Source organism: Enterobacter soli ATCC BAA-2102 (assembly GCF_001654845.1).
GTDB classification, from domain to species: Bacteria; Pseudomonadota; Gammaproteobacteria; order Enterobacterales; family Enterobacteriaceae; genus Enterobacter; species Enterobacter soli.
Window position 1 is genome coordinate 57,672 of record NZ_LXES01000002.1, and the last position, 56,310, is coordinate 113,981.

The 56,310-nt window shown below is 56.2% G+C and carries 58 protein-coding genes and 1 pseudogene (2 of these 59 running past the window's edge); 30 read left to right on the plus strand and 29 right to left on the minus strand.

All coding sequences use genetic code 11. From position 1 onward, the window contains the following. The 8 genes from alaS to mltB form a co-directional block, all read right to left on the minus strand. On the minus strand, positions 1-854 hold the start of the coding sequence (gene alaS, locus M987_RS00525) for an alanine--tRNA ligase (RefSeq protein WP_014071488.1). It extends 1,774 nt beyond the left edge of the window; only the first 854 of its 2,628 coding nucleotides appear in the window; its start codon is at positions 852-854; its stop codon lies beyond the left edge, outside the window. 131 nt (positions 855-985) lie between these two features. Beyond that, a complete protein-coding gene (recX, locus tag M987_RS00530; protein ID WP_014071489.1) occupies positions 986-1,486 on the minus strand; it encodes a recombination regulator RecX in 501 nt (166 codons plus the stop codon). Positions 1,487-1,554: 68 nt separating this feature from the next. After that, the gene (gene recA, locus M987_RS00535; protein WP_014071490.1) at positions 1,555-2,613 is read right to left on the minus strand and encodes a recombinase RecA; all 1,059 of its coding nucleotides are present in this window, start codon (positions 2,611-2,613) and stop codon (positions 1,555-1,557) included. Positions 2,614-2,704: 91 nt separating this feature from the next. Then, positions 2,705-3,202 carry a nicotinamide-nucleotide amidase gene (gene pncC / locus M987_RS00540; RefSeq protein ID WP_014071491.1) on the minus strand — a complete coding sequence of 166 codons (498 nt, stop codon included), beginning with the start codon at positions 3,200-3,202 and terminating at the stop codon, positions 2,705-2,707. A gap of 130 nt (positions 3,203-3,332) precedes the next feature. Beyond that, positions 3,333-4,211, minus strand: coding sequence for a metal ABC transporter substrate-binding protein (locus M987_RS00545; RefSeq protein WP_014071492.1), 879 nt, complete (start codon positions 4,209-4,211; stop codon positions 3,333-3,335). Between the two features lie 14 nt (positions 4,212-4,225). Beyond that, entirely contained in the window at positions 4,226-5,086 is an 861-nt protein-coding gene (locus tag M987_RS00550; RefSeq protein WP_014071493.1) for a metal ABC transporter permease, read from the minus strand. Continuing rightward, positions 5,083-5,736, minus strand: coding sequence for a metal ABC transporter ATP-binding protein (locus M987_RS00555; RefSeq protein WP_014071494.1), 654 nt, complete (start codon positions 5,734-5,736; stop codon positions 5,083-5,085). Before M987_RS00555 ends, M987_RS00550 begins: the two co-directional genes overlap by 4 nt. A gap of 268 nt (positions 5,737-6,004) precedes the next feature. Next, positions 6,005-7,105 (minus strand): lytic murein transglycosylase B, encoded by a 1,101-nt coding sequence (gene mltB, locus M987_RS00560; protein ID WP_168162138.1) that lies wholly within the window; start codon positions 7,103-7,105, stop codon positions 6,005-6,007. A 273-nt stretch (positions 7,106-7,378) separates the two neighbouring features. Here mltB and srlA point away from each other — a divergent pair, with 273 nt between their 5' ends. The 7 genes from srlA (at position 7,379) to gutQ (ending at position 12,302) form a co-directional block, all read left to right on the plus strand. Beyond that, positions 7,379-7,942, plus strand: a complete 564-nt coding sequence (srlA, locus tag M987_RS00565) for a PTS glucitol/sorbitol transporter subunit IIC (protein WP_014071496.1) — start codon at positions 7,379-7,381, stop codon at positions 7,940-7,942. Beyond that, positions 7,939-8,910, plus strand: a complete 972-nt coding sequence (gene srlE / locus M987_RS00570; protein WP_014071497.1) for a PTS glucitol/sorbitol transporter subunit IIB — start codon at positions 7,939-7,941, stop codon at positions 8,908-8,910. Before srlA ends, srlE begins: the two co-directional genes overlap by 4 nt. A 12-nt stretch (positions 8,911-8,922) precedes the next feature. Beyond that, positions 8,923-9,285 (plus strand): PTS glucitol/sorbitol transporter subunit IIA, encoded by a 363-nt coding sequence (gene srlB / locus M987_RS00575; RefSeq protein ID WP_014071498.1) that lies wholly within the window; start codon positions 8,923-8,925, stop codon positions 9,283-9,285. Between the two features lie 15 nt (positions 9,286-9,300). Then, positions 9,301-10,080: a sorbitol-6-phosphate dehydrogenase gene (gene srlD / locus M987_RS00580; RefSeq protein WP_014071499.1), complete on the plus strand. Its 780-nt coding sequence runs from the start codon at positions 9,301-9,303 to the stop codon at positions 10,078-10,080. Positions 10,081-10,147: 67 nt separating this feature from the next. Continuing rightward, positions 10,148-10,507 carry a transcriptional regulator GutM gene (gene gutM / locus M987_RS00585; RefSeq protein ID WP_014071500.1) on the plus strand — a complete coding sequence of 120 codons (360 nt, stop codon included), beginning with the start codon at positions 10,148-10,150 and terminating at the stop codon, positions 10,505-10,507. Positions 10,508-10,570: 63 nt separating this feature from the next. After that, on the plus strand, positions 10,571-11,344 hold the full coding sequence (gene srlR, locus M987_RS00590; RefSeq protein WP_014071501.1) for a glucitol operon DNA-binding transcriptional repressor SrlR: 774 nt from the start codon (positions 10,571-10,573) through the stop codon (positions 11,342-11,344). Further along, a complete protein-coding gene (gene gutQ, locus M987_RS00595; RefSeq protein WP_014071502.1) occupies positions 11,337-12,302 on the plus strand; it encodes an arabinose-5-phosphate isomerase GutQ in 966 nt (321 codons plus the stop codon). The genes srlR and gutQ overlap by 8 nt, the downstream gene beginning before the upstream one ends. Here gutQ and norR read toward each other — a convergent pair. After that, positions 12,299-13,813, minus strand: coding sequence for a nitric oxide reductase transcriptional regulator NorR (gene norR / locus M987_RS00600; protein ID WP_014071503.1), 1,515 nt, complete (start codon positions 13,811-13,813; stop codon positions 12,299-12,301). The two genes, gutQ and norR, sit on opposite strands and share 4 nt — an antisense overlap. A 186-nt stretch (positions 13,814-13,999) precedes the next feature. On the opposite strand from norR, the gene norV reads away from it, so the two are divergent. From norV to M987_RS00620, 5 genes are all read left to right on the plus strand, one after another. Further along, complete coding sequence (gene norV / locus M987_RS00605; RefSeq protein WP_014071504.1) at positions 14,000-15,448, plus strand: anaerobic nitric oxide reductase flavorubredoxin; 1,449 nt, start codon at positions 14,000-14,002, stop codon at positions 15,446-15,448. Continuing rightward, positions 15,445-16,578: an NADH:flavorubredoxin reductase NorW gene (norW, locus tag M987_RS00610; protein WP_014071505.1), complete on the plus strand. Its 1,134-nt coding sequence runs from the start codon at positions 15,445-15,447 to the stop codon at positions 16,576-16,578. Before norV ends, norW begins: the two co-directional genes overlap by 4 nt. Positions 16,579-16,822: 244 nt before the next feature. Next, entirely contained in the window at positions 16,823-16,981 is a 159-nt protein-coding gene (locus M987_RS24875; protein WP_014071507.1) for a hypothetical protein, read from the plus strand. 279 nt (positions 16,982-17,260) lie between these two features. Next, entirely contained in the window at positions 17,261-18,751 is a 1,491-nt protein-coding gene (gene nagE, locus M987_RS00615; protein ID WP_014071508.1) for an N-acetylglucosamine-specific PTS transporter subunit IIBC, read from the plus strand. A gap of 146 nt (positions 18,752-18,897) precedes the next feature. After that, positions 18,898-20,571: an SgrR family transcriptional regulator gene (locus M987_RS00620; RefSeq protein ID WP_041162114.1), complete on the plus strand. Its 1,674-nt coding sequence runs from the start codon at positions 18,898-18,900 to the stop codon at positions 20,569-20,571. Here M987_RS00620 and M987_RS00625 read toward each other — a convergent pair. The 4 genes from M987_RS00625 to M987_RS00640 all read right to left on the minus strand — a co-directional run bounded on the left by M987_RS00625 (position 20,544) and on the right by M987_RS00640 (position 25,525). Continuing rightward, positions 20,544-21,566 carry a HoxN/HupN/NixA family nickel/cobalt transporter gene (locus M987_RS00625; RefSeq protein WP_014071510.1) on the minus strand — a complete coding sequence of 341 codons (1,023 nt, stop codon included), beginning with the start codon at positions 21,564-21,566 and terminating at the stop codon, positions 20,544-20,546. The genes M987_RS00620 and M987_RS00625 overlap by 28 nt on opposite strands. A 1-nt stretch (position 21,567) precedes the next feature. Further along, on the minus strand, positions 21,568-23,802 hold the full coding sequence (hypF, locus tag M987_RS00630; RefSeq protein WP_014071511.1) for a carbamoyltransferase HypF: 2,235 nt from the start codon (positions 23,800-23,802) through the stop codon (positions 21,568-21,570). Between the two features lie 6 nt (positions 23,803-23,808). After that, a complete protein-coding gene (gene hydN / locus M987_RS00635) occupies positions 23,809-24,354 on the minus strand; it encodes an electron transport protein HydN (RefSeq protein ID WP_014071512.1) in 546 nt (181 codons plus the stop codon). A gap of 133 nt (positions 24,355-24,487) precedes the next feature. Then, on the minus strand, positions 24,488-25,525 hold the full coding sequence (locus tag M987_RS00640) for a LacI family DNA-binding transcriptional regulator (RefSeq protein ID WP_342626523.1): 1,038 nt from the start codon (positions 25,523-25,525) through the stop codon (positions 24,488-24,490). A 190-nt stretch (positions 25,526-25,715) separates the two neighbouring features. Here M987_RS00640 and ascF point away from each other — a divergent pair, with 190 nt between their 5' ends. Both ascF and M987_RS00650 read left to right on the plus strand, forming a co-directional pair. Beyond that, positions 25,716-27,167: a PTS cellobiose/arbutin/salicin transporter subunit IIBC gene (gene ascF / locus M987_RS00645; protein ID WP_041162276.1), complete on the plus strand. Its 1,452-nt coding sequence runs from the start codon at positions 25,716-25,718 to the stop codon at positions 27,165-27,167. Between the two features lie 18 nt (positions 27,168-27,185). Further along, positions 27,186-28,610, plus strand: coding sequence for a 6-phospho-beta-glucosidase (locus M987_RS00650; RefSeq protein ID WP_014071515.1), 1,425 nt, complete (start codon positions 27,186-27,188; stop codon positions 28,608-28,610). 66 nt (positions 28,611-28,676) lie between these two features. On the opposite strand, the gene hycI is transcribed toward M987_RS00650, so the two are convergent. From hycI to hycA, 9 genes are all read right to left on the minus strand, one after another. Next, on the minus strand, positions 28,677-29,150 hold the full coding sequence (gene hycI / locus M987_RS00655) for a hydrogenase maturation peptidase HycI (protein ID WP_014071516.1): 474 nt from the start codon (positions 29,148-29,150) through the stop codon (positions 28,677-28,679). Beyond that, the gene (locus tag M987_RS00660; protein ID WP_014071517.1) at positions 29,143-29,553 is read right to left on the minus strand and encodes a formate hydrogenlyase maturation HycH family protein; all 411 of its coding nucleotides are present in this window, start codon (positions 29,551-29,553) and stop codon (positions 29,143-29,145) included. The genes hycI and M987_RS00660 overlap by 8 nt, the downstream gene beginning before the upstream one ends. Next, positions 29,550-30,317: an NADH-quinone oxidoreductase subunit B family protein gene (locus M987_RS00665; RefSeq protein ID WP_014071518.1), complete on the minus strand. Its 768-nt coding sequence runs from the start codon at positions 30,315-30,317 to the stop codon at positions 29,550-29,552. The genes M987_RS00660 and M987_RS00665 overlap by 4 nt, the downstream gene beginning before the upstream one ends. Beyond that, positions 30,317-30,859: a formate hydrogenlyase complex iron-sulfur subunit gene (locus M987_RS00670; RefSeq protein WP_014071519.1), complete on the minus strand. Its 543-nt coding sequence runs from the start codon at positions 30,857-30,859 to the stop codon at positions 30,317-30,319. Before M987_RS00670 ends, M987_RS00665 begins: the two co-directional genes overlap by 1 nt. A 9-nt stretch (positions 30,860-30,868) precedes the next feature. Continuing rightward, positions 30,869-32,578 (minus strand): hydrogenase large subunit, encoded by a 1,710-nt coding sequence (locus M987_RS00675; RefSeq protein ID WP_014071520.1) that lies wholly within the window; start codon positions 32,576-32,578, stop codon positions 30,869-30,871. Between the two features lie 15 nt (positions 32,579-32,593). Beyond that, positions 32,594-33,517: a respiratory chain complex I subunit 1 family protein gene (locus tag M987_RS00680; RefSeq protein ID WP_014071521.1), complete on the minus strand. Its 924-nt coding sequence runs from the start codon at positions 33,515-33,517 to the stop codon at positions 32,594-32,596. Position 33,518: 1 nt separating this feature from the next. After that, positions 33,519-35,345: a formate hydrogenlyase subunit 3 gene (hycC, locus tag M987_RS00685; RefSeq protein ID WP_014071522.1), complete on the minus strand. Its 1,827-nt coding sequence runs from the start codon at positions 35,343-35,345 to the stop codon at positions 33,519-33,521. Then, a complete protein-coding gene (locus M987_RS00690; RefSeq protein WP_014071523.1) occupies positions 35,342-35,950 on the minus strand; it encodes a 4Fe-4S dicluster domain-containing protein in 609 nt (202 codons plus the stop codon). The genes hycC and M987_RS00690 overlap by 4 nt, the downstream gene beginning before the upstream one ends. A 70-nt stretch (positions 35,951-36,020) precedes the next feature. Continuing rightward, complete coding sequence (gene hycA, locus M987_RS00695; RefSeq protein ID WP_014071524.1) at positions 36,021-36,485, minus strand: formate hydrogenlyase regulator HycA; 465 nt, start codon at positions 36,483-36,485, stop codon at positions 36,021-36,023. A gap of 210 nt (positions 36,486-36,695) precedes the next feature. On the opposite strand from hycA, the gene hypA reads away from it, so the two are divergent. From hypA to M987_RS00750, 11 genes are all read left to right on the plus strand, one after another. Further along, entirely contained in the window at positions 36,696-37,046 is a 351-nt protein-coding gene (gene hypA / locus M987_RS00700; protein ID WP_014071525.1) for a hydrogenase maturation nickel metallochaperone HypA, read from the plus strand. Between the two features lie 2 nt (positions 37,047-37,048). Beyond that, positions 37,049-37,912, plus strand: coding sequence for a hydrogenase nickel incorporation protein HypB (hypB, locus tag M987_RS00705; RefSeq protein WP_014071526.1), 864 nt, complete (start codon positions 37,049-37,051; stop codon positions 37,910-37,912). Continuing rightward, on the plus strand, positions 37,903-38,175 hold the full coding sequence (locus M987_RS00710) for a HypC/HybG/HupF family hydrogenase formation chaperone (RefSeq protein WP_014071527.1): 273 nt from the start codon (positions 37,903-37,905) through the stop codon (positions 38,173-38,175). Before hypB ends, M987_RS00710 begins: the two co-directional genes overlap by 10 nt. Positions 38,176-38,177: 2 nt before the next feature. Beyond that, positions 38,178-39,299, plus strand: coding sequence for a hydrogenase formation protein HypD (gene hypD, locus M987_RS00715; protein ID WP_014071528.1), 1,122 nt, complete (start codon positions 38,178-38,180; stop codon positions 39,297-39,299). Beyond that, positions 39,296-40,306, plus strand: a complete 1,011-nt coding sequence (gene hypE, locus M987_RS00720; RefSeq protein WP_014071529.1) for a hydrogenase expression/formation protein HypE — start codon at positions 39,296-39,298, stop codon at positions 40,304-40,306. Before hypD ends, hypE begins: the two co-directional genes overlap by 4 nt. 65 nt (positions 40,307-40,371) lie before the next feature. Then, positions 40,372-42,444 carry a formate hydrogenlyase transcriptional activator FlhA gene (gene flhA / locus M987_RS00725; RefSeq protein ID WP_041162277.1) on the plus strand — a complete coding sequence of 691 codons (2,073 nt, stop codon included), beginning with the start codon at positions 40,372-40,374 and terminating at the stop codon, positions 42,442-42,444. Between the two features lie 74 nt (positions 42,445-42,518). Further along, positions 42,519-42,947: a TOBE domain-containing protein gene (locus M987_RS00730; protein ID WP_014071531.1), complete on the plus strand. Its 429-nt coding sequence runs from the start codon at positions 42,519-42,521 to the stop codon at positions 42,945-42,947. Positions 42,948-43,139: 192 nt separating this feature from the next. Continuing rightward, entirely contained in the window at positions 43,140-44,138 is a 999-nt protein-coding gene (eitA, locus tag M987_RS00735; RefSeq protein ID WP_014071532.1) for a siderophore ABC transporter substrate-binding protein EitA, read from the plus strand. Beyond that, positions 44,138-45,175, plus strand: a complete 1,038-nt coding sequence (locus M987_RS00740) for a FecCD family ABC transporter permease (protein WP_014071533.1) — start codon at positions 44,138-44,140, stop codon at positions 45,173-45,175. The genes eitA and M987_RS00740 overlap by 1 nt, the downstream gene beginning before the upstream one ends. Then, positions 45,175-45,936, plus strand: coding sequence for a siderophore ABC transporter ATP-binding protein EitC (eitC, locus tag M987_RS00745; RefSeq protein WP_014071534.1), 762 nt, complete (start codon positions 45,175-45,177; stop codon positions 45,934-45,936). Before M987_RS00740 ends, eitC begins: the two co-directional genes overlap by 1 nt. A gap of 15 nt (positions 45,937-45,951) precedes the next feature. After that, positions 45,952-47,199: an MDR family MFS transporter gene (locus M987_RS00750; protein WP_014071535.1), complete on the plus strand. Its 1,248-nt coding sequence runs from the start codon at positions 45,952-45,954 to the stop codon at positions 47,197-47,199. A 2-nt stretch (positions 47,200-47,201) separates the two neighbouring features. Here M987_RS00750 and M987_RS00755 read toward each other — a convergent pair whose 3' ends face one another. Beyond that, on the minus strand, positions 47,202-47,549 hold the full coding sequence (locus M987_RS00755) for a nitrous oxide-stimulated promoter family protein (RefSeq protein ID WP_041162115.1): 348 nt from the start codon (positions 47,547-47,549) through the stop codon (positions 47,202-47,204). Positions 47,550-47,725: 176 nt separating this feature from the next. Between M987_RS00755 and M987_RS00760 the strand changes: the two genes are divergently transcribed. Then, positions 47,726-47,956, plus strand: a complete 231-nt coding sequence (locus M987_RS00760) for a SymE family type I addiction module toxin (RefSeq protein ID WP_014071537.1) — start codon at positions 47,726-47,728, stop codon at positions 47,954-47,956. A gap of 113 nt (positions 47,957-48,069) precedes the next feature. Further along, positions 48,070-50,631 carry a DNA mismatch repair protein MutS gene (mutS, locus tag M987_RS00765; protein ID WP_014071538.1) on the plus strand — a complete coding sequence of 854 codons (2,562 nt, stop codon included), beginning with the start codon at positions 48,070-48,072 and terminating at the stop codon, positions 50,629-50,631. Positions 50,632-50,723: 92 nt separating this feature from the next. On the opposite strand, the gene M987_RS00770 is transcribed toward mutS, so the two are convergent. From M987_RS00770 to M987_RS00780, 3 genes are read right to left on the minus strand one after another with little or no spacing between them, the layout of a single operon-like run. Continuing rightward, complete coding sequence (locus M987_RS00770) at positions 50,724-50,945, minus strand: non-oxidative hydroxyarylic acid decarboxylases subunit D (RefSeq protein ID WP_014071539.1); 222 nt, start codon at positions 50,943-50,945, stop codon at positions 50,724-50,726. Between the two features lie 10 nt (positions 50,946-50,955). Continuing rightward, complete coding sequence (locus M987_RS00775) at positions 50,956-52,383, minus strand: non-oxidative hydroxyarylic acid decarboxylases subunit C (protein WP_014071540.1); 1,428 nt, start codon at positions 52,381-52,383, stop codon at positions 50,956-50,958. After that, positions 52,373-52,975 (minus strand): non-oxidative hydroxyarylic acid decarboxylases subunit B, encoded by a 603-nt coding sequence (locus tag M987_RS00780; RefSeq protein WP_014071541.1) that lies wholly within the window; start codon positions 52,973-52,975, stop codon positions 52,373-52,375. Before M987_RS00780 ends, M987_RS00775 begins: the two co-directional genes overlap by 11 nt. Positions 52,976-53,146: 171 nt before the next feature. On the opposite strand from M987_RS00780, the gene M987_RS00785 reads away from it, so the two are divergent. Together M987_RS00785 and M987_RS00790 are read left to right on the plus strand one after the other, a co-directional pair. Next, entirely contained in the window at positions 53,147-53,554 is a 408-nt protein-coding gene (locus M987_RS00785) for a MarR family winged helix-turn-helix transcriptional regulator (RefSeq protein ID WP_014071542.1), read from the plus strand. A 2-nt stretch (positions 53,555-53,556) separates the two neighbouring features. After that, positions 53,557-53,934, plus strand: a complete 378-nt coding sequence (locus tag M987_RS00790) for a DUF4440 domain-containing protein (RefSeq protein WP_014071543.1) — start codon at positions 53,557-53,559, stop codon at positions 53,932-53,934. Positions 53,935-53,986: 52 nt separating this feature from the next. On the opposite strand, the pseudogene rpoS reads toward M987_RS00790, so the two are convergent. Further along, positions 53,987-54,980: pseudogene (gene rpoS, locus M987_RS00795) on the minus strand (RNA polymerase sigma factor RpoS). A 59-nt stretch (positions 54,981-55,039) separates the two neighbouring features. Then, the gene (gene nlpD / locus M987_RS00800) at positions 55,040-56,113 is read right to left on the minus strand and encodes a murein hydrolase activator NlpD (protein ID WP_342626524.1); all 1,074 of its coding nucleotides are present in this window, start codon (positions 56,111-56,113) and stop codon (positions 55,040-55,042) included. Here nlpD and M987_RS25195 point away from each other — a divergent pair. Then, positions 56,055-56,186 carry a peptidase gene (locus M987_RS25195; protein ID WP_306674094.1) on the plus strand — a complete coding sequence of 44 codons (132 nt, stop codon included), beginning with the start codon at positions 56,055-56,057 and terminating at the stop codon, positions 56,184-56,186. The two genes, nlpD and M987_RS25195, sit on opposite strands and share 59 nt — an antisense overlap. Before the next feature lie 94 nt (positions 56,187-56,280). Here the strand turns inward: M987_RS25195 and M987_RS00805 are convergent, their stop codons facing one another. Then, positions 56,281-56,310, minus strand: partial view of a protein-L-isoaspartate(D-aspartate) O-methyltransferase gene (locus M987_RS00805; RefSeq protein WP_014071545.1) — the end only. The gene runs 597 nt beyond the window's last position; 30 of the gene's 627 nt are visible here — the last part of the coding sequence; the start codon falls outside the window, past its right edge — the gene reads right to left on this strand; it ends in the stop codon at positions 56,281-56,283.

A 56,310-nucleotide genomic window follows, 5' to 3' on the forward strand; every position in this document is an offset into this window, starting at 1 on the left:
GCAATTACGCGCAGCGATTTATTGCTCAGATCGGTCGCACCGGTCACTTCCGCCACGGACTTAATCAGCGTGTGGAACAGGTCGATGTCATAGTTGGAGTTAACGTGTTGCAGAACCGCTGCAATACGCTCCAGGCCCATACCGGTATCAACTGACGGTTTCGGCAGTGGTTCCATCGTGCCATCGGCCTGACGGTTGAACTGCATGAAGACGATGTTCCAGATCTCAATGTAGCGATCGCCATCTTCTTCCGGGCTTCCTGGAGGGCCGCCCCAGATGTGGTCGCCGTGATCGTAGAAGATTTCGGTGCATGGGCCGCAAGGACCGGTATCACCCATCTGCCAGAAGTTGTCAGACGCGTATGGCGCGCCCTTGTTATCACCGATGCGAATAATACGTTCGCGCGGGATACCCACTTCTTTTTCCCAGATTTCGTAGGCTTCGTCATCGGTTTCATAGACGGTAACCCACAGACGCTCTTTCGGCAGCTTGAACCAGTTTTCACCGGTCAGCAGTTCCCACGCGTACTGGATAGCATCGTGTTTGAAGTAGTCGCCGAAGCTGAAGTTACCCAGCATTTCGAAGAAGGTGTGGTGACGTGCAGTGTAACCGACGTTTTCCAGGTCATTATGTTTACCGCCCGCACGCACACAACGCTGTGAGGTTGTCGCACGGGAATAATTACGCTTGTCGAGACCAAGGAACACATCCTTGAACTGGTTCATCCCGGCGTTGGTAAACAGTAAAGTCGGGTCGTTATTCGGTACCAGGGAGCTGCTGGCAACAACCTGGTGTCCTTTACTATGGAAAAAATCGAGAAACGCCTGACGGATCTCAGCGGTGCTCTTGCTCATAATTATCCTGAAATCAAGCTAACGAAATGTCGCAGCCAGTCTGTACCTGTAATCAGTTGGACAGACCAGCTACTGGAAAAAGTGGGAATAAGATAAGTTTTCTTGGGAGGGAAGTAAAATCCCTCATGCGTTCAATCGGCAAAATTACGCCATATATCCTGAATATCTTCCATCAGGAAGCCGCGATAGAGCAAAAAGCGCTGGATTTTAACTTTTTCTGCAAACTCACGCGGCAGTGGCTCGCCGTATTTGCGAATTGCCTGATCTCTCGCGAGTTCTCCCCACGCGATATCACATTCGCGCATGGCCTTTTCGCTTGATTCACGCGCGATCCCTTTTTGGTTAAGCTCCTGGCGAATACGCGCAGGGCCGTAGCCTTTACGGCTGCGGCTGGCGATAAACCGTGCGACAAAGCGGTCATCATCCAGATACTGATGCTCATAGCACCAGGCTATAACCCGGTCGTAATCTTCCGCCGTGGCATCTATCTCTTCAGGACCATTTTTACCCATCACCGGGGCTGCGAGTTTACGCCGTAACTCTTGCTCGCTGTGGTCGCGCACGGCCAGAATACGCACCGCCCGATCCAGTAAGCGAGCATAGGCAGGGCGGCGAGTTGTGGGTTCGGTCATACAAAACCTGCTGGTTCAGAAATGCAAAAAGGGCCGCATTCGCAGCCCTTCATTTTTAAACGAGAGAATTAAAAGTCTTCGTTAGTTTCTTCAACGTCCGCGCCATCAACCGCGAAATCAGGCGTTGAATCCTGGTTATTCAGCAGCAGCTCACGAACTTTCTTCTCAATTTCTTTCGCCGCAGCCGGGTTATCTTTCAGCCAGGAGATTGCATTCGCTTTACCCTGACCAATCTTGTCGCCGTTGTAGCTGTACCAGGCGCCCGCTTTTTCAATCAGCTTCTCTTTCACGCCCAGGTCAACCAGTTCGCCGAAGAAGTTGATACCTTCACCATAGAGGATCTGGAATTCAGCTTGTTTGAACGGTGCAGCGATTTTGTTCTTCACAACCTTCACGCGGGTTTCGCTACCGACCACGTTCTCGCCCTCTTTCACCGCGCCGATACGACGGATATCAAGACGGACAGAGGCGTAGAATTTCAGCGCGTTACCACCGGTGGTGGTTTCCGGGTTACCGAACATCACACCAATTTTCATACGGATCTGGTTGATGAAGATAAGCAGCGTGTTGGATTGCTTCAGGTTACCTGCCAGCTTACGCATTGCCTGGCTCATCATACGTGCCGCGAGGCCCATGTGAGAGTCACCGATTTCGCCTTCGATTTCCGCTTTTGGCGTCAATGCAGCAACGGAATCGACCACGATAACGTCAACAGCACCGGAACGAGCCAGCGCGTCGCAAATTTCCAGCGCCTGCTCACCTGTGTCTGGCTGAGAACACAGCAGGTTGTCGATATCAACACCCAGCTTACGGGCATAGACCGGGTCCAGCGCGTGCTCGGCATCGATAAACGCACAGGTTTTACCTTCGCGCTGTGCAGCTGCAATAACCTGTAAGGTCAGGGTCGTTTTACCGGAGGATTCTGGCCCGTAGATTTCTACGATACGGCCCATTGGCAAACCGCCAGCGCCCAGTGCGATATCCAGAGAAAGCGAACCGGTGGAGATAGTTTCCACGTCCATGGAACGGTCTTCACCCAGGCGCATGATGGAGCCTTTACCGAATTGCTTTTCGATCTGGCCCAGTGCTGCCGCCAACGCTTTCTGTTTGTTCTCGTCGATAGCCATTATTACTCCTGTCATACAGTAAATACGTTTACGTATTTACCGGGGTGAATTCTGTTCTGTTGGTGCAATTATACTGTATGGTCATACAGTATCAAGTATTTTGTAGAAATTGTTGCCAGAGCGTTTTTAACGCATATTCCGTTGCCTGACGACGCACGCTTTCGCGATCGCCGCTAAAGCATTCACGGCGGGTGATCCCCTCGCCTTTCGAGGTTGCAAAACCAAACCACACGGTGCCAACGGGTTTTACATCGCTGCCGCCGTCCGGCCCGGCAATGCCGCTGATCGAAATGGCATAATCTGCCCGTGCTGCTTTAAGGGCACCAATGGCCATTTCGATCACCACCGGCTCACTGACTGCGCCATGCTGTTCGAGCGTGGATTCACGCACACCAATCATCTGTGCCTTCGCTTCATTACTGTAGGTCACAAAGCTACGCTCAAACCAGGCGGAACTGCCCGCAATATCCGTAATCACTTTCGCTACCCAGCCGCCAGTACAGGACTCAGCCGTTGTTACTGTCGCACCGCGCTGCTTTAACGCCAGCCCTACCACTTCGCTAAGCTGCATCAATTCATGGTCAGTCATTATCGCTCCAGGCCTTTGAAAAACGTGCAGCACAAGATAACACTTTCTCGTCGGATATGGGGATGAGGTTCAGGTTTTACGAGGGGGCTTCAGAAAAAAGCCGATGCGGACGCACCGGCTTCGGGGGTTCTTATTTCATGCTGTCGGCGATGGTATCAACATTGTGGCGAAACGCCTTAACGTAGGTATCCGCTACACCACCTTTTGCCGACAGCGCTTCAGGGTAGAGTTCGCCTCCTGGTTGCGCGCCTGTCGCACTGGCAATCTGTTTCACCAGCCGTGGATCGAGCTGGTTTTCCATAAACCAGGTTTTCACGCCATCGGCTTTTATCTGGTTGATAATCTCAGCCACCTGCGCCGCACTGGCTTCGCTCTCGGACGACAGTCCTTGCGGAGCCATAAACGTCACACCGTAGGCGCGGCTGAAATAGCCAAAGGCATCATGGCTGGTCAGCACTTTGCGCTTTTCCTGCGGGATCTGGCTAAAGCGTGATTTGGCCCAGCTATCCAGTTGGGTCAGTTGTGCGATATACGGCTTGCCGGTGCCTTCCAGTGCAGCTTTATCTTCCGGGTCGGCCTTCACCAGCCCATTCAGAATATTTTGCGCATACAAAGCACCGTTCGCCGCGCTGTTCCACGCATGTGGATCCGTCACGGTTTTCCCGTCTTCTTCCAGCGTGTGTGTTTTCACACCGGCCGATGCCACTACCAGTTGGCCTTTAAAACCAGAGGCCTTCACCAGACGGTCAAGCCATCCCTCCAGCCCCAGGCCGTTCACCACTACCACATCAGCCTTGCTCAGCGCGGCGCTGTCTTTGGGTGACGGCTCAAAGGTGTGCGGGTCACCATCCGGCCCCACCAGCGTTGTCACGTTTACGTTTTTGCCGCCGACTTCCTGGGTGATATCTCCCAGGATCGAAAAGCTGGTCACCACATTGAGCGTTTTCGCCATCACAGTGTGCGACATCATTCCGAGCGCGAGCGCCACGACTAACCCTGTACGTTTCATTTTTTCCCCTTGCGTTAAAAAAGCGCGCGCAGACTGCCAGCCAGCCTGCTGCGCGTGCCAAATAAAACCGAAATAAAAAACAGCGCACTGGCGGTCAGTACGATGGAGGGCCCGGCGGGTAAACTCACCGCCCAGGAGAGACTTAACCCCAACCATGCGCAAAAAATACCGCTAATACCGGCCATCAGGAGCAACCCTGGCAACGTACGTACCCAGCAGCGCGCCGCTACCGCAGGCAGCATCATCAGCCCGACCGCCATCAGCGTGCCGAGCACCTGAAAACCAGCCACCAGATTGAGTACCAGAAGAGCGAGAAACAGGCCGTGCAACAGGCCTGGCAGCCAGCGGACGTTAACCTGCAACCAGGCGGTGTCGAAGGCTTCCGTCACCAGGCCACGATAAAAAACAGCCAGCGTAATCAGGGTGAAGATGCACACGCCCGCCACGAACATCGCTGCGTCGTTATCCACCGCCAGAATGGAGCCAAACAGCAAATGCAGCAGGTCAACGTTTGAACCGCGCAGCGACACCAGCGTGACGCCCAATGCCAGCGAGCCAAGATAAAAACCGGCAAAACTGGCATCTTCTTTCAGCGGTGTGCGGCGGCTGACCAGGCCAGCCACCAGCGCCACCACGATCCCGGCGATAAAACCGCCGAGACTCATCGCCAACAGTGACATCCCGCTCAGTAAGTACCCCACCGCCACACCGGGCAAAATCGCGTGTGACAAGGCATCGCCCATCAGGCTCATGCGACGTAACAGAAGAAAGACCCCGAGCGCCGTGGTGCTGACAGACAGCGCAAGGCACACCACCAGCGCGCGGCGCATAAAGCCGTACTCAATGAACGGCTGGAAAAAGAGATGCCAGATCATGCCACCCTCACCCGTTCGGTTTGAAATAAAGGGATCTCAGAATCCAGCCGTAACGTTTGCGGGAAGTGGCGCGCCACGCGCTCGCTGTCGTGCAGCACCGCCAGTAGCGTTTGCCCCTGCTGGTACATCTCCAGCATTAGCGACATCAGCACGTTGCAGGTTGCTTCATCAACGCCGGTAAAGGGTTCATCAAGCATCACCAGCGGGGCCTGCTGTACTAAAACGCGGGCAAATAACATTCGCTGAAACTGGCCGCCAGAAAGTTCATCAATAGTGGAATGCGCCATCGACTCCAGCCCCACCCGCTCAAGCGCGCTGGCGACACGTAGCCGCGCTCCCCGCCGTAATCCGGCCAGCAGCGAGATCCCCGGCCAGCAGCCCATGCTGACAACGTCCTGCACGGTGAGCGGAAATTGGGCTTCAAGGGCATGACGCTGCGCAAGCCAGCCGATCACCGGGCGTTTACCCGGCCAGTGAAAGCGGCCACTCACCGGCGGGATAAACCCGGCAAGCGTTTTCAATAACGTCGATTTCCCACAGCCGTTGGCACCGACAATGGCGGTCATGCTCCCGCGTTCAATGACGCCGGTAATGGCCCGGGTGACCGGCTGGCGTTCATAGCCCGCAGTCAGTTGATTCATAACGATCATGGCAAGGCCACCGCCCAGCGCACGGCCAGCCCGATAAAGACAATAAGCACCAACGCCAGCAGAAATCGCGTCAGTGCGGAAAGGGAGAGAAAGGACGTTGACATCTCAGCACCACATCAAATGTTATAACATAACAATAATGAAAGATAATTAAGATGTAAATGGGAGAAATAAAAGGGAGTGTGGCGAAATGTTTCTGCGGGAAATAGATGCGCGCGGATGCCCTCACCCCAGCCCTCTCCCACAGGGAGAGGGTGAATAAGATGACTTACTGACTAAACGGAGACGCCGCTGGCGTACGCGCTTGGGATACCGCCAGCCCCAACTGCCACACCGCCATTGCATAATGGGTGCTGTGGTTATAACGGGTAATGGTGTAGAAGTTCGGCAGCCCGTACCAGTACTGATACCCCGTACCAATATCCAGACGCAGCAGGCTCGCCTGTTGTGCATTACCCAGCGATTGCGTTGGCGTTAAGCCCGCCGCTGCCAGCTGCGAAATGCTGTAGTTGGTTTTGAAGCCATTTTCCAGGCCCGGAGCCTGACCATTCGCCTGCACGGCAACCTGGCCGCCCTGTACCCAACCGTGCGCTTTGAAGTAGTTTGCCACGCTGCCGATGGCATCCACCGGATCCCACAGGTTGATGTGACCATCACCGTTAAAGTCGACGGCGTACTGTTTATAGGAAGACGGCATAAACTGGCCATAACCCATTGCCCCGGCAAACGACCCTTTTAGATCCAGCGGATCGTCCTGCTCGTTACGCGCCATCAACAGGAAGGTTTCCAGCTCAGATGAGAAGTATTCGGCACGACGCGGATAGTTAAAGGAGAGCGTTGCCAGCGCATCCAGAATGCGGGTTTTACCCATCACGCGACCCCAGCGGGTTTCAACGCCAATGATCCCGACGATGATTTCAGGCGGCACGCCATACACCTGCCACGCGCGGTTCAGGGCATCTTCATACTGGTTCCAGAACACCACGCCATTTTGCACGTTGTCCGGGGTAATAAACTGTTTGCGATAGCGCAGCCATGCGCCATTCGGCCCGGTCGGCACCTGTGCGGTAGGGGCTTGTCTGTCCATCAGACGCAGCACGTAATCCAGACGTTTTGCCTGGGAGAGGATCTCATGCAGCTGCTGTCTGTCAAAACCGTGTTTGCTCACCATTTTATCGATGAACTGCTCGGCCGCCGGGTTATTCGCGAAGTCGCCGCCCATCTGCATCGTGTTGTGCTGAGGCTCCAGCAAGAATCCCCCTGAAGGCGCACCAGCTGTGGGCTGAGCGGTTTCAGTTTTAGGTTTGCTACTACAGGCAGAAAGCAGAATAAGCGCAGGTAACAGCGCTGCATAACGACGCTTGAACATGGGACATCCATTTAACGAGTTCGACAAGATGCCAGTATGGTAAAGCATCCCCGACTCCTCAAGGAAGCGGTACTCGCTCCCACCGCCAAATCTTTACGCTCCCCAACGCAAATCTGCGCTTTTTTCAACCAAAACAGCTTTCACTTGCCCATTAACTTTCAAAATAATACATTTTTCTTTCATTGTGAGATCTGATTAACACTTTAAAACCTTTCAAAGTGATTATTATTAGCCGCAGTTATACAAAAACAAGAAGCCCCACAGGAGAGAAGAATGATAGATACCATCACCCACGGCGCCGAGTGGTTCATCGGGCTATTTCAGAAAGGCGGAGAAGTGTTTACCGGCATGGTGACCGGGATCCTGCCGCTGCTGATAAGCCTGCTGGTTATCATGAACGCGCTGATTAACTTTATCGGCCAGAAACGCATTGAACGCTTTGCCCAGCGCTGCGCCGGGAATCCGTTATCCCGTTACCTTGTCCTGCCCTTCATCGGCACCTTCGTGTTCTGCAACCCAATGACCTTAAGCCTCGGCCGCTTTATGCCAGAGAAATACAAGCCGAGTTATTACGCCGCCGCATCCTATAGCTGCCACTCGATGAACGGCCTGTTCCCGCACATCAACCCCGGCGAACTGTTTGTTTACCTCGGTATTGCCAGCGGCCTGACGACGCTTGGCCTGCCGCTCGGCCCGCTGGCGGTGAGCTATTTGCTGGTTGGCCTGGTCACTAACTTCTTCCGTGGCTGGGTGACCGACCTCACCACAGCAATTTTCGAGAAAAAAATGGGCATTCAGCTTGAACAAAACGTCCAGCTTTCAGGAGCCACAGCATGAGCCGTATTCGTATTGAAAAAGGAACGGGCGGCTGGGGCGGCCCACTGGAACTCGACGCCACGCCGGGTAAAAAGATTGTTTACATCACCGCGGGAACACGCCCGGCCATTGTCGACAGACTACGTGAATTGACCGGCTGGGAAGCGGTAGACGGTTTCAAAGAAGGCGAGCCGCCAGAGTCCGAAATCGGCGTTGCCGTTATCGACTGCGGCGGCACCTTGCGCTGCGGCATTTACCCAAAGCGCCGTATCCCGACCGTAAATATCCACTCAACCGGGAAATCCGGCCCGCTGGCGCAATACATCGTTGAAGACATTTATGTTTCCGGCGTGAAAGAAGACAACATTCGTCTGGCTGATGGTGCAGCAGCCCCGCAGAAAACAGAGGCGAAAGCGGCGCCGCGCGATTACGACACCAGCAAGAAAATCACCGAGCAGAGCGACGGCCTGCTGGCAAAAGTCGGGATGGGGATGGGCTCGGCAGTAGCGGTGCTGTTCCAGTCCGGGCGCGACACCATCGACACCGTGCTGAAAACCATCCTGCCGTTTATGGCATTCGTTTCGGCGCTGATCGGCATCATCATGGCATCAGGTCTGGGCGACTGGATTGCCCACGGTCTTGCCCCGCTTGCCAGCCATCCGCTTGGGCTGGTGACGCTTGCGCTGATCTGCTCCTTCCCGCTGCTGTCGCCGTTCCTCGGCCCAGGCGCGGTGATTGCGCAGGTGATCGGCGTGCTGATTGGCGTGCAAATTGGTCTGGGCAATATTCCCCCACACCTTGCCCTGCCCGCCCTGTTTGCCATTAACGCCCAGGCGGCGTGTGACTTTATCCCGGTTGGACTTTCGCTTGCCGAAGCGCGCCAGGACACCGTGCGCGTTGGCGTGCCATCGGTTCTGGTGAGCCGCTTCCTGACGGGTGCACCGACGGTGCTGATTGCCTGGTTTGTCTCTGGATTTATTTATCAATAAGAGGTTCCTGTGATGACCGTGATTTACCAAACCACCATTACCCGCATCGGCCAGAGCGCGGCCGATGCGCTCAGCGACCAGATGCTGATTACCTTTCGCGAAGGCGCACCGGCGGATATCGAAGAGTTCTGTTTTATTCACTGTCACGGCGAGCTGAACGGTGAACTTAAGCCCGGCAGCCAGCTGGAGCTAGGTGAAACACGTTATGCCGTGACAGCCGTTGGCGATGTGGCGGAACAAAATCTGCGTGAACTGGGGCATATCACCCTGCGGTTCGACGGCCAGCCGCAGGCGGAATATCCCGGCACTGTTCATGTGGATGGCCCTGTTCCGCAGGCTGTTACCCCGGGCTGCACATTAAAATTTGTTGCGTAATTTAAGGAGAGAAATATGAGTCAGGTTGCCGTTGTCATTGGTGGGGGACAAACCTTAGGAGAGTTCCTCTGCCGTGGGCTTGCCGCAGAAGGTTACCGCGTGGCGGTTGTCGATATTCAGAGTGAAAAAGCCGCCCGCGTGGCGGACACCATTAATACCGAATTTGGTGAAGGGATGGCGTACGGGTTTGGCGCCGATGCCACCAGCGAGCAGAGCGTAATGGCGCTTGCCCGCGGCGTGGACGAAATTTTTGGCCGGACTGACCTACTGGTTTACAGCGCCGGGATAGCCAAAGCGGCGTTTATCAGCGACTTTGCGCTGGGCGATTTCGACCGCTCCTTGCAGGTGAATCTGGTGGGCTATTTCCTTTGTGCTCGCGAGTTTTCTCGCCTGATGATCCGCGACGGTATTCAGGGGCGCATCATCCAAATCAACTCAAAATCCGGCAAAGTGGGCAGTAAACACAACTCGGGTTACAGTGCAGCCAAATTTGGTGGTGTAGGGCTGACGCAATCTCTGGCGCTGGATCTCGCCGAGTACGGGATCACCGTGCACTCACTGATGCTGGGCAACCTGCTGAAATCACCGATGTTCCAGTCCCTGTTGCCACAGTATGCCACCAAGCTTGGGATTAACGCAGATGAGGTAGAGCAGTATTACATCGATAAAGTGCCGCTGAAGCGCGGCTGCGATTATCAGGACGTGCTGAATATGCTGCTGTTCTACGCCAGCCCGAAAGCCTCTTATTGCACCGGACAGTCGATTAATGTGACCGGTGGGCAGGTGATGTTCTGATCGAGCGGCCTGATGCCCTCACCCTAACCCTCTCCCACAGGGAGAGGGAACACAACAAGGAGCCAACATGGTAACCGCACTCATCACCGTCGCCGCTATCTCCTGGGTCTGCCAGATGGCGTTTGGCGGCTGGCAAATTCATCGGTTCAACCGCGCGTTTGATGCATTGTGTCAGAAAGGCCGCGTGGGTGTCGGGCGCTCTGGCGGGCGCTTCAAACCGCGCGTGGTCGTGGCGATAGCGCTGGATGAACACGACAATGTCTGCGATTCGCTCATTATGCGCGGGATAACGGTTTTTGCCCGACCGGCGAAAATCCAGGCAATTAACGGCAAATCGTTGCAGGAATTGCAGCCTGATGTGATCTTTCCCCATGATTCACTCTGTCAGAATGCACTATCATTAGCGCTTAATCTGAAACATGGATAATTTCGTTGTGAACGCTATAAGCTTGCGAAATTATCATTTTGCAACTTAAGGAACAGAGCGCCTATGAAACCACGTCAGCGGCAGGCGGCCATTCTGGAGCATCTGCAAAAGCAGGGAAAATGCTCGGTAGAGGAACTGGCGCACTACTTTGACACCACCGGCACAACGATACGCAAAGACCTGGTGTTGCTCGAAAACTCCGGTGCCGTCATCCGCACCTACGGCGGAGTGATGCTCAATAAAGACGAAGCCGATCCCCCTATCGACCACAAAACGCTGATCAATACCCACCAGAAAGCGCTGATTGCCGAAGCTGCCGTGAAATTTATCCACGATGGCGACTCTATCATCCTGGATGCTGGCAGCACGGTATTGCAGATGATCCCGATGCTCAGCCGCTTTAACAACATCACCGTGATGACCAACAGCTTGCATATCGTCAACGCCCTGTCGGAGAATGACTGCGAGCAAACCATCCTGATGCCAGGCGGGACGTTCCGTAAAAAATCGGCCTCATTTCACGGCCAGCTGGCCGAGAATGCCTTCGACCACTTCAGCTTTGATAAACTGTTTATGGGGACGGATGGCATCGACCTGAACGCCGGGGTGACCACGTTTAATGAAGTGTTCAGCGTCAGCAAAGCCATGTGTAACGCTGCACGGGAAGTGATTTTGATGGCGGACTCGTCAAAGTTTGGCCGTAAAAGCCCCAATATTGTGTGCAGCCTTGAAAGTGTCGATAAGCTGATTACCGATGCGGGCATCGATCCGGCGTTTAAGAAAGCGCTGGAAGAGAAAGGAATCGACGTTATCGTAACCGGAGACAAAGATGAGTGATTTTCTGTTAAACGCTGGCCGCCAGACCTTGCTACTCGAATTACAGGAAGCGAGCCGCCTGCCAGATCGCCTGGGCGATGATTTTGTCCGTGCGGCGAACACCATCATTCAGTGTGAAGGCAAAGTGATCGTCTCCGGTATGGGCAAATCCGGCCATATCGGTAAGAAGATTGCCGCCACGCTTGCGAGTACCGGAACACCTGCGTTCTTTGTTCATCCGGCAGAAGCGCTGCACGGCGATCTGGGGATGATTGAAAGCCGCGACGTGATGCTGTTTATCTCCTACTCCGGCTCGGCAAAAGAGCTGGATCTCATCATTCCGCGCTTGCAGGAAAAAGCCGTTGCCCTGCTGGCAATGACCGGAAAATCCCGCTCGCCACTGGCGCTGGCGGCAAAAGCGGTACTGGATGTTTCCGTAGAGCGTGAAGCCTGCCCGATGCACCTTGCCCCTACTTCCAGCACCGTAAATACCCTGATGATGGGCGATGCGCTGGCGATGGCGGTTATGCAGGCGCGCGGCTTTAATGAAGAAGATTTTGCTCGCTCTCACCCGGCAGGCGCACTGGGCGCACGGCTGCTCAATAAAGTGCACCATCTGATGCGCACCGACGATGCCATTCCACAGGTCACACTGGATACCAGCGTAATGGACGCGATGCTGGAGCTGAGCCGTACCGGGCTTGGGCTGGTTGCCGTCTGCGATAACGGCGGTTTTGTGAAAGGCGTCTTTACCGACGGCGACCTGCGTCGCTGGCTGGTCGGCGGCGGCAAGCTGGAATCGCAGGTTTCTGAAGCGATGACCCAGGGCGGGCTAACGCTGAACGCAGAAAGCCGCGCCATCGAAGCCAAAGAGGTGCTGATGAAGCGCAAAATCACTGCCGCCCCGGTGGTGGATGAGAGCGGCAAGCTGTGCGGTGCAATCAACCTGCAAGATTTCTATCAGGCCGGGATCATCTAGCCTTTCAGACCCAGACGTTTCGCCAGCCGGTGCAGGTTGGCGACGTCCGTTTCCAGCGCCCGCGCGCACGCCGCCCAGCTGCGGTTATTCTGCTCCAGCGCGCGGGTAATCATCTGCCGCTGAAACTCTTCCGTTGCTTCACGCAGGTTCTCGTGACTGATTTCCGGGATGTCCTGCGTCACAACAGGCGTGGTTTCATCATGCAGCGCAAAGTGACGCGCGTGGATCACCACTTCATCTCCTGAACGCGTAGCCCGCGCCAGCACGACCGCACGGTGGATGGCATGTTCCAGCTCGCGCACATTGCCCGGCCAGCCGTAACTCAACAGATGTGTTCTCGCCCCGGGGCTTAACACCACGCGGGAAAGCCCCATTCGCAGGCGGCACTGTTCACAGAAGTAACCTGCCAGCAGAACCACATCCTCACCACGCTCGCGCAGCGCCGGTACGGAAAGTGGAAAAACGCTCAGGCGATGGAACAGATCGGCGCGGAAATTCCCGGCCAGCACCTCTTCACGCAGGTCGCGGTTGGTCGCCGCCAGCACGCGCACGTCCACCCTTAAGCTGCGATCGTCCCCCACGCGCTGAATATCGCCATACTGCAACACGCGCAGCAGTTTGGCCTGTAACGACAAAGACAGTTCGCCAATCTCGTCGAGGAACAACGTGCCGTTATCCGCCATTTCGAACTTACCGCTGCGGTTACTGATGGCTCCGGTAAACGCCCCTTTGACGTGACCAAACAGCTCACTTTCCGCCACGCTTTCCGGTAGTGCAGCGCAGTTGAGGTACACCAGTGGGTTCACCGCGCGCGGAGAGGCTTCGTGAATCGACTTTGCCACCAGCTCTTTACCGGTGCCGGTTTCACCGAAAATCAGCACGTTCAAATCAGATGCCGCCACAATGTCGATCTCTTTTTTGAGCTGCATCATACCCGGTGAAAGGCCGATCATCTCGGTGTGGGTCACCTGTTCAAACGCCGCCGGGCTTCCCGGCAGAATGTTCTGGCTCTCCAGCTGTTCAATCAACAGTGCATTGTTCAGAGCGCCGGACGCCAGGGCCGCAATCAGCCGCAGCTCTTCGTCGCTAAAGGTATCGAACTGATCCGGTGACATACCATCGAGCGTCAGGGCGCCAATCAGGTTCTGCCCGGCAAACAGCGGCAGGCCGATACAGGCGTGTACTTTGAGACTCTCCTGCCCCGGGATCAGCCCATCATAGGGATCAGGCAAGTCACTGTCGGCAGGGAAACGTACCACATCACCCGCACGGGCGATGGTTTCCAGGCGCGGATGGCCTTCCAGCGTAAAGCGGCGCCCCAGCACATCCTGGGCCAGGCCGTCGATAGCCAGCGGAATAAACTGCCGCCCTTCGTAACGCAGCAGCGCCGAGGCATCACATTCCAGCACATCGCGCAGCGTGGAAATCAGCCGCTGAAATCGGTCCTGATGACCAATACCGGTTTGCAGTTCAATGGCGATCTTCGCCAGTACGTTCACAGAAAAGCTCATTCCGACCTCGCTGTCATTTTGACAATACATAGTGTCATATTGACAGCTTTTAAGATAGTCATAATGACTACTCATTATGGATAATAAATAATTAAATTTTTATAAATCAATCAGATAAAAAGTTGGCACACAACTTGATATAGCTAAAACATCTTATTTGAAAACGCCGTATTAATTGAGGTTGCTATGTCTATTCTGGTTAAAAATAACATTCATTGGGTTGGCCAACGTGACTGGGAAGTGCGTGATTTCCACGGGACTGAATACAAAACGCTGCGCGGCAGCAGCTACAACAGCTATCTCATCCGTGAAGGTAAAAACATTCTGATCGATACCGTCGATCACAAATTCAGCCGCGAGTTCGTGCAGAACCTGCGTAGCGAAATCGATCTGGATGCTATCGACTACATCATTATCAACCATGCAGAAGAAGACCACGCCGGTGCGCTGACCGAGTTGATGTCTTACATCCCGAATACCCCGATTTACTGCACCACCAATGCTATCGACTCAATCAACGGCCATCACCACCACCCGGAGTGGAACTTCCACACCGTGAAAACGGGTGACTCACTGGATATCGGTAACGGCAAGCAGCTGATCTTCGTTGAAACGCCCATGCTGCACTGGCCGGACAGCATGATGACCTACATGACCGGCGACGCGGTATTGTTCAGCAACGATGCCTTCGGCCAGCACTACTGTGACGAACGCCTGTTCAATGATGAAGTCGATCAGACCGAACTGTTCGAGCAGTGCCAGCGCTACTACGCCAACATCCTGACGCCATTCAGCCGTCTGGTAACGCCAAAAATCACCGAGATCCTCGGCTTCAATCTGCCAGTGGACATGATTGCCACCTCTCATGGCGTGGTGTGGCGTGAAAACCCAACCCAGATCGTTGAGCTGTATCTGAAATGGGCGGCGGATTATCAGGAAGATCGCATCACGATTTTCTACGACACCATGTCCAACAACACCCGCATGATGGCGGATGCGATTGCCCAGGGTATCAACGAAGTTGACCCGAACGTGGCGGTGAAAATCTTCAACGTTGCCCGCAGCGATAAAAACGACATCCTCACCAACGTGTTCCGTTCCAAAGGCGTGCTGGTGGGGACTTCCACCATGAACAACGTGATGATGCCGAAAATCGCCGGTCTGGTGGAAGAGATGACAGGTCTGCGTTTCCGTAACAAACGCGCCAGCGCTTTTGGTTCACACGGCTGGAGCGGCGGCGCGGTTGACCGCCTGTCTACCCGCTTGCAGGACGCCGGTTTTGAGATGTCCATGAGCCTGAAAGCCAAATGGCGTCCGGATATCGATGCACTGGAAATCTGCCGCCAGCATGGTCGCGAGATTGCACGTCAGTGGGCGCTTGCTCCACTGCCAGACGCCACGGTCAAAACCCCCGAACAGCAGGAAGCCTGCGCCTGTGCGGCTGCCGCGGCGGCAAATCTCGGCCCGCGGATGCAGTGCAGCGTTTGCCAGTGGATTTACGACCCGGAACTGGGCGAACCGTTGCAGGACGTCGCACCTGGCACACCGTGGAGCGATGTCCCGGACAACTTCCTGTGCCCTGAATGTTCACTGGGTAAAGACGTCTTTGACGAACTGGGTACGGAGGCAAAATGAACAACGGGATCGTGATCATCGGCTCGGGCTTTGCCGCCCGCCAACTGGTGAAAAATATCCGCAAACAGGACGCGAACGTGCCGCTGACGCTTATCGCCGCCGACAGCATGGACGAGTATAACAAGCCGGATTTAAGCCATGTCATTAGCCAGAATCAGCGTGCAGAAGATCTCACCCGCCAGACGGCGGGAGAGTTCGCGGAGCAATTTAACCTGCGCCTGTTTCCCTACACCTGGGTGACGGATATCGATGCCGCCGCGCATGTCGTGAAGAGCCAGGATAAAACCTGGCAGTACGACAAGCTGGTGCTGGCAACAGGTGCGGCTGCTTTTGTCCCACCGATTGAAGGTCGCGAACTGATGGTGACGCTGAACAGCCAGCAGGAATATCAGGCGAACGAAACACGGCTGCGGGACGCACAGCGGGTGATGATTGTCGGCGGTGGCCTGATTGGTACCGAGCTGGCGATGGATTTTTGCCGCGCCGGGAAAGCGGTCACCCTGGTTGACCATGCCGCGAGCATCCTTTCCGCACTGATGCCAGCAGAAGTGAGCAGCCGCTTACAACACCGGTTGACCGATATGGGCGTGCATCTGCTACTGAAATCTCAGCTGCAAGGTCTGAGCAAAACCGAAAGCGGCATCCGCGCCACGCTTGATCGTCAGCGCAGCGTAGAGGTCGACGTGGTGATTGCCGCAACCGGCCTGCGCCCGGAAACCGCGCTTGCCCACCGTGCGGGCGCAGAAACAAATCGCGGCGTGAAGGTCGACAGCTACCTGCAAACCACACAGCCGGATATTTATGCCCTGGGTGACTGCGCAGAGATCAACGGACAGGTATTGCCTTTCCTGCAACCTATTCAGCTCAGCGCCATGTATCTGGCAAAAAATCTGCTCGGGACCAGTGCACCGCTGAAATTACCCGCCATGCTGGTGAAGGTAAAAACGCCTGAATTGCCGCTGCATCTGGCTGGCGAAACCCAGCGACAGGATTTGAACTGGCAGCTGACCATTGAGCCGCAGGGCATGGTGGCCCGCGGCGCTGACAATGACGGGCAGCTACGTGCCTTTGTGGTTAGTGAAGATCGGATGAAGGAGGCTTTCGCACTGTTGAAATCGCTGCCCGCTTAGCTTTCAGCCTGCTACCACGCTTACTTAACCTTAGGATTTTATTATCCGCAGCCCCGATGTCCCGGGGCTTTTTTTTGCGCATCCTATTCGCCATATAAATACAAAAAAGATAAATCATGGTTTACAGTCCTTTGTTTATTACACTCATCAATATATAAATGCGGAACACCTGAAAAACAGCACCCTGTTTTATTCCCTGTTCCCGGCATAGTCTACTCCTGTATTCACTTACCGGAGACATCACATGGCTGCTTTTACAAAAGAACTCAACTATCTTGCCACCTATTTTAAACAGGCAAAGCAAAAAGAACGCATATTATTTCGCTGGCTTTATCTTAGCCCGGAAGCGCGGATTGAACGCCTGCGGGAACTGATGATGCCGGTGAGCAATAATAAACGGTGACGCCCTGCGATGTAACCTATACACGACCTGCTAACCCCGCAAGCGTGTTCTGGCATTGCGCAACCGGGGAAGCGGGCAGGCTCGCCGCCCATATTTTATAGCAGTAAAACCGGAACTAATTATTTATCACTTCATTGTTTATATAGAAAAACACCCACAACAAAAATCAACCTAAAATTAATTTACCTCACATCACATTTTTATTTCTTACGCTTTCACATTAAAATAAAAGCTGTTATTTTTCGAAGTGAATTAAGTCATCTTTTCGGAACACACTCTATGAACGCATTTAGCTATTTACAGCGTCTGGGCAAAGCCCTGATGCTGCCTATCGCAACCTTGCCCGTTGCAGCAATATTATTACGACTGGGTCAGCCCGATGTCTTTAATATTCCGTTTATCGCCAGCGCGGGCGGCGGCATTTTTGACAGCCTGCCGCTGCTGTTTGCTCTGGGGATTGCCATCGGTCTGGCAAAAGACAACGCGGGCGCGGCGGCACTGGCGGGGGCCGTGGGTTTCCTGGTTCTGACCAAAGCCACAGCAGTGATTAACTCGTCAATTAACATGTCATTTTTTGCCGGGATTATCGCAGGCGTAGTGGCAGGCCACTGTTATAACCGCTTCAGCGACACAAAACTGCCTGACTTCCTCGCCTTCTTTGCCGGTAAACGCCTGGTGCCGATCATGACCGGGCTTATCTGCCTGCTTATCGCCTGGGTTTGCGGTTACGTTTGGCCTTCCGTACAACACGGAATTGATACCTTTAGTCTGCTGGTTTCCCGCAGCGGTGAGCCTGGCTGGTTTATCTACGGCGTGCTTAACCGCGCGTTAATTCCCTTCGGCCTGCACTACATTCTGCACTCGGTCTTCTGGTTCAGCCTGGGCGACTGCCTGAAGGTAACCTATGACGCGGCAAGCGCAGTACATAACATCTGCCTGGCGCCGGACGTGGTGAAAGGCCTGGTGGTTGGCGGTGCAGTACCGGGGATCGATGGCTCCAGCATTACGCAGATTGCCACTGACCTGACCCGTGGCGACCTTAACCGCTTCTTCGCCGGCGACCCACACGCAGGCGTATACATGGCATGGGCATACCCCATCTTTATGGGCGGCCTGCCTGGCGCTGCGCTGGCAATGTACTTTGCTGCACCAAAAGCGCGTCGCTCCGCAGTAGGCGGGATGTTGCTTTCGGTGGCGCTGACGGCATTCCTGACCGGGATAACCGAGCCTATCGAGTTCTCCTTCCTGTTCCTCGCCCCAGCGCTGTATGCCCTTCACGCGGTGCTGGCGGGCGTGAGCATGGTCATTGCCAACAGTCTGGGCGTACTGCATGGCTTTGGTTTCTCGGCAGGTCTCATCGACTTTGTGCTGAACTGGGGGCTGGCCACTAAACCGTGGATCCTGATCCCACTGATTGCCCTGTTCTTTGTTATCTACTTTGTGGTGTTCAGCTTTGCCATTCGTTTCTTTAAGCTGAAAACACCAGGCCGTGAAGAAGATGAAACCGTGGCAGGTGAATCAGACGATCAGCATGAGGCAATCGCGCAGTACATCGCCGCACTTGGCGGTAAAGATAACCTGAAAATGGTTGATGCCTGCATCACCCGTCTGCGTTTAACCCTGGGTGATAACAGCGTGCTTGATGAGCCAGCGCTAAAAGCGCTGGGGGCAAAAGGCATTCTGAAAATGGGGACTCAGAACGCACAGGTGATTCTGGGGCCACAGGCTGAAAGTATTGCGCTAAAAATCAGGGCGCAGCTCGATAGCTAACGCGATATCCGTTTTCCCTCTCCTCGTTGAGGAGAGGGTGAATGTGCCAGAAAGACAAAACCGGAACACTTTACTTAACCAGACCTTATTTATTCCGCAAAACACCCTACACTCTCAGCATCCCTTTTTGTCAGCGGAATGCCCTCATGCGCCAGCTTCAGAAAATCCGTCAGTATCAACGGCTTTATCAGCACTACGGAGCAGATCCGAAGCCAACAACCATCGCCGAGGTTGCCGAAACGGCCCTGTGCAGCGAGCGCCATGTGCGCACCCTGTTGCGCCAGCTCACGCAGAGCGGATGGTTAAGCTGGAGCGCACAGCCAGGGCGCGGGCATCGCGCCATCCTGCACTGCCTGGCAACCACCAGCGACCTCAGCGCACCGCTGATGCACGCCTGCCTGGAAAAGGGAGACTATCAAAGCGCGTTGCAGCTGGCAGACGGTGATCCGGCCAGCCTGCATCACATCATCACCCCTTTTCTGGGGGGAAAATGGCTTAAGCACCAGCCGACCCTGCGTATTCCCTGGTATCGCCCACTCACCTCGCTTTATCCGGCGTTGCAGCGCCGCCGCGCGGAGCAACACATTATCTGTGCGGTACATGCGGGACTGACACGCTACACACCCGGCCAGCCACACCCCGTGCCAGACCTGGCGCACCACTGGGAAACCCGTGATAACAACCTCTGCTGGCGGTTTTACCTGCGCAGTGGCGCGCACTGGCATAACGGTCAGGCCATCAGTGACGAAGATATCCTCGCAGGAGTGCAACAGCTGCTGGCCGATCCGGCGCGCAACGCGGGGCTTAAGCATGTTCATCAGGTTTCGCTTGCTGCCCCCTGGTGTCTTGATATTACCCTGCACGCGCCGGATGCCATGCTCGCGCATCGTCTGGCACACCACGTCTGTCGTCTGCCTCATCCGCAACAGCCGGAAATCGGTGCCGGGCCGTTTGCCATCGCCCGCCATCACTCCCACTATTTACGCCTGGAACGTCAGCCCTGGTACTTTGCCGCCCACCCGCTTTTGCACGCAATAGAGTTCTGGCGAACCAGCGCCGGGGCGCAGAAACCGGCCTGGATAACGGTCGGGAAAGGGAAAAGCGCTCAGAAAGCCGCCTCTTCCACCAGCGGTGGCTTCGCATGGTTAATGGTAAATACCGCACTGGCGCAGCCGCTTGCCGACTGGCTGCGTCAGGAAATTGTCTTTATGAGCCAGCGCAACTTCGCACAGCGTGACGATCTGCAAACCCGTACCGAAGTCCTTCCCGGCCTGCAAACACCGTTGCTCCCGACAGCCCCAGACGTCCCGTTACCCCCCGCGTTAAGCCTGGTTTGCTATCACACACCGGAGCTTCGCGAGCTGGCCGATACGCTTCATGCGGCGCTGAAAAAACGCCATTGCACGCTGACTGTCGCCTGGAAAGACCGCGATGAGTGGCACACTCCCGGCGCGCTGGAGCAGGCCGACCTGGTGCTGGGGGATTATCTGGCGGGCGAGTTACCGGGCTTTGCCCTGGCGGAATGGTTTACCGATGAACCCGCGTGGGCCACCGCACTTGGCGACGCCCGCTGGCAGGAAGAGAAACAGCAGCTGATGGGATTTTGCGAAAGCGAAGAGCGCCTGAATACGCAGCTCGTCCCCTTTTTCCGGCGTCTGCTGGAGAGCGGCGCCTGTACGCCGCTGTTCCACTATCGCTATCGCATAAACACCATGGAAAACGTTCAGGATATTGTCCTGACCGCAGGCGGCTGGCTGGATTTCACCCGCGCCTGGCTGCCCCCGGCAATGGCTCAGGAGCGCACAACCAGTGCATCGTAACCGCGCCAGCGGTAGTTGAGCATCGAGACAAGCCAGCAGACGACAAACAGCCCAACCACCACAAACCCGGCGTTACCGAGATTGTCATTAACCGCGCCAATGACATCCCAGATACCGCCGCTCAGGGCAAATTTATCCATCAGTAAACCGAGCGCTTCCAGCCCGCCAATAAACAGGGCAACCACCACGGAAGTGCCGGTGATGGTCATGTTGTAATAGAGCTTACGCTGCGGTTTGTTGAACGCCCAGCCGTAGGCTCCCACCATCAGCAGATTATCAAGAGTATCGATCAGTGCCATCCCGCTGGCGAACAGCGCCGGGAAGATCATAATAGACCAGACCGACATACCGTTAGAGGCGCTGGCGGCAGAGATCCCCAGCACGCCGATTTCGGTCGCGGTATCAAACCCAAGCCCAAACAGGAAACCGACCAGATACATCTGCCAGCTTTTGTTCACCAGGCGGAACGTGGTGCCAAACAGCCAGCTCATCACCCCGCCCGTAGCCGGAAGCGTGACGTCGCCATCCATCGCCTGACCGTTTTTCAGCGCCTGAAAATTGCGCCAGACACCGCGCAAAATCACCATATTGACCAGCGCCATTACCAGCAGAAATGTCGCAGATACCGCTGTCCCGATCAGACTGCCCGTCTCATGAAACCAGGCCATGTTTTTCTGAAACGCCGTGGCGGTAGCCGCAATCGCCACCGAAGCCAGCACCACGATGGTGGAGTGGCCCAGCGAGAACCATGCACCCACGCCAGAAGGCCGCTGACCCTGCTGCATCATCTTACGCGTCACGGTATCAATGGCCGCGATGTGGTCGGCATCCACTGCGTGACGCAATCCGTAACACCAGGCCAGCAGGCTTGCCGCCATCAGCGCCGTACTGCCACTGAAGGTGCGCCACGCCCAGCCCCAGGCGAGCAGATTGGCCATCACCAGAGCCAGCAGCAAAAACGCTGCGCGCGGTTCGTTGCGTAAGAGTCGTAACATTTTAAGTCCTTTGTGAACATGACCGGGCCGCAGCAACCACTGCCTGCCCGAAGGAGATAGCCCCGTCACCTGCGGGCAGGTGACACGGCAAAAGAAGAGTAAAGTCAGAAAGATAATGACGCAGGCGCGCACGCAGCAGGCGGTTATGTAACACCCCGCCGCTACAGCACACCGTGGAGAGAGACGCGCGCCGGGCGTGGAAGGCAGCGAGTTCTGCCAGCCCTTTTGCCAGCGCATCGTGAAACGCCCACGCGCGTTCGCACGGTTCGGCCTGCCAGTCCATCCACTGTTGCCAGAAGACGCTCAGCGCCAGGTTGCCGTTTATCACCGGCAGCGTGACCGGATGTGCAACACCACTACATCGGGCAGCCAGCGCTTCCAGCCGACAGGCTGCTTCACCTTCATAGCCCTGCACATCTGGCGTGAGATCCAGCGCGCAGGCGACGGCGTCAAACAGCCGTCCACATGACGATGCCTGTGGTGTATTGATGCCGCGTGAAATCGCCGTTGCCAGCAACGGCCAGTTTTGTGCTTGTACCGCGTGAGTCTCCCTGCGCTGCTGCCAGTCCGGCACAAACGCCAGGCAGTGTGCGAGTAAATTGCGCCACGGCTGAACGGCCGCCAGATCGCCGCCAGGCAGCGCCACCGCAGGCAGCCCACCGAGATGCTCGCAGTCACGATAGTTCACCCGCAAACATTCCCCACCCCACAGCGCGCCCTTATCACCCATGCCGATACCGTCCAGCGCCAGGGCAATAACATCACCGCCGTCAAGCGGCCAGCCGTTTTCCGCCAGGCAAGCAGCCGCGTGGGCGTGATGATGCAGTACCGTTTCGGTGGCCAGTGCCTGTTCATCTGCCCAGCGCCGGGCTCGGTATCCCGGGTGCGCGTCACACACCACACGCACAGGTTGAAACGCATATATTTGCTGCATCACTGACAGCGCGGTGCGCCACTGGTGCTCCACGCCGTCATCACTGAGATCGCCAAAATGCTGGCTCATCACCGCCTGGTTGCCGCGCACCAGACAGAAGGTGTTTTTCATCTCTGCCCCCAGACACAACATGGCGGGAATATCACTGAATCCGGCAGGCAACGTGATGGCATCCGGCACAAAACCGCGGGCACGGCGCAGCATAGCGCCATCCGCATCTACCACGGAATCATCCATCCGTTGCAGGATGTCACGGTTATGCAGCAGAAAACCGTCGGCAATATCCCTGAGCTCGTCCAGCGCTTGCGCATTGGTGATGGCCGGGGGTTTGCCGCTGAGATTCCCGGAGGTCATCACCAGCAGGCTCTGCACATCCGCCATCAGCAGATGCTGGAGCGGATTCGCCGGCAGCATGATGCCGACACAGTCCAGCCCCGGTGCTATCGCCTCAGGCAGTTCAGGCAGCCAGGCTTTCGGCGTGAGCACAATGGGTGCCGCGGGTGAACTCAGCAGGTGACTGACGGATTCCGGCAGGCCATCAGTATGGGGGATCATCACCGCCAGGGGTTTTGTCGGGCGCTGTTTTCGCGCCCGCAGCCGCGCCACGGCACGCGGATTTTGTGCGTCACAGGCCAGGTGGAAACCGCCCAGACCTTTGACGGCCACAATCCCGCCGTCTCGCAGCATCGCAACGGCCGCCGCCAGAGCCTGCTCGCGCGTGGCGTGCGTGTTTTCGCCGCACCATTCAAGCTGTGGCCCGCAGTCCGGGCAGGCGACAGGCTGCGCATGGAAGCGCCGGTCGGCGGGGTTACGATACTCTGCTTCACACGGCGCACAGAGCGGAAACCCGGCCATCGCCGTGGCCGGACGGTCGTACGGCATGGCGCGGATAATGCTAAAACGCGGGCCACAGTGGGTGCAGTTAATAAACGGATAGCGGTAACGGCGCTCGCGCGGATCGCGCATTTCTGCCAGACACGCCGGGCAGGTGGCGGCATCCGGCACAATCTGCGTATCCATCGCCCCGCCCGCGCTGTGGCGGATGGTGAAACCGTCAGGGGCGTTTGACCACTCAAACGGCTGGGTCTGGATCGCATCGATACGAGCCAACGGTGGGCACAGCTGGCGCAGCCTTGCGGTAAAGTCCCCCCCATTACCCGCAAGACGTACCAGCACGCCCTGTCCGTCATTGCTGACATCGCCCGCCAGCCCGAGCTGGTGCGCCAGCTGCCAGACGAAGGGACGAAACCCAACGCCCTGCACTTTTCCGCGCACCCGCACCTGTATGCCGTTACAGCTCATCGCGGATCAAAACAGCATGGACGAAGAGGTGTCGAACGCCGCACGACGACGTTTTTCGGCGCTCATCTGTTCGAGCTTGTTACGATCGACACACACCAGCGCGTGCGTCGGGCAAGCTTCCATGCAGGCCGGGCCCGTTTCACGGTGATGGCACAAATCGCATTTGTTGGCTTCGGCTTTATCTGCCCGCACGCTCAGCCCCATGCCGCTATTGCGCACAACCGGGCGAACCACCACTTCCATCGCGCCGTAAGGGCACGCCACCACGCAGGTTTTGCAGCCAATGCAGCGCTCCTGCATCACATGGACAAAGCCTTTTTCACGTTTGATAGCCCCGTTAGGGCAGACATTGGCGCACGGCGCGTCTTCGCACTGGCGGCAAATAGCGGCCGTAGAAATATTTACGCCCTTGATAACGTGAATACGCGGCAGGAAGGATTCAGGGGTGAGTGATGCGCAATCCTGATCCGCCTGATGCGATACCACGCACGCCACTTCACAGGTACGGCAACCAATGCACTTACTGGCATCGGCCATAATAAAACGGTTCATCTGCTTCTCCAGCATAACAGTCATGCGCGGAAACATTCATAAACCGTGCCAGTTTTTAACTTACTGATTTATATTGATTTAATGATTGTTCGGAGACTGTCATCGTCACTTCTGACGATGACAGATGTCGATGTCAACGATGCGGGCCGTCGATGACAGAGTCGCGTAGCACCAGCTCCCCGGAGAAAGTTTGCTGACAGGTGAACTCACCGCCATCCAGCATAAAGATCAGGCGGCTAATGGTTTCTTTGATCATCTCCGTGACCGGCACGCGTACGCTGGAGAGCGACGGCACCATGTAAGGCGCAATGGCCACATCATCAAACCCAATCACCGACACTTTCTCAGGCGTAGCGATGCCGCTATCGTGCAGCTGCTTCATGGCGCCGATGGCCATATCGTCATTGCTTGCCACCAGCGCCGAAAATGTTTCACCCCGGGACAGAAGCTCCGCCACTGCTGCCGCACCGCTCTCTGGGTTCCACCGTCCTTGCGCAATCAGCATCGGGCGCAGCGGAATGTCGTGCCGGGCCAGCGCCTCTTTGTAGCCCGAAAGACGCTCAATCCCGGTAGGCGAATCCAGCGAGCCGGTGATAAACGCAATCTCCCGGTGCCCTTTCTCAATCAGCTGCCCGACCGCCGCCTGGCATGAGGCTTTATGATCGGACCAGACGCAATGACTGCTATTTTTTCGCAGACGACGGTTGAGCACCACGATGGGCTGCTCGCATTTTTCGATGATCTCGTCCATCTCATCCACGCTCAGGAAACGCGGATAAATAATGACCGCATCGCAGCGCATATCCAGCAGATACTGAATCGCCTCACGCTCTTCATCCGCGCTGTGCTTACCGTCCGCCAGGATCAGCTGTCGCCCTTTCTCTTCAGTCATCCGGGCGGCATGGAACAGTAACTCGCTGAAGTAAACGCCATGATACAGGGTGTTGGTCACCACCAGCCCCAGGGTTTGCGTGCGTTTGGTTGCCAGGTTGCGTGCCAGCAAATTGGGGCGATATCCACTCTCTTCAATCGCCTGGAACACCCGGTCTTTGGTCTCCTGGCTCACGTAGCCATTTCCCGACAACACACGGGAAACCGTCGCTTTCGAGACACCAGCGCGCTTCGCCACTTCCAGCATCGTGGTCATGTTTTTATTCCGTCTGAAACTGATGGGGCGCAGTGTACTGCACCGCAGGAAAATTGTCGCAGCGGCAATGTCACGCTTTCAACACCTCAAAGTGATCATCATCACGAATATAAAAAATGCACAAAATGTGATCTTGTTTCATTCAAAGAAACTCATGATGATTATGTGGAACCGGTTTCCTACATTTCTCACAACGATAACAGGTAACAATCCGATGGCCAAAAATTATGCCGCGCTGGCAAACGATGTTGTCAGCGCGCTTGGCGGCAAAGACAACATCGTCGCCGTCACCCACTGCATGACGCGTCTGCGTTTTGTCCTGAAAGAGGAAGCCCTCACCGACGCCGCTCGCCTGAAAAGCATCAGCGGCGTACTTGGCGTGGTGCGTAACGATAACCAGTGCCAGGTAATCATTGGCAACACCGTTTCCCAGGCATACCGTGAAGTCGTCAGCCTGCTGCCGACGGAGCTGCAACCTGCCGTGCCCGAAGGGCCGCAAAAGCTCACCTTCCGCCGTATTGGCGCGGGGATCCTCGATGCGCTGATCGGCACCATGTCCCCGCTGATCCCGGCGATCATCGGCGGCTCGATGGTTAAACTGCTGGCGATGATCCTGGAGATGACCGGGGTTCTGCCAAAAGGTGCGCCAACGCTCACCATTCTGACCGTGATCGGCGACGGGGCGTTCTTCTTCCTGCCGCTGATGGTGGCGGCCTCTGCGGCGGTGAAATTCAAAACCAACATGTCGCTGGCGATTGCCATTGCGGGCGTGCTGGTCCACCCGAGCTTTATCGAACTAATGGCGAAAGCAGCCCAGGGTGAACACGTCGAGTTCGCATTTATCCCGGTCACGGCGGTGAAATACACCTACACCGTGATCCCGGCGCTGGTAATGACCTGGTGCCTGTCGTATATCGAACGCTGGGTTGACCGTATTACCCCTGCCGTCACCAAAAACTTCCTCAAACCGATGCTGATTGTGTTGATTGCCGCCCCGCTTGCCATCGTGCTGATTGGGCCGCTTGGGATCTGGATCGGCAGTGCCATCTCTGCGCTGGTTTACACCATTCACGGCTACCTCGGCTGGCTGTCCGTGGCGATTATGGGCGCGCTCTGGCCGCTGCTGGTGATGACCGGGATGCACCGTGTGTTTACGCCGACTATCATTCAGACCATTGCCGAAACGGGCAAAGAAGGGATGGTGATGCCGTCGGAAATTGGTGCCAACCTGTCACTCGGCGGCTCGTCGCTGGCGGTGGCGTGGAAAACCAAAAACCCGGAACTGCGTCAGACGGCGCTGGCGGCGGCGGCCTCTGCCATTATGGCGGGGATCTCTGAACCGGCCCTCTACGGCGTGGCGGTCCGCCTGAAACGTCCGTTGATTGCCAGTCTTATCAGCGGCTTTATCTGCGGCGCGGTGGCCGGGATTGCCGGTCTTGCCAGCCATTCGATGGCCGCACCAGGGCTGTTTACCAGCGTACAGTTTTTCGACCCGGCGAATCCGATGACTATCGTTTGGGTATTTGGCGTAATGGCGCTGGCCGTGGTGCTGTCGTTTGTCCTGACGTTAATACTCGGCTTTGAAGACATCCCGGTTGAGGACGAAGCAGAAAAAGCGCGCGCCCTGCAAACCGCACCGGTTCAGGCCAAAGCAGCACAAGCATAATTTTATAGCGAGGTAAAAATGTCTGTTTTTCCACAAGGATTTTTATGGGGCGGCGCACTGGCTGCCAACCAGAGTGAAGGTGCTTACCGTGAAGGTGGTAAAGGGCTGACTACCGTCGATATGATCCCCCACGGCGCAAACCGTCTGGCGGTGAAGGTCGGTAAGGAAAAACGTTTTTCGTTACGTGACGACGAGTTTTACCCAAGCCACGAGGCGATTGATTTTTACCATCGCTATAAAGAAGACATAGCCCTTATGGCGGAAATGGGATTCACGGTGTTCCGCACCTCTATTGCCTGGAGCCGCCTCTATCCGAATGGCGATGAGCCGCTGCCAAACAAAGAGGGCATTGCCTTTTACCGCGCAGTGTTTGAAGAGTGCAAAAAGTACAATATCGAGCCGCTGGTGACGCTGTGCCACTTCGACGTACCCATGCATCTGGTAACGGAGTACGGCTCCTGGCGTAACCGCAAAATGGTCGATCTGTTCGCTCGTTACGCCCGCACCTGCTTTGAAGAATTCAACGGTCTGGTGAAGTACTGGCTGACCTTCAACGAAATCAACATCATGCTGCACAGCCCGTTCTCGGGTGCGGGGCTGGTGTTCGAAGAAGGTGAAAACGAAGATCAGGTGAAATATCAGGCTGCGCATCACGAACTGGTGGCAAGCGCACTGGCGACCAAAATCGCCCACGAGGTGAACCCGGAAAACCAGGTCGGCTGTATGCTGGCAGGCGGCAATTTCTACCCGTATTCCTGCAAGCCGGAAGACGTGTGGATGGCACTGGAAAAAGACCGCGAGAACCTGTTCTTTATCGACGTGCAGGCGCGCGGTAGTTACCCGGCCTACTCTGCCCGCGTGTTCCGCGAAAAAGGGGTGGTGATTGTTAAAGAGCCTGGCGACGACCAGTTGCTGAAAAACACCGTCGATTTTGTGTCGTTCAGCTATTACGCCTCCCGCTGTGCCTCTGCGGATATGAACGCACAAAACACCAATGCGGCGAACATCGTGAAATCTCTGCGAAACCCGCACATCGAGGTGAGCGAATGGGGCTGGGGTATCGACCCGCTGGGTCTGCGCATCACCATGAACATGATGTACGACCGTTATCAGAAACCGCTGTTCCTGGTGGAAAACGGCCTCGGCGCGAAGGATGTGATTGAGGCAAACGGTGAGATTAACGACGACTACCGCATCAGCTACCTGCGCGAGCATATCCGCGCAATGGGCGATGCCATTGAAGACGGCGTACCGCTGATGGGTTACACCACCTGGGGCTGCATTGATCTGGTGGCGGCCTCTACGGGCGAAATGAGCAAGCGCTACGGGTTTGTGTACGTTGACCGTGACGATGCCGGGAACGGCACGCTGGACAGAAAGCGCAAAAAATCGTTCTGGTGGTATAAGAAGGTGATTGCGAGTAACGGTACGGATCTGACGTAGCCAGTCCTTACCCCTCACCCCGGCCCTCTCCCCATAGGGGAGAGGGTGTGTTTTGTCCCCTCTCCCCTATGGGGAGAGGGTTAGGGTGAGGGGTTCAAACCCACCATTTCCAACCCATCCCGCAAGCCGGGAATAGACCACCTCCACCGCCTCTTTCACCGGTGGCGTCATGGGGTAATAAAAGCCCACGATATCCGGCTGAATCCCCAAAAACAGCACCTCGCCCACGTCGTCCTTAATCTGATCGACCAGGTAATTGAGCGGCATGTTGTGGGTCGTCATCATAAACATCTCTGCGATATCGTCGGGGTCGATAAGGCGAGTTTCACCGGGGTTGAGCCCCATATCGGTGGCATCGACAATCAACAACCTTTCCGGATGCAGTTCACGGATCGCCACCACGTCATTTTCCGGGGCGCTGCCGCCGTCGATAACCACCCAGTTGCCCTGCGGGTTCGCGGCGCACATCTCCGCCAGCAGCGGGCCTGCGCCGTCATCGCCCATCATGCTGTTGCCAACACACAGTAAAACGTCAGTCACGTAATCTCCTCACCATCAGGTAGATGGCGCTTTCCTGATGAATATCATGCAGCATCCCAAGCAGGGTTTTGCTCCACGCCTGCTGTTCAGGGGTTTGTCGTCTGATGGCCGCGTCGAACGCATTGGCAAGCATCGCAATATGGTTAGCATCGATAACAATCTCGCCGTATTTCGGCACACCTTCCATCTTGCGGCGCGCCGTGCTGCCCTCTTCCAGCGTGGCTATCCATGCCAGATACTCGGGCCACGGGCAGCTTAACGCCGCCTCCAGGCAGTCGATCACGCCCAGGTGGTGACCAATCGCCAGGCTGTAATAGACCACCTGCTGCGCCGCATCTGGCGTGGCATCGTTCTCATCAATAAACTTACGGCTCAGCTGACTGAACACCACCGTTTCACTCATCGGATACGCGCCTCATCTACCACCTGATCCAGGTTTGCGACAATTTCATTCAGACGCGGATCGTTTTCCGCCTCCAGCCAGCGCGCCACCTGATGTTCGCCCTGACTGAGCAGACGCAGATAATCGTCGGCAATCTGGCGGCCATAGCGATAGCCCGCCAGTTTTCGCGCCATGCGGTCGACCTTCACGCGCAGCGGTTGCACCATATCCGGATGCAGAATGGTGGCAGGCTGGCTGTCGAGTTCACCTGGTGCGCGAGTGTGGATCTTCTGCTCCAGCAAGCCGAGCGCCATCGCAAATCCATACAACGTTGCGGCAGGCGTTGGCGGGCAACCCGGAATATAGACATCCACCGGGACAATTTTGTCAGTGCCGCCCCACACGCAGTAAAGGTCATGGAAGATACCGCCACTGTTGCCGCACGCGCCGTAAGAGATGCAGATTTTCGGGTCCGGCGCGGACTGCCAGGCACGCAGCGCCGGCGAGCGCATGGCGCGGGTGACCGCCCCGGTAAACAACAGAATGTCGGCATGTCGCGGGGACGGTACCACTTTGATGCCGAAGCGTTCTGCATCAAACAGCGGCGACAGCGTGGCGAAAATTTCAATTTCACAGCCGTTACAGCCGCCGCAGTCCACGCGGTACACGTAGGCTGAGCGTTTGATTTTTTTCAGCAGCGACGCCTTCATGCTGGCGATGGATTCGTCCACCGTCATCGGCACCGGAATGCCGTTATCGTCACGTGGGCCGAGTAAGTTTTCCATCAGCTGGCCTCTCTCATATGGCGGGTTAAATCGATACGGTCAGACGGCAGCAGGCATTTCTGACGTTTGCATTCCGGGCAGGTTTCAAAGCTTTCCCGGTGGTGCTCTGCGCGGACGTCACCGTTGTGTTTTAACAGCGCAATGGCGTAGTCGATCTCTTTTTGCACGGCAAACGGGCGGTTGCAGACACGGCAGTTACACAGCGCAAAACGCGACTGTTGCAGGAAATCCTCTTTCTTCCATACCGCCAACTCGTATTCCTGAGAAAGACGGATAGCTACCGTCGGGCACACCTCTTCGCAGCGGCCACAAAAAATGCAGCGCCCGAGGTTGAACTGCCAGGCAAGCTCGCCGGTTTTCAGGTCCGTCTCCACCGTCAGGGCGTTGGACGGACAGGCATTCACGCAGGCGGCGCAGCCGATGCACTGCTGCGGATTGTGCTCTGGCTTACCGCGAAAGTTTTTATCCACCGGCATCGGCTCCAGCGGATAACGGCTGGTCTGGGTGCCGGTTTTGATGACTTTTTTGATAAAGGTAAACATGACGAGTCCTTATTTCAGCGGCGAGTTTTTACGCTCGATGCTGTAGCGCTCAAGCTCTTTGTACGGCACCACCTGGCTTTTCTTCTTACGCACATCCACCACCGTCATGCGATCGGTGCAGGAGTAGCACGGGTCGAGGCTGCCGATGATCAGCGGTGCATCAGACACGGTGTTGCCGCGCAGCATATAGCGCAGGGTTGGCCAGTTGGCGTAGGTTGCCGCACGGCAGCGCCAGCGATAGAGCTTCTGGTTGTCGCCGGTCATGCTCCAGTGGATGTCGTCACCGCGTGGCGCTTCGGCAAAGCCAAGGGCAAAGCGGTTTGGAATATAGGTGAAGCCTTCCACCATCAGCGGGCCGCCAGGCAGGTTATCCAGGCCGAAGTCGATCATATTCAGCGCGGTGAAAACTTCGTTGATACGCACCTTAAGGCGAGAAATCACGTCGCAGCCCTGTTCGCTGTGTACCGTCATCGGCAGCAAACCGTAGCCCACAAACGGGTGATCCGCGCGAGTGTCACGGGCGTGGCCGCTAGCGCGTACCATCGGGCCAACATTACTGAAGTCGCGGGCAATGTCAGGATCCAGACGGCCAATACCGACGGTACGCTGCTCGATGTTTGGCGTGCTGAGCAGCATATCCACCAGATCCTGCACATCGCGGCGCATCTGCTGTGCAAGCAGACGGGTCTGGATCATGTCGTCTTTCAGCAGGTCGCGGCGGATCCCGCCGATCAGGTTCAGGCCGTAGGTTTTACGCGCCCCGGTGAGGATCTCAGCCATCTTCATTGAGGCTTCACGCACGCGGAAGAACTGCATAAACCCGGAGTCGAAGCCGACAAAGTGGCAGGCCAGGCCGAGGTTCAGCAGGTGCGAGTGCAGGCGCTCCACTTCCAGCAGAATGGCGCGGATCATCTGCGCGCGCTCTGGCACCACAATCCCCATGCCGTTTTCCACCGAGGTGGTGTAGGCGGTGCTGTGGGCAAAACCGCAAATACCGCACACGCGATCGGAGAGGAAGGTCACTTCGTTGTAACCCATGCGGGTTTCCGCCAGCTTTTCCATGCCGCGGTGGACATAGAACAGGCGGTAGTCGGCGTCGATAATGTTTTCGCCGTCAACAAAAAGACGGAAGTGCCCCGGCTCATCAGAGGTGACGTGCAGCGGACCAATCGGCACCACGTTGTTCTTTTTACTGCCCAGCTCGTTAATGAATTCGTAAGTTTCGCTGTCGGTGGTCGGTGCCGGGCGCTGACGATAATCCATGCTGTCTTTACGCAGCGGATAGAGTTCGTCCGGCCAGTCGTCTGGCAGCACCAGACGGCGTTCATCCGGAAGACCGACAGGCACCAGGCCGTACATGTCGCGCACTTCACGCTCGCCCCAGACGGCGGCAGGCACGCGCGGCGTAACCGACGGATACTCCGGTTTGTTCGGGTCCACTTCGACGCGCACGGTAATCCAGCACTTCTCGAACTGTTCCATCGACATCACGTAGTAAACCGCATAGTTCCCGCACAGCTGACGTTCGTCATTGCCGAACAGCACGGAGAGCCAGCCGCCCTGCTGGTAATACAGAAACTCCACCACCTCTGGCAGGTAGTTCACCTTCACGGTGAGGGTTATCTGGTCTTTGGTCTGCCAGGACTCTTCCAGCACCACGCCGGGAAAAGCCTGATGCAATGCGGCGAGATACTGCTGACCTTTTTTCTCTTCAGACATAAAAATTCTCTTTAATCACGCCACCAGCAAGGAGACGAATGCTAAAAATGCAAAGCCAAAACCGGCCCAGGTGATACGGGACGTCGCCACAAAACGCAGACGCGCCATGCTGTTTTCAAACAGCGCAATCACCAGCACGCCAATAAGCAGCTTGAGGACGGCCACAACCACTGCCAGCACTAGGCCGCCAGCGGTAAAGTGCGTCATCTGCCCCCACGGGAAGAAAACGCCTACAAACATTTGCAGCACCACCAGCTGTTTGAGGCTGATGCCCCACTTCAGCACCGCAAAGCCGTAGCCGCTGTACTCGGTCAGTGGCCCTTCCTGCAATTCCTGCTCTGCTTCTGCGAGGTCAAACGGCAGTTTGCCCATCTCAATAAAGGTGGCGAACGCGCAGGCGCACAGCGCCAGAACCAGCGGAATGGAACGTGCTACAGGCCAGTGGTAGACGGTATCGGTGATAAAACTGATATGAGTCGAACCCGCTACCTGCGCGGCAACCCACAGCCCCAGCAGCAGGATCGGCTCAACCAGCACGCCCAGCATCGCCTCGCGGCTGGCGCCAATACCGGTAAACGGGCTACCGGTGTCCAGGCCCGCAATGGCAAAGAAGAACCGCGCGATGGCAAACAGATAGATAAGGGTGATCAAATCGCCCAGCACCGGCAGCGGAGAGCCAACGGTCACCACCGGCAGCGCGGTGGCGATGGTCAGCATGACACCCACCATCACAAACGGCGTCAGGCGAAACACCCAGCCTGCGGCATCGGGTGCAACGCTCTGGCGGGTGAGCAATTTGAACAGGTCGCGATACTCCTGAAGGACACCCGGCCCGCGACGGTTATGCATCCGGGCGCGCAGCACGCGGCTCACCCCGGAAAGCAGTGGCGCAATGGCAAATAACACCAGCGCCTGAAGTAATGCCAGTAACAGACTCATGTCAGGCTCCTCGTGAAATCACAATCACCACCAGCACTGCCAGCTCGATAACCGCCAGACGGCGGAACAGCGCAGGCACGGCAGCACTCTGCCAGCCAGGGATCCACGCCACCGGGTTCAGCCAGTGACGCAACTTCAGCACGGCGGCAAAGTTCTCTTTCACCGGCATGGCAAAGCCGTGGGCGGTGATCACCATGGATTGCTCGTGTTCATAACCGCAGGCCCACGCCGCACCGCGTGAGCGGGAAGAGAGACGGTCGCGTTTGAAGAACAGCATCAGAATGAATGGCAGTAGTGGCGCGGCAATGAGCAGCAGCGCAATCATCGGCTGAGAAACGGTGGTGTGCGCCGTCGTAAGCGGCAGCGGTATCGCACTCCCCAGCAGCGGCAGCAGCCACGGCGCAGCTATACCGCCGATAACGCAGCACAACGCCAGAGCGACCACGCTTGCCGCCATCAGCACCGGCGCGCAGCAGGCCTGTTCTGCCTCTTTCGTGCGCGGTGCGCCAAGGAAGGTCACGCCATAAACTTTCGCCATACACATCACCGCCAGCGCGCCGGTGATAGCCAGCCCCACCGCCAGCAGCGGGCCGAGCAGACGCGCAATAAATGCATCACTCTGGCCGAGTGCGAAGAAGGACTGGTAAATCACCCACTCACCGGCAAAGCCGTTCAGCGGCGGCAGCGCGGCCATCGCCATCAACCCCACCAGCATGGCAAGGGAGATAACCGGCATCTTTTTGCCGATGCCGCCCAGTTTTTCGATATCGCGATGGCCGGTACGAAACCAGACGCTACCCGCGCCGAGGAACAGCGTGCTTTTAAACAGGCTATGGTTGACGAGGTGATACAGACCACCGATAAACCCGGCGGCAATCAGTGCAGGCTGGTTCAGCGCCAGGCCCGTTACGCCCGCGCCAAGACCGAGCAGGATGATGCCGATATTCTCCAGGGTGTGATACGCCAGCAGACGCTGAATGTTGTGTTCCATCAGCGCGTACAGCCCGCCGACAAATGCGGTCACCATACCCGCCAGCAGCAACACCACGCCCCACCACAGCGGCGGCTGCCCGCCCGCAAGCGACAGCGTAAGAATGCCGAACAACCCAACCTTCATCACCACGGTGGAGAACAGCGCCGCCGCCGGAGCTGAGGCATTGGCATGGGCCTGAGGCACCCAGCCGTGCAGTGGGATAATCCCGGCCAGCAGACCAAAGCCCACCACCCCCGTCAACCAGATGTCAGCGCCAAACGGTAACTGCTGCGCGCGTTCGTCCAGCAGGGCAAAATCCAGGGTGCCGTAGCGTTGCCACACCAGCCAGCAGGTTAGCGCCAACAGCAGCGTGCCGAGTCTACCCAGCGCAAACCACAGCTTGCCGGAAGCACTGCACCCGGTCAGGAACACGCCGCACAGGGCCATGATTTCAGCCATCACCACCAGCGCCCCCAGGTTGCTGGCAGTCACGGTGCAGACCGCCGCAGCCATCAGCACATTCACCAGCAACCCGTTTGCTTTGGTGCTGTGATGGCGATGCCAGTCAATATTAAACAGGCTGATAAACAGCCCGCACAGGCCAAAGGTCACCAGCCAGATGGCATTCAGCGGGGTTACCTGAACCGCGTGATGCACCAGCGGAATGATGGCTTCAACGGATTGCCCGCCGAGCAGAACCACCCCACCCGCGGCCAGAGTCATCAGGCTGCCTGTCGCTCCGCCGATCCCGGCTATCCAGCCGCTCAGGGTTTTATGGAACGAAAAAATCAGCGCCAGAACGGCTGCGACGGCAAACCAGGCCACAGCGCTGTTAATCATCGTCACTGCGTTCATTTCGCCCCCTCGTTGTATTCCTGAAGCAGCGAAAGATCGCCAAAATCGGTGTTGATCGTCAGCTCACGCTTGCGCTTGCTGGTACGGGCGATATCGCGAATATTGACCAGAATGAGCGCTTTGGTCGGGCAGGTGCGCACGCAGGCCGGGCCTTGTTCATCAAAGCTGCACAGATCGCACTTCACCGCAACGGCGCGCACGCCGGGAACCCAGTCCAGCAGCGTACTGACGCGTGCCGGAGCCGGTGGCGCTGGCGGCGCTTTCGGGGTATTGGCATTCGCCGGAATATGCAGCGGGCGGCTGCCGGAAAACTCAATCGCGCCAAACGGGCAGGCAATACCGCACAGCTTGCAGCTTACGCACAGGCTTTCATTGAGCTGTACCGCACCATCAACACGGGTGATGGCATTAACAGGGCAGACACCCGCGCACGGGGCATCCTCACAGTGGTGGCAGAGCTGCGGCGCAGACTCTTTTTCATTTCGCATGACGCGCAGGCGCGGCATTGACTGCAACCCGTGCAGACGGTGCGTTTCCGAACACGCCGCTTCACAGGTACGACAGCCGATACAGACCGTCGAGTCGGCAATTACAAAACGGTTCACCGGGCAATCCTCTGGTGATGGTCATTTTTGACGAAAATCTGTCTTATCGACACTTCTCGACACGCAATACTCAGGCAACGTTTGCCGATGGATTTCCGTTCATCAGCTGTTGCAGGTTGACCGGTAAATCGTGCTCAACCGCGCTGTACAGGCCGTTGTAGACCGGCGCGATTTTTTCCAGGTAATGTTCCAGCACCTGCTGACGATCGCGGTTGCTGACGTGGCCATCAACCATGCCATCGGTCATCAGCTGCGCCTGCGCAATGCGTTGTTTATCCCCGTCTTTTGTCTCGACGTAATACTCGATGGTGTGGCTGTTGAAGCTGTCCGCCAGGGTGACGTAAATCGTGAAGTGCCCGAACAACACAAAGCGCATATCGCCCTGCGCCGCACAGCTCATGGCATGGTGTAGCCGGGCTTTCGACAGGGTTATCCCCTGAACCAGAGAATTGCAGTAAAGATGCCACTGCTCCTGTAACTGCTGATGCCGCTGCGCGATGTAATCCGCTTTTTCGCTGATTTCCCAAATAGTCATGTCAGATATCCGGTTAATGGAGATTGCGGCTATTAAGCAGATTCCATGCCAGTTTTTAATGTATTGATTTTTAATGCTTTAAATACAAAACACACGACTGTAATGGCAGTGTCGACGTGTCATTTCGACAGGGTTGACATCGTCACGCCTTAACAAAAATCAAGATGGCATCGTTATTGCATTAAAGGCGCAATTCACTGAGGAGGCGTCATGCACGAAATCACCCTCTGCCAACGGGCTCTGGAGTTAATCGAACAACAGGCAGCACAACACCACGCAAAACGCGTGACCGGTGTCTGGCTGAAACTCGGCGCGTTTTCCTGCGTCGAAACCAGCGCCCTCACCTTTTGCTTTGAGCTGGTGTGCCGCGACACGCTGGCGGAAGGCTGCCAGCTTCATATTGAAGAACAGCAGGCGGAGTGCTGGTGCGAACAGTGCCGGCAGTACGTCATGCTGCTGTCGTCGAAAGTACGAAGCTGCCCGCAGTGTCAGAGCACCGGGCTGCGCATCGTGGCCGATGACGGAATGCAGATCCAACGCCTCGAAATCGAGAGGGAATAATTATGTGTAGTACCTGCGGTTGCGCCGAAGGCAACCTCTATATAGAAGGGGATGAGCATCGTCCTCACTCTGCGTTTCGCTCCGCGCCCTTCTCTCCTGCTCCCCGGCCATCAGGAGCCTTTACCGGCCTGGCCTTTACGCCAACACATTCCGCTGACGGCGACCTGCATTACGGCCACGGCGAAGCCGGCACGCACGCGCCAGGCATCAGCCAGCGGCAGATGCTGGACGTCGAAATCAACGTGCTGGATAAAAATAACCAACTGGCTGCGCGCAACCGCGCCCGTTTTGCCGCCCGCAAGCTGCTGGTGCTAAATCTGGTCTCCAGCCCGGGTTCTGGCAAAACAACGCTGCTCACCGAAACGCTTAAACGCCTGAACGGACACGTTTCTTGCGCGGTTATCGAAGGCGATCAGCAGACGGTTAACGATGCCGCGCGTATTCGTGAAACCGGCACGCCGGCCATTCAGGTGAACACCGGCAAGGGCTGCCATCTTGATGCGCAAATGATTGCCGATGCCGCGCCGCGTTTGCCGCTGGCGGATAACGGCATTCTGTTTATTGAGAACGTGGGTAACCTGGTCTGCCCGGCGAGCTTTGATCTGGGTGAGCGGCATAAAGTGGCGGTGCTGTCAGTGACCGAAGGGGAAGACAAGCCGCTGAAATACCCGCATATGTTTGCCGCCGCATCGGTGATGCTTCTTAACAAAGTCGACCTGCTGCCGTACCTGAATTTCGACGTCGATAAATGTCTGGCGTATGCCCGTGAAGTGAACCCGGATATTGAAATCCTGCTGGTTTCAGCCACTGGCGGGCAAGGTATGGATAACTGGCTGAACTGGCTGGAGAGCGAACGATGTGCATAGGCGTCCCGGGGAAAATCCACGCGATTAACGGCAATCAGGCCAAAGTAGACGTGTGCGGCGTGCTGCGCGATGTCGATCTGACGCTGGTTGGCAGTGTGGATGAAAACGGTGCGCCCCGCACCGGCCAGTGGGTGCTGGTACACGTTGGCTTTGCCATGAGCGTGATTAACGAAGCAGAAGCGCGTGACACGCTGGACGCCCTGCAAAACATGTTTGATGTGGAGCCTGATGTCGGGGCGCTGCTGTACGGCGAGGAGCGATAACCATGCGCTACGTTGATGAATATCGCGCCCCCGAACAGGTGATGCAGCTCATTGAACACCTGAAGATGCGGGCAAAACATCTGCGCTACACCGCCGAAAAACCGCTGCGCATCATGGAGGTGTGCGGCGGGCATACCCACGCCATCTTTAAATTTGGCCTCGACCAGCTGTTGCCGAACAACATCGAGTTTATTCACGGCCCGGGCTGCCCGGTGTGCGTACTGCCAATGGGACGCATCGACAGCTGTATCGAGATTGCCAGCCAGCCTGACGTGATTTTCTGTACCTTTGGCGACGCCATGCGCGTGCCGGGGAAAAATGGCTCGTTACTCCAGGCCCGAGCGCGGGGAGCGGACGTGCGTATCGTCTACTCGCCGGTAGATGCCTTAACGCTGGCCGCTGATAATCCCACGCGGAAAGTCGTCTTTTTCGGCCTGGGTTTTGAAACCACCATGCCTGCAACGGCCATCACCTTACAACAGGCCAAAGCGCGAAATATCAGCAACTTTTTCTTTTTTTGCCAGCACATTACGCTTATCCCGACCCTGCGCAGCCTGCTGGAAGAGCCGGGCAACGGCATTGACGCGTTTCTGGCGCCAGGGCACGTCAGCATGGTCATTGGCACAGAGGCTTACAGGTTCATCGCCAGCGACTTTGATCGCCCTTTAGTGGTCGCTGGTTTCGAACCTCTTGATCTACTGCAAGGCGTGACCATGCTTGTTGAGCAGAAAATAGCAGCCCTGAGTACGGTGCAAAACCAGTATCGCCGCGTGGTCCCGGATGCCGGGAATGTGCTTGCCCAAAAAGCCATTGCTGAGGTCTTCAGCGTGGAAGGCGACAGCGAGTGGCGCGGCCTGGGATTGATTGCCGAATCGGGTGTGCGCCTGACGTCTGCATACCGTGTGTTCGACGCCGAAGCCCATTTCCACCCGCAACCGCAACAGGTTTGCGACGATCCCCGCGCCCGCTGTGGCGACGTACTCACCGGTAAATGCAAACCACATCAATGCCCGTTATTTGGCAACACCTGTAACCCGCAAACTGCATTTGGCGCACTGATGGTTTCATCAGAAGGCGCGTGCGCTGCGTGGTATCAGTATCGCAATCAGGAGTGTGAAGTATGAACAGGGTAGAAATGGCGCACGGTAGTGGCGGACAAGCCATGCAGCAGCTCATTAATCAGCTGTTTATGGACGCCTTTAACAATCCCTGGCTGGCCGAGCAGGAAGACCAGGCGCGCATTGCTCTCTCTACCCTCACCGCTCAGGGCGACAGGCTGGCGTTTTCTACCGACAGCTACGTTATCGATCCACTGTTCTTCCCTGGCGGTGATATCGGCAAGCTGGCCATCTGCGGTACAGCAAACGATGTGGCGGTCAGCGGCGCAATTCCGCGCTTTCTCTCCTGCGGCTTTATCCTTGAAGAAGGGCTGCCAATGGACACCCTGAAGGCCGTTGTCGCCAGCATGGCATCCACTGCACAGGAAGCAGGGATCGCCATCGTGACCGGGGACACTAAAGTGGTCCAACGCGGTGCGGCTGACAAACTGTTCATCAACACCGCCGGAATGGGGGCCATTCCTGCTGATATTCACTGGGGTGCGGGGCAACTGACCCCCGGCGATGTGTTGCTGGTCAGCGGAACGCTGGGCTGCCACGGCGCGACTATACTCAACCTGCGTGAAGGTCTGGGGCTGGATGGCGAATTACGCAGCGACTGTGCCGTACTGACCCCGCTTATTCAGACCCTGCGTTCATGCCAGGGCGTAAAAGCCCTGCGCGATGCCACGCGCGGCGGCGTTAATGCCGTGGTGCATGAATTCGCGGCAAGCAGCGGATGCGGTATTGAACTGACCGAGCGCGGACTACCGGTCAAACCCGCAGTACGGGGGCTTTGTGAACTGCTTGGGCTGGACCCGCTAAACTTTGCCAATGAAGGCAAGCTGGTTATCGGCGTGGAACGCCAGGCCGCCGAAGCGGTGCTGGCACAATTGCGTGCTCATCCCTCAGGGAAAGAAGCCGCGATTATCGGTGAAGTGGTTGAGCGCAAAGGGGTGCGCCTGACCGGGCTTTACGGCGTTAAACGTACGCTGGATCTGCCACACGCCGAACCTTTACCCCGAATTTGCTAGAACCGCGCCAAAAGCGGACAGCACAGGATTTTCTCTTTTTTGCCAGTTTCAATTGGAAAGCAATGATGCCGTATACACCGATGAGCGATCTTGGACAGCAGGGCCTGTTCGACATTACGCGCACTCTTTTACAGCAGCCGGACCTCGGCTCGCTGAGCGACGCCCTGACGCGGTTGGTCAGGCAGTCTGCACTGGCGGACAGCGCTGCCATTGTGCTCTGGCATAGCGGGAGTCATCGCGCGAGCTATTTTTCCGCACACGACAACGGCAAACCCTTTCAGTACGAAGATGAAACGATCCTGGCTCATGGCCCGGTGCGGCGGATCCTCTCGCGCCCTGAAGCCCTGCATTGCAGCTTCGACGAGTTTCGCCAGGCCTGGCCGATGCTTGCAGAGAGCAACCTGTATCGTCCTTTCGGGCACTACTGCCTGCTGCCGCTGGCGGCTGAAGGGCATATTTTTGGTGGCTGCGAATTTATCCGCAAAACTAACCAGCCCTGGAGCGAGGCGGAGTATGAGCGTCTGCATACCTTTACCCAGATTGTGGGCGTGGTGGCAGAGCAGATCCAGAACCGGGTGACCAACAATGTCGACTTCGACCTGCTCAGCCGTGAACGCGACAACTTCCGCATTCTGGTGGCGATCACTAACGCCGTGCTCTCGCGCCTGGATATGGACGAGCTGGTCAGCGAAGTCTCTAAAGAGATCCATCACTATTTCAAAATTGATGCGATCAGCATCGCGCTGCGGGGCCACCGCAAGGGCAAACTGAACATCTACTCGACGCACTATCTCGACGAAGCCAATCCAGCTCACGAGCAGAGTGAAGTGGATGAAGCAGGAACCCTTTCTGAACGCGTGTTTAAGAGCAAAGAGATCCTGCTGCTCAATCTGAACGAACGCGATGCACTGGCCCCCTACGAACGGTTGCTGTTTAACACCTGGGGCAACAAGATCCAGACGCTGTGCCTGCTCCCGCTGATGTCCGGCAATACCATGCTGGGCGTGCTGAAGCTGGCACAGTGTGAAGAAGGCGTGTTTAACACCGCCAACCTGAAGCTGCTGCGCCAGATCGCCGAACGTATTTCTATTGCGCTGGATAATGCGCTGGCTTATCAGGAAATTCATCGCCTGAAAGAGCGGCTGGTCGATGAAAACCTGGCCCTGACGGAACAGCTCAACAACGTCGACAGCGAGTTCGGTGAAATCATCGGCCGCAGCGAAGCAATGTACAGCGTGCTCAAACAGGTCGAGATGGTGGCGCAAAGCGACAGCACGGTGCTTATCCTGGGGGAAACCGGGACGGGCAAAGAGCTCATTGCCCGCGCGATCCACAATCTCAGCAACCGCAACAGCCGCCGGATGGTGAAGATGAACTGCGCTGCCATGCCTGCGGGCCTGCTGGAAAGCGATCTCTTCGGTCATGAACGCGGTGCCTTCACCGGGGCCAGCAGCCAGCGGCTGGGTCGTTTTGAGCTGGCGGATAAAAGCTCGCTGTTCCTGGACGAAGTGGGCGATATGCCGCTGGAGCTCCAGCCCAAGCTGCTGCGCGTGTTGCAGGAGCAGGAGTTTGAACGCCTGGGCAGCAATAAGCTTATCCAGACGGACGTGCGGTTGATTGCCGCCACTAACCGCGATCTGAAAAAAATGGTCGCAGACCGCGAATTTCGCAGCGACCTCTATTATCGCCTGAATGTCTTCCCGATTTATCTGCCGCCGCTGCGGGAACGCCCCGAAGATATTCCACTGCTGGTTAAAGCCTTTACCGCGAAGATTGCCCGCCGGATGGGGCGCAGTATTGACAGCATTCCTGCCGAAACGCTGCGAACGCTTTCGTCTATGGAGTGGCCGGGCAACGTGCGCGAGCTGGAAAACGTCATTGAACGTGCCGTGTTACTGACGCGCGGCAGCGTGTTGCAACTCTCCCTGCCCGAAGTGACGATGCCAGAAGAACCGCTGGTCGTGGCAGAAGTCGCACAGGCGGGCGAAGACGAATTCCAGCTGATTATGCGCGTGCTGAAAGAAACCAACGGCGTTGTTGCGGGACCAAAAGGCGCTGCGCAGCGCCTCGGGCTGAAACGGACCACGCTGCTGTCACGAATGAAGCGACTGGGTATTGATAAAGAGAGCCTGGTGTAACCGATGATACCGGACGTACCTGTGGTATAAACTCTTCAGTACGTCCAACTTTCATCTGTTCTACAGGAGGTAACATGTCTGTTTCAGCACGTAACCAGCTAACCGGAACCGTTAGCGCAACGTCACATGGTGCGGTTAATGATGAAGTCGAATTAACGCTGGCCGGTGGCGCTAAACTGGTGGCTATTGTCACCACCAGCAGCAAAGAGGTACTGGGTCTGGTGCCAGGAAAAGAAGCTATCGCCCTTATCAAAGCACCGTGGGTGACCCTGGCAACCGAAGATTGCGGCCTGAAGTTCTCTGCCCGTAACCAGTTTGCCGGTGCCATCAGCAAGGTGACCGAAGGTGCCGTTAACGCTACCGTTCATGTGCAGACGGATGCCGGTTTTGAAATTGTGGCCGTCGTGACCAATGAAAGCTGCGAAGAGATGCACCTCGCGACCGGTAAACGCATCATCGCCCTGATTAAAGCCTCCGCGATTCTTATCGCAACCCGCGCGTAATTTCCCTCTGCCGTGCACCGCACGGCATTTTCGCTACCTCATTAAAAATTCAATAATAACAATGCGTTAATGTGAATTATTGACACTAAATATATTACACTGTATAAAACTCAGCCTTAATAATGAGTTTCATTTGCATTAAAAATTCATACCAGGGTCATCAATAATAATTTTAATGAAGGGTAGCGTTTCATGAAAAAGGTCATCTGCGCACTGGGAATGGCGTTCGCATCGGTCGGTTCTGCTCTGGCAACAACATATCCTCTCACTATTGAAAACTGCGGATATAAAGAAACATTCACCAAAGCGCCCGAGCGCGTTGTTGCCCTGGGGCAAAACACCGTCGAGATCCTCTTACTGTTAGGCCTGCAAAATAATGTCACCGCCAGCGCATTCTGGCCGACAAAAGTGTTACCGGCGCTGGCTGAACAAAATGCAAAAATTAAAACGCTGACGGTAGAAATCCCTACCCTTGAATCCATCCTCGCCCAGAACCCTGATTTCGTTCCTGCACAGCTGCCGCTGCTGCTGGGGCCAGAAAGTAAAGTCGCAAAACGCGAAGACCTGGCCACCGTGGGGGTGAATAGCTATTTATCCCCAGGCATGTGTGCCACCAAAAAAGCCGCAGGTGATATGTACGGCAGCCGTCAGAAGCTGTGGGATATGACCTATCTCTATAAAGAGATTGAAGATTTCGCCACCATTTTTAATGTGCAGCCTCGCGGTGAAGCATTAATTGCCGACTTTAAAAAACGTGAAAACGATTTGCGCGCTGAGTTTGGCAAGAATAAAAAAGATCTTTCGTTTGTTTTCTGGTTCTCCAGCGCCTCACCTTCTGCTGATGCCTACGTAGGCGGTAAAAACAGTGCATCCGGTTTTATTGCCAACGTTCTGGGTGGGCATAATGCCATTACCTCCGAAACAGAGTGGCCAACGGTGAGCTGGGAAAGCGTTATCGCCGCTAACCCGGATGTCATTGTCGTTTCCAGTCTGGACCGCAACCGCTGGGCGCTCGATAACGCAGAGGAAAAAATCAAATTCCTGAAAAGCGATCCTGCCGTCAGCCAGATGGATGCCGTTAAAAAAGGTCATATCGTCGTGATGGACGGCCAGGCGATGAACCCGACCATTCGTACCCTCTATGGTGCTGAACAGGTGGGCGAGCAGCTCAGAAAACTGGGGCTTAACTGATGACCGCAGTTGTTCAACAGGCGCGACAGGGATTCATCCTGACGACCTCGTGTTTGCTTTCCATCGTGCTGTTGTTCCTGGTGATCGCCGTTGGCGTCAGCGTGGGTGAGCTTTCTATTCCACTGCAAAACGTCTTTTACGCCATCAGCAATAAAATGGGGCTGACCGCAGTCCCGCTTAACCGCATTTATGAAAGCGTGATTTGGGATTTTCGCCTGAGTCGTGCGCTGGTGGCGGCGTGCTGCGGCGCGGGCCTCGCAATTTGCGGGGCGGTGCTGCAAAGCCTGTTGAAGAACGCGCTGGCTGAGCCTTACGTACTGGGTGTATCTGCGGGGGCCTCAACGGGCGCTGTATCGGTGGTGGTATTAGGTATCGGCACCGGCGCGGTTTCCCTCTCGGCGGGCGCATTTGCCGGGGCGTTTGCCGCCTTTGTCTTCGTGGCGTTCCTGACGAATGGCGCACGCGGCGGCAACGAACGCACCATTCTGGCGGGGGTTGCGGCGTCTCAACTTTTCAACGCCATTACCGCCTACACCATCAGCACCTCTGCAAGCGCGCAGCAGGCTCGCGACGTGATGTTCTGGCTACTGGGCAGTTTCAGTGGCGTGAGATGGCCTGAGTTTCAGCTGGCACTGGTGGTCGTTCTGGCCGGGCTGGCGGTTTGCCTTTACTACTCCCGCGCGCTGGATGCCTTTACCTTTGGCGATGACGCCGCCGCGTCGCTGGGCATTGCCGTGCCCTGGGTACGTCTGATCCTGTTCACCACCACCGCACTCATCACCGCCACCATTGTCAGCATGGCAGGCTCCATCGGCTTTGTCGGGCTGGTTGTGCCGCATGTGATGCGCTTCTTCTTTGGGCCGTTACATCGCATTTTGCTTATCGCCAGCGCGCTGGCAGGTGCCATTCTGATGGTGTTGGCAGATATTGCATCGCGTTTACTGATTGCGCCGCAAAGCCTGCCTGTAGGCGTTGTCACCGCGCTGGTTGGCGTGCCTTTCTTCGCCGTTATCATCTACCGTTCAAGGAATAAGTGATGAGTATCACCGCTGAAAATATTACCTGGAAGGTAGGCAATAAAGTCATCGTCAACGATGTCTCGCTGAACATCGCGCGCGGGGAAACCGTTGGGCTGCTTGGCCCTAACGGCTGTGGTAAATCGTCACTTTTACGTGTGCTGGCGGGGCTGCGTCGCCCGAATGCCGGTTGTGTGAAGCTTGACGGGCAGAACATCGCCCGGATGCCCAAAAAGCAGCTTGCCCGCCGCGTGGCATTCGTTGAACAGCATGGCATGACCGATGCCAACATGCGGGTGCGTGATGTGGTGAAGCTGGGGCGCATCCCGCACCATTCGCCCTTCTCCAACTGGAGCGCGCAGGATGATGAAACCGTTATTTCCGCCCTGCAACGTGTAGATATGCTCGATCGCAGCGAACAAGGCTGGCTGAGCTTATCCGGCGGGGAGCGCCAGCGCGTGCATATCGCCCGTGCCCTGGCGCAATCGCCCACCGAAATCCTGCTGGATGAACCGACCAACCACCTGGATATTCATCACCAGATCCAGCTGATGCATCTGATAAGCGAGCTGCCGGTAACCAGCATTGTGGCGATTCACGACCTCAACCACGCAGCGATGTTTTGTGATTCGCTGATTGTGATGCAAAAAGGGCAAATCATCGCCACCGGGACACCGCAGGAGATCCTGAGCGAAGAGCTGCTCTGGGAAGTGTTCCGGGTCAAAACCAAAATTGAGATCTCTGCGTACCATGGCAAAAAGCATATCCACTTCATTGTTTAACGCCGGGTAATACGCATGTCCCTGTTTTCTTTACGCCCTGCGACAACGCTCTGGCCGCCCGTGTTACTGGGCAGCCAGTTTGTTTTTAATATTGGCTTTTACGCGGTTGTCCCCTTTCTGGCGATTTTCCTGCGTGACGATTTGATGCTCTCCGGCGGGCTTATCGGGCTGGTTCTGGGGCTGCGCACGTTCTCGCAGCAGGGCATGTTTATCGTCGGGGGCGCGCTTTCAGACCGGTTTGGCGCCCGGGTGATTATCCTCTGCGGCTGCCTTGTCCGCATCGCGGGGTATCTTCTGCTGGCGTTTGGGCAGTCCCTGTGGCCCATCATTCTGGGGGCGTGTCTGACGGGTATCGGTGGCGCGCTTTTCTCTCCGTCCATTGAAGCGCTGCTGGCAAAAGCGGGAACGCAAAGTGAAGCAAAGGGCAAGCGCAGCCGCGCGGAGTGGTTTGCGTTGTTTGCCGTATGCGGTGAACTGGGTGCTGTACTCGGCCCGGTGGCGGGTGCCCTGCTTACCGGGCTTGGCTTTCGCCAGGTTGCTCTGGCGGGCGCGGGCGTCTTTGTGGTTGCGCTGATTGTGCTGTTTTTTTGCCTTCCTCCTGCACAGCGCAGTAAGCAGACGCTGGAGATCCACCCATGGTGGAGCACGTTTCGCCAGCCGCGATTTGTCGCTTTTATCATCGCCTACAGTTCGTGGCTGTTGAGTTACAACCAGCTTTATCTGGCGCTGCCGGTGGAAATAGAGCGTGCTGGCGGTAGTGAGAAAGATCTTGGCCCGCTCTTTATGCTGGCTTCGGTGCTGATCATCTTCTTTCAGTTACCGCTTGCCCGTTTCGCCCGTCAGGTGGGAGCTGTCAGAGTCTTACCGGCGGGATTTCTGCTGCTGTCGGCATCGTTTACGAGCGTAGCCCTGTTTGCCGCCTACCCACCGCCGGAAGGCTGGCTGAGACTTCTGCCTGCGGGGTGCTTTGTGACGCTACTGACGTGCGGGCAAATGCTGCTGGTGCCGTCCGCGAAAGATCTCATCCCGTGGTTTGCGAAAGAGTCCACGCTTGGCGCGCACTACGGTGCACTCTCCACCGCCGGGGGCTGTGCGGTGCTGGCGGGGAATTTACTGTTCGGCAGTCAACTCGATCACGCGCTAACGCCGTCACCACAGGCCGTTTTCCCGTGGTTACAGCTGGCGTTTTTCCCTTTATGCAGCGCAGTGGCCCTGGTGTTTATCTGCCGCCCGATGCGTGCGGCACTGGCTTCCCGGGCTTAGGCTTACTGTTTTTTCGGCCGGTATTTTTCCGGTAATTCAGGAACCGGGCGACGATCGTCAATCAGATGGCGGATAGTCAGGATGGGGTGTCGCCAGAGCATTCGCGGCCCGGCCCAACGCATCACCTGCTTCATCTCTTCACGTTTTGCCGGCTGGTAGCAGTGGACAGGGCACTGCTTGCAGGCGGGCTTCTCCTCACCGAAGACACATTTATCCAGGCGTTTATCTGCATAAGCATTAAGCGCCTGATAATGCCCCTCTTCTTTCAAAGCCTGTGGGCACTTGTTTTCATACAGCGCGATCATTTTAGCGATCGTCTCTTTTTCTCGTGCGATGCGTTTTCCAGACATGGCGGATCACCCAACAATAACGTGCATTTATAATACCCTTTTATGCTCCCGATTTCAGCCGTTGCATTCCATTTGCTGAAGACGCCTTCCAGTTTTACGCCTGCCCGCCGCAATATTTACTGGTATTTTATACAGTAAATATCATCGTCACGTTGTGCTTAACTACCGGAGCGCGTATGCAAGAGATCGCTATCACCAAACCCTATCGCCACTTAAAGGTCGGTTACTTCAGAAAGCGTCACGAAGACCGTAAAACAAAAATCCCGACCCGCTATAGCGTCCACGCAGCGCTGAGCCTGAAAGGGGACTGGCTGGAAAAAGCCGGATTTACCACAAACTCTCAGGTAAGAGTGGGCGTTGAACATGGAAAAATCGTCATTGAGTTAATGGCGGAAGGCGTCTCGTAAACACGCGACATTTTTCTGCGCCACGCCATTTTTTCATGCGACAATAGAGGGAACTAACGGCCAATGAGCCGCTCAAAGCTCAATATTATCAAAGAAATGGATATCATAACTCCATGACCACAATCGACAATTTCGACGCACATACACCGATGATGCAGCAGTACCTGAAGCTTAAAGCTCAGCATCCGGAAATCCTGCTTTTTTATCGTATGGGCGATTTTTACGAGCTTTTTTATGACGATGCGAAACGCGCATCGCAGCTGCTCGACATCTCCCTGACCAAGCGTGGCGCATCGGCAGGTGAACCTATCCCGATGGCGGGTATTCCGCATCACGCGGTTGAAAACTACCTGGCGAAGCTGGTGAACCAGGGCGAATCCGTCGCCATTTGCGAACAGATTGGCGACCCGGCCACCTCAAAAGGTCCGGTAGAGCGTAAAGTCGTGCGCATCGTCACGCCCGGGACCATCAGTGATGAAGCGCTGTTGCAGGAGCGCCAGGATAACCTGCTGGCCGCCCTCTGGCAGGACGGCAAAGGTTTTGGCTACGCCACGCTGGATATCAGCTCCGGGCGTTTTCGCCTGAGCGAACCGGCAGATCGCGAAACGATGGCGGCCGAATTGCAGCGCACAAACCCGGCGGAGCTGCTTTATGCTGAAGATTTTGCGGAAACATCGCTGATTGAAGGTCGTCGTGGATTACGCCGTCGTCCTTTATGGGAATTCGAAATTGATACCGCCCGTCAGCAGCTAAACCTGCAATTTGGTACGCGTGACCTGATCGGTTTTGGCGTTGAAAACGCGCCGCGCGGCCTGTGCGCTGCGGGTTGCCTGCTGCAATATGTGAAAGATACCCAGCGTACTGCCCTGCCGCATATCCGCTCAATCACCATGGAGCGTCAACAGGACAGCATCATTATGGATGCCGCGACGCGCCGTAACCTGGAGATCACCCAGAATCTGGCGGGTGGCGTGGAAAACACCCTTGCTTCGGTGCTCGACAGCACGGTGACCCCGATGGGCAGCCGAATGCTCAAGCGCTGGCTGCACATGCCAATCCGCAATACGGAAACGCTGATCGGCCGCCAGCAAACCATCGCCGCCTTGCAGGACCGCTTTAGCGAATTACAGCCGGTGCTGCGCCAGATTGGCGATCTGGAACGTATTCTGGCGCGTCTGGCCTTGCGCACAGCGCGCCCGCGTGATTTGGCGCGAATGCGTCACGCCTTCCAGCAACTGCCTGAGCTGCGCGCTCAGCTTGCAGAAGTGAACAGCACGCCGGTGCAAAAGCTGCGGGAAACCATGGGCGAGTTTACAGAACTCCGTGAACTGCTCGAACGCGCCATCATTGACGCGCCACCGGTACTGGTGCGCGATGGCGGTGTTATCGCCCCGGGCTACAACGAAGAGCTGGACGAATGGCGCGCGCTGGCAGACGGCGCAACGGATTACCTTGATAAACTGGAAATCCGCGAGCGTGAGCGTTTGGGCCTCGACACCCTGAAAGTGGGCTATAACGCGGTTCACGGATACTATATTCAGATCAGCCGTGGCCAGAGCCATATGGCACCTATCCACTACGTGCGCCGCCAGACGCTGAAAAATGCCGAGCGCTACATCATCCCTGAACTGAAAGAGTATGAGGACAAAGTTCTCACCTCGAAAGGCAAAGCGCTGGCACTGGAAAAACAGCTGTATGACGAGCTGTTCGACATGCTGATGCCGCACCTTGCCGACCTGCAATTAAGTGCTGGCGCGCTGGCAGAACTGGATGTGCTGGTGAACCTGGCAGAACGTGCCGATACGCTTAACTACACCTGCCCGACCTTTACCGACAAACCCGGCATTCGCATTACCGAAGGGCGTCACCCGGTGGTGGAACAGGTGCTGAACGAGCCATTCATCGCCAACCCACTGAGCCTGTCACCGCAGCGGAGAATGCTGATCATTACTGGCCCGAACATGGGCGGTAAAAGTACTTATATGCGCCAGACTGCGCTGATTGCGCTTCTGGCCCATATCGGCAGCTACGTTCCGGCGCAAAAAGTAGAGATTGGCCCGATTGACCGCATATTTACCCGTGTGGGTGCCGCGGACGATCTGGCAAGCGGGCGCTCAACCTTTATGGTGGAGATGACCGAAACGGCCAACATCCTGCATAACGCAACGGAACACAGCCTGGTGTTGATGGATGAAGTAGGACGAGGTACCTCAACCTATGACGGCCTGTCACTGGCGTGGGCGTGTGCTGAAAACCTGGCGAACAAAATCAAGGCGATGACGCTGTTTGCGACCCACTACTTTGAACTGACTCAACTGCCAGAAAAAATGGAAGGCGTGGCAAACGTCCACCTCGATGCGCTGGAGCACGGTGATACCATCGCCTTTATGCACACCGTGCAGGATGGCGCAGCCAGCAAGAGCTATGGTCTGGCCGTTGCGGCGCTGGCTGGTGTGCCGAAAGAGGTCATCAAACGTGCACGTCAGAAACTGCGTGAACTGGAGAGCTTATCACCCAACGCTGCGGCGACGCAGGTTGACGGTACGCAGATGTCACTGCTAATGCCTGCGGAAGAGACGTCACCCGCTATGGAAGCACTGGAAAATCTCGACCCGGATTCTCTGACGCCGCGTCAGGCGCTGGAGTGGATTTATCGGTTGAAGAGTCTGGTTTAGTTCTCTGCGGTCTGTTTTGCCGGGTGGCGGCTTCGCCTTACCCGGCCTACAAAACCCGTATGCCCGGTAAGCGCAGCGCCACCGGGCTTTTTTTACAGCAGCGGCGGAATGGTCGGCACCTGCGGTGCGTCATCAATATCCTTCTGTGTCATTCGAAACGCTTCCGGATAGTGCTCACGGCTGGTACGGCGTAGCGGTTCAGTATCACGCCAGGTATACAGACAATGCTGGCACTGGTAGACAGTCCAGACATCCTTCACCGGGGATGTCGCCATCACTTCAATATGCTCATCGGCACAACGTGGACAAATCATGTTTTCCTCCTTATTGGCGAGCTGCGAGCATCGCGGTCAGTTTTTCAGCCCAGGCTTTGGTTTCAGGTAAATCTTGTACCGGCTGGCTATAGTGGCCACGGTTGTCCGGTGCGACAGGCGTGGTGGCATCGATGATCAGCTTGTCGGTGATCCCTGCCGGGCTGGAGCCAGGGTCAAGTTCAAGCACCGACATGTTTGGCAACTGCACCAGGTCCCCCGCAGGGTTAACTTTCGATGACAGCGCCCACATCACTTGCGGCAGATTAAACGGATCGACGTCCTCATCCACCATAATCACCATCTTCACGTAACCCAGGCCGTGTGGCGTGGTCATGGCACGTAACCCCACGGCACGGGCAAAGCCGCCGTAACGCTTTTTGGTGGAGATAATCGCCAGCAGACCGTGGGTGTACATGGCATTCACCGCCTGCACTTCCGGGAATTCAGCTTTAAGCTGCTGGTAGAGCGGCACGCAGGTTGCCGGGCCCATCAGGTAGTCAATTTCCGTCCACGGCATCCCGAGATAGAGCGATTCAAAAATGGGTTTAGTGCGATAAGAGACTTTATCAATACGTACGACGGTCATATTACGGCCACCGGAATAGTGGCCGGTAAATTCACCGAATGGCCCCTCGATTTCGCGTTTTCGCCCCTCAATCACCCCTTCGAGGATAACTTCCGAGCCCCACGGCACGTCGAACCCGGTCAGCGGTGCGGTCGCGATGGGATACGGGCTTTCACGAAGCGCGCCTGCCATTTCGTATTCCGACTGGTCGTATTTCAGCGGCGTTGCCCCCATCAGGGTAATAATCGGATCGTTGCCCAACGTGATCGCAATCGGCAGATCCTCCCCGCGCTCTTCCGCTTTATGCAGATGCAGAGCGATATCGTGCATAGGAACAGGTTGCAGGCCCAGTTTGCGCTTGCCCTTGACCTCCATACGGTAGATCCCGACGTTCTGCTTACCGAAATGGTCCGGGTCAAGCGGATCGCGTGATACCACGCAGGCTTTATCAAGATAAAAACCACCGTCGCCGTCGTTCAGGCGAAACAGCGGCAGAATATCGAACAGGTTAATATCCTCGCTATCCACCGTATTTTCGGCCCACGCCGGGTTAGCGCGGCGCTCAGGTGCAACGGGGAATTTATCCCAGCGGCGAATAAATTCGTCTATCTGGCTCTTCACCGGCGTATTTGCTGGCAGCCCCATTGAAATCGCATGGTTTTGCCAGGAGCCGATGGTGTTCATCACCACGCAGGCGTCGGTAAAACCGCGAATATTGTCAAACCACAGTGCAGGTGCGCCGTCGCCAATACGCCCGGTGGCGTTGGCCGCTGCCGCCAGATCGGGTTCAGCGTTGACCTCTTCCTCAATTTTCAACAGCTGCCCTTGCTCATCGAGCGCCTGGAGGAAGCTTCTCAAATCATCAAATGCCATCTTTGTTCTCCTGTGAAAAATGTCTGGCCTCCTGCAACCCGTTCCAGCGGCGCGCTTTTTTGTGCTCCAGACCAAACTGGTCAAGCACACGCGTCACAATATGCTGGGTAATGTCATCGGCGGTTTGCGGGTGGTTGTAATACGCGGGCATGGGCGGCACCATTGCCACGCCCATACGGGAAAGTGCGAGCATGTTCTCCAGATGGATCGTGCTGAGCGGGGTTTCACGCGGAACCAGCACCAGCTTGCGTCCCTCTTTCATCACCACATCAGCAGCACGGCCCACCAGCCCTTCGGCGTAACCTGCGCGAATACCGGCAAGGGTCTTCATGCTGCATGGAATAACAATCATGCCGTCGGTGCGAAATGAGCCGGACGAGATAGTCGCGGCCTGGTCGGCCGGGCTGTGGACAACATCTGCGAGCGCAGCAATATCCTGAGCGGAATACGGCGTTTCCAGCTCAATGGTTGTTTTTGCCCACTTCGACATCACCAGATGCGTCTCCACTTCTGGCATATCGCGCAGCGCCTGAAGCAGCGCCACGCCGAGCGGTGCGCCAGTCGCCCCTGTCATCCCAACAATCAATTTCATGCTTAACCTCGCCATTTCGTTCGCATACGAACATATTATGTAAACTACGCCCGGATCCTTAACCTGACAAGATCGTTCGCACACGATCACACAAAATGTTAAAAATGGCCGCGTTAAATTCTCCGGAGATAACGGATATTATAGAGACGTCATTTTTATGCCGGAGAGTTCATGGAACTGAGACAAGAAGCGTTCCACCTGTTACGTCAGCTTTTTCAACAGCATACTGCCCAATGGCAGCAAGCATTACCGGAGCTCACTAAGCCACAGTATGCGGTGATGCGCTCTGTGGCCGAAAACCCGGGTATCGAGCAGGTGGCCCTGACCGAAGTTGCAGTCAGCACTAAAGCCACACTCGCAGAAATGCTGAGCCGCATGGAAACGCGCGGGCTGGTGAAACGCGAGCACGATCCTGCGGACAAGCGCCGTCGTTTCGTCTTTTTGACGCCAGAAGGTGAAGCCCTGCTTGAAAGCAGCAAACCCGTGGGCAATCGCGTTGATGAGGCATTCTTAGGACGCTTAACCGATAACGAACGCCAGCTGTTCGCCGCGTTGATCCACAAGATGATGAAGGAATAAGCATGACACATTACGAAAGCGAAATTATCGATGCGCATGTCGCCATAGAGGACTGGTTTGGCCGGGGTGAAGGGGATTTTGCCGCACTGCTCTCCCGCTTCCGCCAGGACTTTATGATGATTGCCCCAAGCGGCGCGCACTTTGATTACGCGGCGCTGGCAAGTTTCTTTGAAAGCCTGGGTGGAAGCCGTCCGGGTCTGAAAATCGTCATTGATGAGTTAACCACGCTGCAAACCTGGGACAACGGGGCGGTGCTTCACTACCGTGAAACCCAGACGCGCCCGGACCTGCCCGTCAACGTGCGCTGGTCAACCGCGCTGCTTAATCAGGATGGCGATCGGATCGTGTGGCGCCTGTTACACGAAACCGCGCAGCCATAGCGCAAAAGAAAAAGGCCCGTCTCACGACGGGCCTTTTTTGACGAAAGGTTGCTTATTCGCGGAACAGCGCTTCGATGTTCAGTCCTTGCCCTTGCAGGATTTCCCGCAGGCGACGCAGACCTTCAACCTGAATCTGACGAACACGTTCACGGGTCAGGCCAATTTCACGGCCGACGTCTTCCAGTGTCGCAGCTTCATACCCCAGTAAACCGAAACGACGTGCCAGCACTTCACGCTGTTTGGCGTTCAGTTCGAACAGCCATTTGACGATGCTCTGTTTCATGTCATCGTCCTGCGTGGTGTCTTCCGGGCCGTTGTCTTTTTCATCGGCCAGGATGTCCAGCAGCGCTTTTTCGGAGTCGCCACCCAACGGGGTGTCAACTGAGGTAATGCGCTCGTTGAGACGCAGCATACGGCTCACGTCATCAACCGGTTTATCCAGTTGCTCGGCAATCTCTTCCGCACTTGGCTCGTGGTCCAGTTTATGGGACAACTCGCGCGCGGTACGCAGATAGACGTTCAACTCTTTGACGATGTGAATCGGCAGGCGGATCGTACGGGTCTGGTTCATAATAGCCCGTTCGATGGTCTGACGAATCCACCAGGTCGCGTAGGTGGAGAAGCGGAACCCGCGTTCCGGGTCAAACTTCTCTACTGCGCGGATAAGCCCTAAGTTGCCCTCTTCAATCAGGTCCAGCAAAGCCAGACCACGATTGCCATAACGACGGGCAATCTTCACGACCAGACGCAAGTTACTTTCAATCATGCGACGGCGTGAGGCTACATCACCACGCAAAGCACGACGTGCGAAATAGACTTCTTCTTCGGCCGTTAACAGTGGGGGAGTAACCGATCTCCCCAAGGTAAAGCTGAGTCGCGTCCAGTACACGCTGTGTGGCACCCTGCGATAGCAGCTCTTCTTCAGCTAAATCGTTATCACTGGGTTCCTCTTCTACTAAGGCTTTTTCGTCAAAAGCCTCTGCTCCGTTCTCATCAAATTCCGCATCTTCATTTAAATCATGAACTTTCAGCGTATTCTGACTCATAAGGTGGCTCCTACCCGTGATCCCTGAACGAGACACTCTGGCTGGAATGTCCCGTCAAATTATCGCTGCGGTAAATATTGCAGCGGGTTTACGGATTTCCCCTTGTAACGAATTTCAAAATGCAAGCGTGTAGAACTGGTACCGGTGCTACCCATAGTAGCTATTTTTTGCCCCGCCTTAACTTCTTGTTGTTCCCGGACCAGCATTGTATCGTTATGGGCGTAGGCACTCAGGTAATCATCGTTATGTTTTATGATAATAAGATTACCGTAACCGCGCAGAGCGTTACCGGCATACACAACGCGCCCGTCTGCGGTCGCGATGATAGCCAGTCCCTTACTCCCTGCGATATCGATCCCTTTATTCCCACCTTCGGTAGAAGAGAAGTTCTCGATAACCTTGCCGTCAGTTGGCCAGCGCCATGCAGAGATTGGCGAACTGGTGGACGTACTGCTGGCAGTCGGTTCGGTAGAGCTAACCACAGGTGCCGTAACCGGTGCTGTGACAGTCGTCGCAGTCCCTTTATTATTCGGCAACATTTTGTTAGCACTCTGATCACCTGAATCCTCAGAATACGTAATTACTGGTTGCGAAGCAACCACTGTGCTGGATTTTTGTGCAGGCTTCACACTGTTGTTTTGCGCAGTCACGTCGGCCGCTGAAACCGTGTTGCCAGGCGTGAGTGGCGTACCTGTCGCGTTGCCGACCTGGAGCGTTTGCCCCACTTCCAGACCATACGGCGCCTGTACGTTATTGCGCTGCGCCAGGTCACGGAAATCGTTCCCGGTGATCCAGGCAATATAGAACAACGTATCGCCGCGTTTCACGGTGTAGGTGCTGCCACCGGTATAGCTGCCTTTCGGAATATTCCCGTATTTTCGGTTATACACGATGCGGCCATTTTCGGTCTGCACCGGTTGTTCCACAGGCTGAATCTGTGTCGGCTGCGAAACCGGGCGCTGAACGGGCTGAATTTGCGGCGTCTGTTGAACCGTTGATGTGCCCATTTTAGGTGGAGGGGTAATCAACATTCCGCCGGACGTACTACCCGAGCTGCTGTTCCCGCCTACGGAGCTGACCGGCGCAGGTGCATTACCAGAACTTGAACAGCCTGCCAGCCATAGCGAAACCAGCGATAATGCCGCAACACGGCTGATGGTGAATTTTGGGCTTCCCGCGCTCATTTATCCCCCAGGAATGTGTTAACTACCAGTGACTTAAAAATAACCGTGATGGCACGAACCTTTTGCGCCACACCATACGCTGAATTTGCCTTAATAACCCTGGATAATTCTGAGTCTCAGGCCAGTTCTCCCTTCACAAGAGGCAC

What these genes read in the sequence shown, in the direction of transcription:
- recX (WP_014071489.1), bottom strand. Translation starts at nt 1,486, where the DNA reads ATGACCGAACCCACAACTCGCCGCCCTGCCTATGCTCGCTTACTGGAT.
- recA (WP_014071490.1), bottom strand. Translation starts at nt 2,613, where the DNA reads ATGGCTATCGACGAGAACAAACAGAAAGCGTTGGCGGCAGCACTGGGC.
- pncC (WP_014071491.1), bottom strand. Translation starts at nt 3,202, where the DNA reads ATGACTGACCATGAATTGATGCAGCTTAGCGAAGTGGTAGGGCTGGCG.
- M987_RS00545 (WP_014071492.1), bottom strand. Translation starts at nt 4,211, where the DNA reads ATGAAACGTACAGGGTTAGTCGTGGCGCTCGCGCTCGGAATGATGTCG.
- M987_RS00550 (WP_014071493.1), bottom strand. Translation starts at nt 5,086, where the DNA reads ATGATCTGGCATCTCTTTTTCCAGCCGTTCATTGAGTACGGCTTTATG.
- M987_RS00555 (WP_014071494.1), bottom strand. Translation starts at nt 5,736, where the DNA reads ATGATCGTTATGAATCAACTGACTGCGGGCTATGAACGCCAGCCGGTC.
- mltB (WP_168162138.1), bottom strand. Translation starts at nt 7,105, where the DNA reads ATGTTCAAGCGTCGTTATGCAGCGCTGTTACCTGCGCTTATTCTGCTT.
- srlA (WP_014071496.1), top strand. Translation starts at nt 7,379, where the DNA reads ATGATAGATACCATCACCCACGGCGCCGAGTGGTTCATCGGGCTATTT.
- srlE (WP_014071497.1), top strand. Translation starts at nt 7,939, where the DNA reads ATGAGCCGTATTCGTATTGAAAAAGGAACGGGCGGCTGGGGCGGCCCA.
- srlB (WP_014071498.1), top strand. Translation starts at nt 8,923, where the DNA reads ATGACCGTGATTTACCAAACCACCATTACCCGCATCGGCCAGAGCGCG.
- srlD (WP_014071499.1), top strand. Translation starts at nt 9,301, where the DNA reads ATGAGTCAGGTTGCCGTTGTCATTGGTGGGGGACAAACCTTAGGAGAG.
- gutM (WP_014071500.1), top strand. Translation starts at nt 10,148, where the DNA reads ATGGTAACCGCACTCATCACCGTCGCCGCTATCTCCTGGGTCTGCCAG.
- srlR (WP_014071501.1), top strand. Translation starts at nt 10,571, where the DNA reads ATGAAACCACGTCAGCGGCAGGCGGCCATTCTGGAGCATCTGCAAAAG.
- gutQ (WP_014071502.1), top strand. Translation starts at nt 11,337, where the DNA reads ATGAGTGATTTTCTGTTAAACGCTGGCCGCCAGACCTTGCTACTCGAA.
- norR (WP_014071503.1), bottom strand. Translation starts at nt 13,813, where the DNA reads ATGAGCTTTTCTGTGAACGTACTGGCGAAGATCGCCATTGAACTGCAA.
- norV (WP_014071504.1), top strand. Translation starts at nt 14,000, where the DNA reads ATGTCTATTCTGGTTAAAAATAACATTCATTGGGTTGGCCAACGTGAC.
- norW (WP_014071505.1), top strand. Translation starts at nt 15,445, where the DNA reads ATGAACAACGGGATCGTGATCATCGGCTCGGGCTTTGCCGCCCGCCAA.
- M987_RS24875 (WP_014071507.1), top strand. Translation starts at nt 16,823, where the DNA reads ATGGCTGCTTTTACAAAAGAACTCAACTATCTTGCCACCTATTTTAAA.
- nagE (WP_014071508.1), top strand. Translation starts at nt 17,261, where the DNA reads ATGAACGCATTTAGCTATTTACAGCGTCTGGGCAAAGCCCTGATGCTG.
- M987_RS00620 (WP_041162114.1), top strand. Translation starts at nt 18,898, where the DNA reads ATGCGCCAGCTTCAGAAAATCCGTCAGTATCAACGGCTTTATCAGCAC.
- M987_RS00625 (WP_014071510.1), bottom strand. Translation starts at nt 21,566, where the DNA reads ATGTTACGACTCTTACGCAACGAACCGCGCGCAGCGTTTTTGCTGCTG.
- hypF (WP_014071511.1), bottom strand. Translation starts at nt 23,802, where the DNA reads ATGAGCTGTAACGGCATACAGGTGCGGGTGCGCGGAAAAGTGCAGGGC.
- hydN (WP_014071512.1), bottom strand. Translation starts at nt 24,354, where the DNA reads ATGAACCGTTTTATTATGGCCGATGCCAGTAAGTGCATTGGTTGCCGT.
- ascF (WP_041162276.1), top strand. Translation starts at nt 25,716, where the DNA reads ATGGCCAAAAATTATGCCGCGCTGGCAAACGATGTTGTCAGCGCGCTT.
- M987_RS00650 (WP_014071515.1), top strand. Translation starts at nt 27,186, where the DNA reads ATGTCTGTTTTTCCACAAGGATTTTTATGGGGCGGCGCACTGGCTGCC.
- M987_RS00660 (WP_014071517.1), bottom strand. Translation starts at nt 29,553, where the DNA reads ATGAGTGAAACGGTGGTGTTCAGTCAGCTGAGCCGTAAGTTTATTGAT.
- M987_RS00665 (WP_014071518.1), bottom strand. Translation starts at nt 30,317, where the DNA reads ATGGAAAACTTACTCGGCCCACGTGACGATAACGGCATTCCGGTGCCG.
- M987_RS00670 (WP_014071519.1), bottom strand. Translation starts at nt 30,859, where the DNA reads ATGTTTACCTTTATCAAAAAAGTCATCAAAACCGGCACCCAGACCAGC.
- M987_RS00675 (WP_014071520.1), bottom strand. Translation starts at nt 32,578, where the DNA reads ATGTCTGAAGAGAAAAAAGGTCAGCAGTATCTCGCCGCATTGCATCAG.
- M987_RS00680 (WP_014071521.1), bottom strand. Translation starts at nt 33,517, where the DNA reads ATGAGTCTGTTACTGGCATTACTTCAGGCGCTGGTGTTATTTGCCATT.
- hycC (WP_014071522.1), bottom strand. Translation starts at nt 35,345, where the DNA reads ATGAACGCAGTGACGATGATTAACAGCGCTGTGGCCTGGTTTGCCGTC.
- hycA (WP_014071524.1), bottom strand. Translation starts at nt 36,485, where the DNA reads ATGACTATTTGGGAAATCAGCGAAAAAGCGGATTACATCGCGCAGCGG.
- hypA (WP_014071525.1), top strand. Translation starts at nt 36,696, where the DNA reads ATGCACGAAATCACCCTCTGCCAACGGGCTCTGGAGTTAATCGAACAA.
- hypB (WP_014071526.1), top strand. Translation starts at nt 37,049, where the DNA reads ATGTGTAGTACCTGCGGTTGCGCCGAAGGCAACCTCTATATAGAAGGG.
- M987_RS00710 (WP_014071527.1), top strand. Translation starts at nt 37,903, where the DNA reads ATGTGCATAGGCGTCCCGGGGAAAATCCACGCGATTAACGGCAATCAG.
- hypD (WP_014071528.1), top strand. Translation starts at nt 38,178, where the DNA reads ATGCGCTACGTTGATGAATATCGCGCCCCCGAACAGGTGATGCAGCTC.
- hypE (WP_014071529.1), top strand. Translation starts at nt 39,296, where the DNA reads ATGAACAGGGTAGAAATGGCGCACGGTAGTGGCGGACAAGCCATGCAG.
- flhA (WP_041162277.1), top strand. Translation starts at nt 40,372, where the DNA reads ATGCCGTATACACCGATGAGCGATCTTGGACAGCAGGGCCTGTTCGAC.
- M987_RS00730 (WP_014071531.1), top strand. Translation starts at nt 42,519, where the DNA reads ATGTCTGTTTCAGCACGTAACCAGCTAACCGGAACCGTTAGCGCAACG.
- eitA (WP_014071532.1), top strand. Translation starts at nt 43,140, where the DNA reads ATGAAAAAGGTCATCTGCGCACTGGGAATGGCGTTCGCATCGGTCGGT.
- M987_RS00740 (WP_014071533.1), top strand. Translation starts at nt 44,138, where the DNA reads ATGACCGCAGTTGTTCAACAGGCGCGACAGGGATTCATCCTGACGACC.
- eitC (WP_014071534.1), top strand. Translation starts at nt 45,175, where the DNA reads ATGAGTATCACCGCTGAAAATATTACCTGGAAGGTAGGCAATAAAGTC.
- M987_RS00750 (WP_014071535.1), top strand. Translation starts at nt 45,952, where the DNA reads ATGTCCCTGTTTTCTTTACGCCCTGCGACAACGCTCTGGCCGCCCGTG.
- M987_RS00755 (WP_041162115.1), bottom strand. Translation starts at nt 47,549, where the DNA reads ATGTCTGGAAAACGCATCGCACGAGAAAAAGAGACGATCGCTAAAATG.
- M987_RS00760 (WP_014071537.1), top strand. Translation starts at nt 47,726, where the DNA reads ATGCAAGAGATCGCTATCACCAAACCCTATCGCCACTTAAAGGTCGGT.
- mutS (WP_014071538.1), top strand. Translation starts at nt 48,070, where the DNA reads ATGACCACAATCGACAATTTCGACGCACATACACCGATGATGCAGCAG.
- M987_RS00770 (WP_014071539.1), bottom strand. Translation starts at nt 50,945, where the DNA reads ATGATTTGTCCACGTTGTGCCGATGAGCATATTGAAGTGATGGCGACA.
- M987_RS00775 (WP_014071540.1), bottom strand. Translation starts at nt 52,383, where the DNA reads ATGGCATTTGATGATTTGAGAAGCTTCCTCCAGGCGCTCGATGAGCAA.
- M987_RS00780 (WP_014071541.1), bottom strand. Translation starts at nt 52,975, where the DNA reads ATGAAATTGATTGTTGGGATGACAGGGGCGACTGGCGCACCGCTCGGC.
- M987_RS00785 (WP_014071542.1), top strand. Translation starts at nt 53,147, where the DNA reads ATGGAACTGAGACAAGAAGCGTTCCACCTGTTACGTCAGCTTTTTCAA.
- M987_RS00790 (WP_014071543.1), top strand. Translation starts at nt 53,557, where the DNA reads ATGACACATTACGAAAGCGAAATTATCGATGCGCATGTCGCCATAGAG.